General features: G+C 43.6%; 46 protein-coding genes and 1 tRNA gene. 15 read left to right on the plus strand and 32 right to left on the minus strand.

The genetic code is table 11. The annotated features are described in order from the left end of the window. The 9 genes from FKV70_RS25245 to FKV70_RS25285 all read right to left on the minus strand — a co-directional run. A partial coding sequence (locus FKV70_RS25245; protein WP_142614914.1) for a non-ribosomal peptide synthetase occupies positions 1-7,574 on the minus strand: 7,574 nt, incomplete at its 3' end. Positions 7,575-7,805: 231 nt separating this feature from the next. Beyond that, positions 7,806-8,555 carry a polyketide synthase gene (locus tag FKV70_RS25250; protein WP_063210231.1) on the minus strand — a complete coding sequence of 250 codons (750 nt, stop codon included), beginning with the start codon at positions 8,553-8,555 and terminating at the stop codon, positions 7,806-7,808. A gap of 46 nt (positions 8,556-8,601) precedes the next feature. Next, the gene (locus tag FKV70_RS25255; protein ID WP_142614915.1) at positions 8,602-9,363 is read right to left on the minus strand and encodes an enoyl-CoA hydratase/isomerase; all 762 of its coding nucleotides are present in this window, start codon (positions 9,361-9,363) and stop codon (positions 8,602-8,604) included. Continuing rightward, complete coding sequence (locus FKV70_RS25260) at positions 9,360-10,622, minus strand: hydroxymethylglutaryl-CoA synthase family protein (RefSeq protein WP_064796094.1); 1,263 nt, start codon at positions 10,620-10,622, stop codon at positions 9,360-9,362. The genes FKV70_RS25255 and FKV70_RS25260 overlap by 4 nt, the downstream gene beginning before the upstream one ends. Before the next feature lie 15 nt (positions 10,623-10,637). Then, positions 10,638-11,885, minus strand: a complete 1,248-nt coding sequence (locus tag FKV70_RS25265) for a beta-ketoacyl synthase N-terminal-like domain-containing protein (protein WP_063210225.1) — start codon at positions 11,883-11,885, stop codon at positions 10,638-10,640. Beyond that, the gene (locus tag FKV70_RS25270; RefSeq protein ID WP_063210223.1) at positions 11,863-12,102 is read right to left on the minus strand and encodes an acyl carrier protein; all 240 of its coding nucleotides are present in this window, start codon (positions 12,100-12,102) and stop codon (positions 11,863-11,865) included. Before FKV70_RS25270 ends, FKV70_RS25265 begins: the two co-directional genes overlap by 23 nt. A 25-nt stretch (positions 12,103-12,127) precedes the next feature. After that, positions 12,128-12,889, minus strand: a complete 762-nt coding sequence (locus FKV70_RS25275; protein ID WP_142614916.1) for a 4'-phosphopantetheinyl transferase family protein — start codon at positions 12,887-12,889, stop codon at positions 12,128-12,130. 135 nt (positions 12,890-13,024) lie between these two features. Next, a complete protein-coding gene (gene loaP / locus FKV70_RS25280; RefSeq protein ID WP_063210219.1) occupies positions 13,025-13,546 on the minus strand; it encodes an antiterminator LoaP in 522 nt (173 codons plus the stop codon). Positions 13,547-13,866: 320 nt separating this feature from the next. Beyond that, positions 13,867-14,502, minus strand: a complete 636-nt coding sequence (locus FKV70_RS25285; protein ID WP_064796102.1) for an MBL fold metallo-hydrolase — start codon at positions 14,500-14,502, stop codon at positions 13,867-13,869. 471 nt (positions 14,503-14,973) lie between these two features. Here FKV70_RS25285 and cysK point away from each other — a divergent pair, with 471 nt between their 5' ends. Together cysK and FKV70_RS25295 are read left to right on the plus strand one after the other, a co-directional pair. Continuing rightward, positions 14,974-15,915 (plus strand): cysteine synthase A, encoded by a 942-nt coding sequence (gene cysK / locus FKV70_RS25290; RefSeq protein ID WP_142614917.1) that lies wholly within the window; start codon positions 14,974-14,976, stop codon positions 15,913-15,915. A gap of 851 nt (positions 15,916-16,766) precedes the next feature. Then, positions 16,767-17,087, plus strand: coding sequence for a hypothetical protein (locus FKV70_RS25295; protein ID WP_063210214.1), 321 nt, complete (start codon positions 16,767-16,769; stop codon positions 17,085-17,087). Between the two features lie 213 nt (positions 17,088-17,300). On the opposite strand, the gene FKV70_RS26820 is transcribed toward FKV70_RS25295, so the two are convergent. After that, the gene (locus FKV70_RS26820; RefSeq protein WP_231116782.1) at positions 17,301-17,375 is read right to left on the minus strand and encodes a YjcZ family sporulation protein; all 75 of its coding nucleotides are present in this window, start codon (positions 17,373-17,375) and stop codon (positions 17,301-17,303) included. 529 nt (positions 17,376-17,904) lie between these two features. Continuing rightward, positions 17,905-18,303: a YmaF family protein gene (locus tag FKV70_RS25305; RefSeq protein ID WP_064796091.1), complete on the minus strand. Its 399-nt coding sequence runs from the start codon at positions 18,301-18,303 to the stop codon at positions 17,905-17,907. A 52-nt stretch (positions 18,304-18,355) separates the two neighbouring features. Here FKV70_RS25305 and FKV70_RS26305 point away from each other — a divergent pair, with 52 nt between their 5' ends. Further along, complete coding sequence (locus FKV70_RS26305; protein ID WP_208738445.1) at positions 18,356-18,508, plus strand: hypothetical protein; 153 nt, start codon at positions 18,356-18,358, stop codon at positions 18,506-18,508. A gap of 796 nt (positions 18,509-19,304) precedes the next feature. Here the strand turns inward: FKV70_RS26305 and FKV70_RS25320 are convergent. Continuing rightward, a tRNA-Leu gene (locus FKV70_RS25320) sits at positions 19,305-19,390 on the minus strand. A gap of 244 nt (positions 19,391-19,634) precedes the next feature. On the opposite strand from FKV70_RS25320, the gene FKV70_RS25325 reads away from it, so the two are divergent. After that, entirely contained in the window at positions 19,635-19,793 is a 159-nt protein-coding gene (locus FKV70_RS25325; RefSeq protein WP_013371953.1) for a hypothetical protein, read from the plus strand. Between the two features lie 125 nt (positions 19,794-19,918). Further along, on the plus strand, positions 19,919-20,110 hold the full coding sequence (locus FKV70_RS25330; protein WP_142614918.1) for a hypothetical protein: 192 nt from the start codon (positions 19,919-19,921) through the stop codon (positions 20,108-20,110). A 32-nt stretch (positions 20,111-20,142) separates the two neighbouring features. On the opposite strand, the gene FKV70_RS26230 is transcribed toward FKV70_RS25330, so the two are convergent. The 3 genes from FKV70_RS26230 to FKV70_RS25340 form a co-directional block, all read right to left on the minus strand. After that, positions 20,143-20,295 carry a hypothetical protein gene (locus FKV70_RS26230; protein WP_167669754.1) on the minus strand — a complete coding sequence of 51 codons (153 nt, stop codon included), beginning with the start codon at positions 20,293-20,295 and terminating at the stop codon, positions 20,143-20,145. Between the two features lie 100 nt (positions 20,296-20,395). After that, entirely contained in the window at positions 20,396-20,722 is a 327-nt protein-coding gene (locus FKV70_RS25335) for a YnfA family protein (protein ID WP_142614919.1), read from the minus strand. 39 nt (positions 20,723-20,761) lie between these two features. Beyond that, the gene (locus tag FKV70_RS25340) at positions 20,762-20,944 is read right to left on the minus strand and encodes a hypothetical protein (protein ID WP_142614920.1); all 183 of its coding nucleotides are present in this window, start codon (positions 20,942-20,944) and stop codon (positions 20,762-20,764) included. A 358-nt stretch (positions 20,945-21,302) separates the two neighbouring features. Between FKV70_RS25340 and FKV70_RS25345 the strand changes: the two genes are divergently transcribed. Next, positions 21,303-21,581 (plus strand): hypothetical protein, encoded by a 279-nt coding sequence (locus tag FKV70_RS25345; protein ID WP_064796087.1) that lies wholly within the window; start codon positions 21,303-21,305, stop codon positions 21,579-21,581. 30 nt (positions 21,582-21,611) lie between these two features. Beyond that, entirely contained in the window at positions 21,612-22,643 is a 1,032-nt protein-coding gene (locus FKV70_RS25350; RefSeq protein ID WP_142614921.1) for a glycosyl hydrolase, read from the plus strand. Between the two features lie 67 nt (positions 22,644-22,710). On the opposite strand, the gene FKV70_RS25355 is transcribed toward FKV70_RS25350, so the two are convergent. From FKV70_RS25355 to FKV70_RS25380, 6 genes are all read right to left on the minus strand, one after another. Continuing rightward, a complete protein-coding gene (locus FKV70_RS25355; protein WP_063210201.1) occupies positions 22,711-22,926 on the minus strand; it encodes a hypothetical protein in 216 nt (71 codons plus the stop codon). 183 nt (positions 22,927-23,109) lie between these two features. Continuing rightward, entirely contained in the window at positions 23,110-24,213 is a 1,104-nt protein-coding gene (locus FKV70_RS25360; protein ID WP_142614922.1) for a glycerol dehydrogenase, read from the minus strand. 133 nt (positions 24,214-24,346) lie between these two features. Then, the gene (locus FKV70_RS25365; RefSeq protein WP_142614923.1) at positions 24,347-24,895 is read right to left on the minus strand and encodes a GNAT family N-acetyltransferase; all 549 of its coding nucleotides are present in this window, start codon (positions 24,893-24,895) and stop codon (positions 24,347-24,349) included. Positions 24,896-25,094: 199 nt separating this feature from the next. Next, positions 25,095-26,081 (minus strand): ketoacyl-ACP synthase III, encoded by a 987-nt coding sequence (locus tag FKV70_RS25370; protein ID WP_142614924.1) that lies wholly within the window; start codon positions 26,079-26,081, stop codon positions 25,095-25,097. A 31-nt stretch (positions 26,082-26,112) separates the two neighbouring features. Then, positions 26,113-26,463 carry a hypothetical protein gene (locus FKV70_RS25375; protein WP_142614925.1) on the minus strand — a complete coding sequence of 117 codons (351 nt, stop codon included), beginning with the start codon at positions 26,461-26,463 and terminating at the stop codon, positions 26,113-26,115. A 189-nt stretch (positions 26,464-26,652) separates the two neighbouring features. Further along, positions 26,653-27,306 carry a cell wall hydrolase gene (locus tag FKV70_RS25380; RefSeq protein WP_142614926.1) on the minus strand — a complete coding sequence of 218 codons (654 nt, stop codon included), beginning with the start codon at positions 27,304-27,306 and terminating at the stop codon, positions 26,653-26,655. A 455-nt stretch (positions 27,307-27,761) separates the two neighbouring features. Between FKV70_RS25380 and FKV70_RS25385 the strand changes: the two genes are divergently transcribed. Next, the gene (locus tag FKV70_RS25385; RefSeq protein WP_142614927.1) at positions 27,762-28,433 is read left to right on the plus strand and encodes a cupin domain-containing protein; all 672 of its coding nucleotides are present in this window, start codon (positions 27,762-27,764) and stop codon (positions 28,431-28,433) included. Positions 28,434-28,542: 109 nt separating this feature from the next. Beyond that, the gene (locus FKV70_RS25390) at positions 28,543-28,770 is read left to right on the plus strand and encodes an LSm family protein (protein WP_063210187.1); all 228 of its coding nucleotides are present in this window, start codon (positions 28,543-28,545) and stop codon (positions 28,768-28,770) included. 189 nt (positions 28,771-28,959) lie between these two features. On the opposite strand, the gene FKV70_RS26985 is transcribed toward FKV70_RS25390, so the two are convergent. Then, positions 28,960-29,088, minus strand: a complete 129-nt coding sequence (locus FKV70_RS26985; RefSeq protein ID WP_269203172.1) for a hypothetical protein — start codon at positions 29,086-29,088, stop codon at positions 28,960-28,962. A gap of 167 nt (positions 29,089-29,255) precedes the next feature. On the opposite strand from FKV70_RS26985, the gene FKV70_RS25395 reads away from it, so the two are divergent. Continuing rightward, a complete protein-coding gene (locus FKV70_RS25395; protein ID WP_063210186.1) occupies positions 29,256-29,522 on the plus strand; it encodes a YuzF family protein in 267 nt (88 codons plus the stop codon). Between the two features lie 84 nt (positions 29,523-29,606). Here the strand turns inward: FKV70_RS25395 and FKV70_RS25400 are convergent, their stop codons facing one another. Both FKV70_RS25400 and FKV70_RS25405 read right to left on the minus strand, forming a co-directional pair. Beyond that, positions 29,607-31,121 (minus strand): GH25 family lysozyme, encoded by a 1,515-nt coding sequence (locus FKV70_RS25400; protein ID WP_142614928.1) that lies wholly within the window; start codon positions 31,119-31,121, stop codon positions 29,607-29,609. Positions 31,122-31,311: 190 nt separating this feature from the next. Next, positions 31,312-32,337, minus strand: a complete 1,026-nt coding sequence (locus FKV70_RS25405) for a YeiH family protein (RefSeq protein WP_142614929.1) — start codon at positions 32,335-32,337, stop codon at positions 31,312-31,314. A gap of 118 nt (positions 32,338-32,455) precedes the next feature. On the opposite strand from FKV70_RS25405, the gene FKV70_RS25410 reads away from it, so the two are divergent. Beyond that, on the plus strand, positions 32,456-33,343 hold the full coding sequence (locus FKV70_RS25410) for a LysR family transcriptional regulator (RefSeq protein WP_063210180.1): 888 nt from the start codon (positions 32,456-32,458) through the stop codon (positions 33,341-33,343). Between the two features lie 56 nt (positions 33,344-33,399). Here FKV70_RS25410 and FKV70_RS25415 read toward each other — a convergent pair whose 3' ends face one another. The 7 genes from FKV70_RS25415 to FKV70_RS25445 are packed head-to-tail and all read right to left on the minus strand — an operon-like array spanning position 33,400 to position 41,426. Then, positions 33,400-34,977, minus strand: a complete 1,578-nt coding sequence (locus FKV70_RS25415) for a glycoside hydrolase family 43 protein (RefSeq protein ID WP_142614930.1) — start codon at positions 34,975-34,977, stop codon at positions 33,400-33,402. A 6-nt stretch (positions 34,978-34,983) separates the two neighbouring features. Beyond that, the gene (locus FKV70_RS25420; RefSeq protein ID WP_142614931.1) at positions 34,984-35,952 is read right to left on the minus strand and encodes a pectinesterase family protein; all 969 of its coding nucleotides are present in this window, start codon (positions 35,950-35,952) and stop codon (positions 34,984-34,986) included. Positions 35,953-35,977: 25 nt separating this feature from the next. After that, entirely contained in the window at positions 35,978-36,862 is an 885-nt protein-coding gene (locus tag FKV70_RS25425; protein WP_142614939.1) for a dienelactone hydrolase family protein, read from the minus strand. A gap of 26 nt (positions 36,863-36,888) precedes the next feature. Beyond that, positions 36,889-38,250 (minus strand): glycoside hydrolase family 28 protein, encoded by a 1,362-nt coding sequence (locus FKV70_RS25430; RefSeq protein ID WP_142614932.1) that lies wholly within the window; start codon positions 38,248-38,250, stop codon positions 36,889-36,891. 17 nt (positions 38,251-38,267) lie between these two features. After that, positions 38,268-39,788, minus strand: coding sequence for an extracellular solute-binding protein (locus FKV70_RS25435; protein WP_142614933.1), 1,521 nt, complete (start codon positions 39,786-39,788; stop codon positions 38,268-38,270). Between the two features lie 27 nt (positions 39,789-39,815). Next, on the minus strand, positions 39,816-40,439 hold the full coding sequence (locus FKV70_RS25440) for a YesL family protein (protein ID WP_142614934.1): 624 nt from the start codon (positions 40,437-40,439) through the stop codon (positions 39,816-39,818). Positions 40,440-40,460: 21 nt separating this feature from the next. Continuing rightward, a complete protein-coding gene (locus tag FKV70_RS25445) occupies positions 40,461-41,426 on the minus strand; it encodes an ABC transporter permease (protein ID WP_142614935.1) in 966 nt (321 codons plus the stop codon). A 272-nt stretch (positions 41,427-41,698) separates the two neighbouring features. Here FKV70_RS25445 and FKV70_RS25450 point away from each other — a divergent pair, with 272 nt between their 5' ends. Beyond that, positions 41,699-42,598 carry a carbohydrate ABC transporter permease gene (locus FKV70_RS25450; RefSeq protein ID WP_142614936.1) on the plus strand — a complete coding sequence of 300 codons (900 nt, stop codon included), beginning with the start codon at positions 41,699-41,701 and terminating at the stop codon, positions 42,596-42,598. Here the strand turns inward: FKV70_RS25450 and FKV70_RS25455 are convergent. Then, positions 42,595-44,856, minus strand: coding sequence for a helix-turn-helix transcriptional regulator (locus tag FKV70_RS25455; RefSeq protein ID WP_142614937.1), 2,262 nt, complete (start codon positions 44,854-44,856; stop codon positions 42,595-42,597). The genes FKV70_RS25450 and FKV70_RS25455 overlap by 4 nt on opposite strands. Positions 44,857-45,021: 165 nt before the next feature. On the opposite strand from FKV70_RS25455, the gene FKV70_RS25460 reads away from it, so the two are divergent. The 3 genes from FKV70_RS25460 (at position 45,022) to FKV70_RS25470 (ending at position 47,567) form a co-directional block, all read left to right on the plus strand. Continuing rightward, positions 45,022-46,518, plus strand: coding sequence for a GDSL-type esterase/lipase family protein (locus FKV70_RS25460; protein ID WP_142614938.1), 1,497 nt, complete (start codon positions 45,022-45,024; stop codon positions 46,516-46,518). A gap of 290 nt (positions 46,519-46,808) precedes the next feature. Beyond that, positions 46,809-47,141, plus strand: coding sequence for a hypothetical protein (locus FKV70_RS25465; protein WP_019688017.1), 333 nt, complete (start codon positions 46,809-46,811; stop codon positions 47,139-47,141). Positions 47,142-47,249: 108 nt separating this feature from the next. Further along, entirely contained in the window at positions 47,250-47,567 is a 318-nt protein-coding gene (locus tag FKV70_RS25470; protein ID WP_244310846.1) for a helix-turn-helix domain-containing protein, read from the plus strand. The last annotated feature ends 2 nt before the right edge of the window (positions 47,568-47,569 follow it).

The following is a 47,569-nucleotide window of genomic DNA, read 5'->3' on the forward strand; positions in this document are numbered from 1 at the left end:
ACTTCGATCAATTGGCCGATGAGTTTTGGATTTTCCAGCCTAGCGGTCTTCAGCAGACCCGAAAGTCCTGAGAAAAGCTGCCCTTCTCCAGCCGCCGCCACGACAAGCTGGACCAGCACCCTTCCGGCAGGCTTGTCTTTGAGTAGGCCTTGGATGCTCTCAAAGGCGTGCACTGCATAGGCCTGAAACCGCTCATCCACCCGGCTTTTCCCGGATGTGAAGGCCAAGACCTGTGCTGCTCCGTTCACTCGTGCTTCGAGCCGTTCAGATAAAGCTTCGTCCGGCTCACACAGCAAAATGATACGGCGGTCATAGACAGGTGCTTCGACCTTCAGCGGCACGTCCTGCTCCTTCCAAACTGGCTCCAGCAGCAGGGTATGGCTAGCTGCAGCCACAGGGGCTTCCGCTGCTGCTCTGACCTTGGCTGCTCCAGCCTCCACCTCAGGAGCCCAGCAGCGTTGCTGAGCAAAAGGATACGTAGGCAAACTGATTCTTTTCGGCCGCACATCGTAATATAGTAATTTCCAATCGATATAGAAGCCTTTGGCCCATAGCTCTGCCAACTTGTTCATCTCACGATTTAAGATCCATTTGCTCACTAATTCCTTGAACACTTCTTCCTGCTCAAACCATTGCACTGGATCTTGCTGATTATGTTCTGCCCGCCAGCAATTCTCGATATGTTCTTGTCCATTCGCGAACGATTCCAGTTTTTGCACCAGTTCGCTCGTATTCTTGACGATAAACGCTACCCGACATTTCATTGCCATTCGTCCTGTTTGAAGCGTAAAAGATACATCCGACAAATCTACTTCTTGAGAAGCTGTCAAGAAAGCCGAGAGGTCCCCAGCATATGCCTTAAGGCGCTGATCATTTTTGGCAGACAAAGGAATAAGATAGTCAGCAGCATCGTTCATCAAACTGGATTTAGAGCCTTCCGGTTTCTCATGGGCTATAAATTGTTCGAAAATGGCATGAGCATTCGTTCCCCCTATGCCAAAGGAGCTTAACGCCGCCCGATGGGGAGCCGAAGCATGTTCCCATTTCCGCAGTTTATCAACGACATAAAAAGGCGATTCAGACAAATGGATATCGGTATTGGGTTTATCGTAATTAAGCGTAGGAGGAATCTCATTATGGTATAAGCTTAAAGCGACTTTAATGCACCCCGCCAAACCTGCTGCAGTGTCCAAATGTCCGATATTGGTTTTGACCGATCCAATACCACAAAATTGTTTTTTGTCCGTGTACTGCCTGAATGTATCATTCAGGGCAGCAAATTCAACCGGATCGCCCAATTTGGTTCCGGTTCCGTGTGTCTCAATATAACTGATCGTTTCAGGATGAATTCCAGTTGATTCGATCGTCTTCTGAATAACTTCAGACTGACCCTTAACACTTGGAGCATAAAACCCCAGTTTGTCAGTCCCATCGTTATTCACGCTAACCCCTCGTAAAATCGTATAAATATGGTCACCGTCTCTAACGGCATCCAGCGTTTTTTTCAGCAGAACAACTCCAACCCCTTCTCCGCCAATCATTCCGTCTGCCGAATCATCAAAAGCTCTAATATGACCATCACTAGAAAAGTTCAAGCCAGGCTGATATACATAGCCTAAGCTGTTGAAAGGAAAGATTGTTGACGCTCCAACTAACGCGTATTTTGATTCACCAGATAGCAGGCTCTGCGAAGCTAGACGCAGTCCGACTAACGAGGAAGAACAGTTCGAGTGCACAAATAGACTGGGACCCTTAAATCCCAATTTATGAGAGATCATAGTAGGAATGGTCCCGCCCTGTGCCAAAATCCAGGTTACATATTCATCGGCATTTCTCAGGACATTAGGCGACTGCGATGCCAAATTAGGAATAAATGCTTGATAAAAGCTACTGCTCGCCGACATATACACACTGGTTTCAGGAATTTCTTTAGAAACATAACCAGCATCTTCAACAGCCTTCCATGCATGCTGTAGCAGCAATTTCATCTGAGGGTCCATAAATTCAGCATTTTTTTGGGACAAGTTAAAAAACTCAGGGTCGAAATACTCTTTCCCCTCAATCGTACATTGTCCAGACACATAGTTGGGATGCTCGATAATCTCTCTCTCCAACCCTAATTGAGCTAGTTCCTCTTCGGAAAAGTAGCGGACACTTTCCACCCCTGCCCTCAGATTGCTCCAAAACTCAACGTGGTTTTTTGCACCCGGGAAATGGGATGAAATTCCTATGATTGCAATGCTATCCTCATAATAATCAGGGTAGGCTGGTTTATGTTCATCTTCCTTCGAGTCTATTCTCTGTGAAATGGTGTTTTCAGCGGTATCTGTTTGTTCTGCTGCAAAAGCTGGGGCTTCGCCATTTACTTTCGTAATATAGGCACTAAGCTCCTTAATCGTTGGATACTTGAACAGGGCTGTCACCGAAATATCGCATTCCAGCTTGTCCTTGATCTTGCTAACCATCTCTGCGGCTGTAAAAGAATTTCCACCCACGTCGAAAAAGGCATCATCTGTACTTAGATGATCGACATCCAAAAGCTTTTTCCATATTGTTAAAACTTGATGTTCAACATCTGATTGCGGCAAATGGATTTTTCTTGTTGCTGTAGCGAGTTCGACCCTGCGGCTCCTTAATTCCTTCCGGTCTATTTTTCCATTCGGGGTCAATGGAAGCTTGTCCAGTTCGATAAAGAATGCTGGAATCATATAATAAGGCAAGAGTGTTTTTAAATATTTTCGCACTTCATTTGGGTCAAGTGAGGAATTCCCGAACTCGGAGTCGTTCCGCAAATAGTAGGCAACAAGTTGCTTATCCCCTCCTTGTTCCTTGACAACCACGACACATTCATCAATTCCTGGATATGTTCTGACCTGACCTTCAACTTCACTCAGCTCAATCCGAAACCCGCGAATTTTCACTTGATAATCCATCCGACCCAAATACTCAATAGAGCCGTCAGAAAGCCACTTGCATAAATCTCCAGTTCTATAGAGCTTAGTTCCGGGCTTGAATGGATTGTCAATAAACTTTTCATCCGTAAGCACCGGCAGATTTAAATAACCTCTGGCCAAGCCACTACCCGAAATGAAAAGCTCACCCGGAAACCCAGCAGGCACAAGTCTAAGATGCTGATCCAAAATATAAATCTGGGTGTTAGCAATAGGCTTACCGATCGAAGTCGGCTTGTCGGCAGTAATCGGCTGAATTGTAGACCAAATCGTCGTCTCAGTCGGACCGAACATATTCCATGCCTCACCGTTGTTATGCACAAAATAAGATTTCAATGTTTCCGAAAGTGCTTCTCCGCCACAGAGGATTTTCATATTTTCTTCATTCTTCCAGCCAGCTTGAAACAGCATCGTCCAAGTCACAGGAGTAGCCTGCATCATTGTCGGTTTTATTGTTTGAATCTCCTGCTTGAGTCTTTCAACATCCTTGGCTTTTTCAGAACTGCAAACATAACATTGAGCGCCTTTAATCAAGGGCAGATATAATTCAAGTCCCGCGATATCAAAGCAATACGTTGTCACAGCAAGCAGTTTATCCTGCTCTGTTATGCCTGGCTTTTCTCCCATGGAAAGAAGAAAGTTGGTCAACGCTTTGTGCGGGATCATGACACCTTTAGGTTTCCCTGTACTTCCAGAGGTATATATCACATATGCCAAATGGCTAAGCTGTACTTGCCGTTTGAGTGTCTTTCTTCCCTTTACACTACTTTCCAGTTGATCCCAATCGTTATCAAGAACAATGCAGTTCACATGACTCCCTGCCAGCCGAGACACTGTTTCCAATAATTCCGATTGCGTAATGACAAGGGATGCATTGGAATCCTGAAGCATATACTCCAATCGATCCTCCGGATAGTCCGGATCAAGCGGCACATAGGCTCCTCCTGCCAGAAGGATTCCCAACAGCCCAATGACCATCTCTAAAGACCGTTCCATGAAAATTCCTACCAGCGTATCAGGAATCACGCCCTGATTTTGTAAATGTAGGGCGAGCAAAGTGCTCTTTTCTTTTAATTCCCGATAGGTAAGAGATTGCTCTTCATACACGACTGCAATAGCGTCAGGCGTTTTCCTTGCCTGTTTTATGAATAATTCAGGGAAGCATTTATCTGGATAACTTATTTCAGTCGCATTCCAGTCATAAAGGATGCTGTTCTTTTCCTCTTGCAATAGTAATGAGCAATCCTGCAGGGCCCCTGCAGGATTACTCATTAGTGCTTCCGCTAATCCGATGTAACGCTCAGCCATCTGTACGATGGTTGCTTCATCGAACAAACCGGAACGATATTTGATATTTAATGTCATCTCTTCTTCCTGCTCCAATAGCTCCAATACCAGTTCATATTCACCTTCCTGGTGAATTTCCTCTACCAACTCAACGGTAAAGCTATCGCGATACGGCACACAAAGCTGCTGCAAGCTTGAAGTTTGCAGAAAGTTTTGGTAGGAAAAAACTGTTTGGAAAACTGGCGAACTCGCCAGCAGACGCGGCACATTTAATGCTCGAACCATAGCCGGAAAAGGATAAGAAGCATGATCCATCCCATTGACTACGGTGATTTGCAATTTTTTCATAAAATCCTGGAATGTCTCTGTTTCCGACACTTGGCTGCGTATTGGAAGCATGTTAACAAAATATCCGATTAATTGGTCAAAACGCTCCTCTGGTCGTACCATAACTGGCAGGCCAACAATAATATCTTTCTGTCTCGAATACTGGTTAAGCAATATCACATACATACCTAACAAAACGGTAGACAAGCTCATATATTGTGTGCGGGCAAAAGATTTTACCCGATTGACCCAATCGACCGGAAGCCGCTTGGTGTATGTTTGTCCTTCCATGCTCGGACTCAGCAAACCTGAGCGGTTATATGGAAGCTCTAGGGTCGGTAAAGTATCCGACAGCTGTTGCTTCCAATAGGAAAAATACTTCTCCCCTTCTACACTCGCCAGCATCGTTTGTTCCCATTCCACAAAGTCGTTATAGCTCGCGGCAGGTGGTAAAATGACGGGTCTCTTTCCTTGTACCGAGTCTTTATATGCATCTAAAAAGCTTTGAATAAAAAAGACGAAAGAACTACCATCAAAAATAATATGATGGATGACCACAAGTATAAAATGTTCTTGTTCGGACCTGGACATCAGATAAACACGCATCAAAGGGTCCTGTTCCAACGCGAATGGCTGCTTTGCCTTGCTCCGAATAAAGGGAATGATTTCATCCGTTTTCAAGCTTGAAATATCCTCAACCTGTAAATTGAACGGCTGAGCAGACTCCAGCTTTTGATAAGGAGTCCCGTTTACCTCTTCAATCACACTTTTTAGAATAGGATATTGTTCTAAGACGGTGTGGAAAGCATGTTTAATGTTCTCGATCTCGACTTTCGTATTAAACCGGAGACATACTGGTATATTGTAAGCATTCATTTCAGGAGACATTTTATGTAATAACCACAGCCCTTTTTGAACTTCAGAAAGTGGATTCCATTGCAAACCGTGCCGGATTGTCTCGGTCTCGGCCTGTACAACCGGTTTATCTTTTTCAATCTTTTTGGCTAAATAAGCCGATAGTAGTTGGATTGTCGGGTATTCTAGAATTTCTCTTGCATTAACCTCAATTGAGTAAGATTTTTCAATGCCTCGTATGAGCTTCATGACAAGTATGGAATCGATGCCGTAGCCGTGAATATTTTTATTCAAATCCATTGCCTCGGGCTCCAAATTCAGTTCTCGATGCAAAAATTGCACCATATATTCCTGAATCTTCAGCTGTATCAACGAAACAGCGTCTACAGTAGCATCCGTTGCTCCAATACCCGAATGCGCTGTTGAGAGGGTACTCCGATATTGATAAAGCGCCCTAAGCTCTTGTTTGATGTAAGCATTACAGCAAACCTTTCTTTGGATTTTCCCGCTCCCCGTTTTGGGAATACTCCCTTTTGGCAGCAAATATATATCATAGATCTCAAGTTGATGCGTCCCAGATACAGCGTTCAGCATGTTTTCGACCAGTCGTTTATATTCCTGCTCATGAAGAGGTGCTTCAATCTCCTGTACGACGATTACTTTTTCCTGACCATTGATTTCGGTGGAAAATACAGCGATAGATAAGGTCAGCTCCGGTATATTCTTTTGGATGGTCCATTCAATATCGACAGCATGATGATTTTTGCCGCGAATGATAATGACTTCTTTCTCTCTGCCGATGACATAGATATGATTGTCCGCAATAAAACCAAGGTCTCCTGTACGGAAAAAACCACCTTCATGTGTAGTAGAAAGTACCGCCTCAAAAGTACTGTCCGTTTCTTCCTTCCTGTTTAAATAGCCCTCTGCCGTCCGATCAGATTTAATCCAAATTTCTCCAATTTCCTCTGGTAGACATTGCATATGACTTTCAGGATGAACAATCCGTATTTCTGTCGGAGCTTCGATCTCCCCGCAGCTAACAACGGACTTCGAAGGGTTCTTCTCATCAGTGTATTGGACTCTTCTTTGCTCCAAGCTAGCTATATCCAAATTAAGAAATCTTATCGACTGACCCGGTTTTACACTGGTAACAGGACACAACTCGGATAAGCCGAGAAGAGGACAAAATATATTTTCTTTAAGCCCTAATACCCGGAAGTTATGGACGAATTTTTCGTAACTCTCCTTCCGAATGGGTTCACCTGCACATATAATAGCTTCGAGATGGTGTAGGGAATATTCCTGTAGTGAAGCTACGTCCAAGGTGGAGCAGCAGTAATCGAATGCAAAGTTTGGCGCAGCCGTATGGGTAGCCTGATACTTGTCAATCATCTGAATCCAGTGCTCCGGATTTTTAGCAAAGCTTTCTGGCGGGAGAATAATGCTTGAGGCGCCATTCAATAGCGGTACCAAGATATTATTTTGCAATCCAAAAGCATGGAATTGCGGCATCCAGGAAACGATACGGCTATTTTGGTCAATTCTCCATTGCTCAGCCTTAACCTGATTCATCAAACATCTATGGCTGAGAATTACACCTTTAGGCAGAGATGTAGAGCCTGATGTGTACAGCAAAAGGGCCATATCTTCAGGTGCTGGCAATCTCATCTTTATATCTATGTGGGCAGCGCTCTTTTGAAGAATCTCATCAATATTTAGGATACGAAACGTTCTATACTCCGGTTGTGTTTGAAGATAAGCTTTGAAGGCAGTATCTGTTATGATACATACAGCCCCGGAATCCGTTTGAATAGGCTTTATTTTCTCAAGCATTTTTTCATCTGGCTCTGCTGCTGTAATGGGTGTAGGGATGGCTACGATGTTTGCATAAAAACATGCCAGCATGCTGCTGATATATCCCAGACCCTGAGAAAATACAAGGAGCGCTCTTTCCTGCGCAGCCAGTTCTTTCATTAGAATGTTGCTCAAAGTTTGCACTTGCAGCAAAAGCGTGGTCCCCGTAAGAACGTGAGGACGCTCTCCTTCATTCTCAAAAGTAAACAACTCTGTTTCAGGAAATTGCCGGCAAGTTTCCATAAAAGAAACGATCGGGATATTAAAGTCTGATCTTTGATCATGTTTACGTGTCATTCATCCACCAACTCCTCAAACCACAAAATTTAAATACAGCATGAGCTAAGTGCTTATCACGATGTCTATTTTGAGCTGCTGTTTCACGCTTGAAACGTTGCCTAACGAAAGTAGCAAAGAAAAACGAGTGATGAGAAAGGCTATGCGCCCCTTTCACACTCGTTTCCAGATCCCCATGAAAAACCGTAAAAGCGCCAACAAATATAAATAAATAAGGATGTGAAAAAATTATTATTTTCCAAACAGGTTGATGATTCGTTCTTTAACCTCGGCTTGATGAAAGGTCTTCTCATGCATAATCAGCTCTTGTTCTACGATTTTGGGGAGCTTGTCCCGGAGTGGAGCAACTAGATGATCCTTTAATGTGATTAATGAAAATCTGGGTTTCTCGGCCAGCTGTCTAGCAAGATCCAATCCATAGCTCCTCACTTCTTTGCGAGGCAGAACTGGAAACGGCACTCCCCGCTTCTCCAGTTCTGCGCCTCGGTAATTCCCCCCATTTAACAATAATTCTTCTCCCAGGCTGAACCCTAGTTTTTGAGGAATAATGAACGTCGCGCCCATTCCTGGTGTGAATCCATATCTCATAAAATTAGTCGTGTACATACTTTCCTTACTCAGGATTACGAAATCAGAAAATAGCCCCATGACAAAGCCCCCACCAACCGCATGGCCCTGCATGGCAGCTATCACTGGAACTTTGCAGTTCAATGCCAGAGAGTAAATATTTTCATCAGTAAACTTCGATGTTCCTTCATGTATAGCCAATAGTCCTTCTTGCGTCCCACCAGTGGCAAAGTAGTTGTCATACCCTGTTAGAATTACGACTTTGCAGGTCGAGTCATTCTGGATCGTATGGAACGCTTCTCTAAGTCCATGCGTCATTTCAAGTGTAAAGGTATTTTTATGAACTCTATCTTGCATTGTTACTTGAATAATCCCTCGCTCGATCTCAAGTAACTCAACCACAGATTGTGACATGATGATCTACTTCCCCCTAAGCATCCCGTCTTGTGGCAAACGCCCATCAGTCCATCCACGGAAATTGACCTGTTTCGACATATCGGAAAATGCCCTTCAGATTTTGAGCGTCTGAAAACACCTCCTGATTGGACGCCAGCGCCAGTGATTTATACTGACGCAAATCGCTAAGTTTGTCCATAAAGCGTTTGTAGCGTAAAATACCCGTTTTGGACAATCGTCTGAGGCGTAATAAATGCTTGCGCAGCACCGTATCACTCTGGGCATCATATGCATCGACTAACCCCCATGTAAGAGCCTGCTCAACCCTAATCGGCTGTGTCATTAATGTCAAATAATTCGCTTTTTGGAATCCAACTCTGCGTACTAAAAAGGGAAGAACACAAGCAGGTAAAAGCCCAAATAACAATTCCGACAGACTGAACTGTGCTGTCTGATCTGCTATCACAATATCGCTGGCAGCAATAAATCCAATGCCGCCAGCGTTTGCCTTTCCTCGCACATGAGAAATCGTGATATAGGGACCTGTCGCCAGTTTTAACCACAGATCATATAGAGGTTCTGGATTCTGTACATGCTCATGTTCATTTGCCATTTTTTCGTACATTCCTTGAAAATCCGCTCCAAGACAGAACACCTCCGGTAGACCTTCCAAAACAACGATCGTAACCGACTCCTCACACAGTGCAAGCACATACATGCATTCCTCAATAAGGGTATTATTTATTGTGTTATTTGCCTCTGGTCGGTAAAACCGTAAGTAACAAATCGATTCTTGAAACCGAACCTGAATCGTTTGATAATTCATGATTCCCACCGATATTTGCGGTGAAATTCATAGATTTCCTCCAGATATAATCGTTGTCTCCCTTTCCCGGAATCGATCACTCCAGGAACCAATTGAAAATCAAGTTTGGTATTGCGGGTTCCAAAACGTACAGCGCCACTGCCTTTCAGCAAGGATTCATATTCATCCATGGATAATTGGTAGCGGTCATCCAAATTACGTTCGATCTCAAAACGACGTAGATATTCCTGGCTTTGCGGCATGACCACCCCGCTATAAAATTCCGAGCAGCAGCCTGATCCATAGGAAAAGCAGCCAATCCGCTTCGGAGAATCAAATGTCCCCTTATCAATCGTACCTGCCAAGGACAGATACAAGGTCGCTCCCATAATATTGCCGACTCGTTGACAATACTCCAATCCGGGCTTTACACGTTGTATATAATCTGCCTCAATCTCATTTGGTTTGGCCTGAGTCATCCGTCGCATCATTGTTCGATGTGCTCCTTTTACCATTCCACCAAATGGGGTATGGAAGGAAAGATACTGGAAGGTATCTTTATAGTCCACTCCTTGTACCCGTTTCTGATATTCCAAAAACGCTTGCTCGCAGCAGTCCAGATAGGACATTAAAGACAAGTCTGCATCTCCGGCCTCGCTATCTGGTATCGGCCGACAAGTATCCATTACCTCATAGCCATAATATCCATTAGCACCCGCATCGACTTGGAATATATGAGGGTTTTCACTAATGAGCATGGCCACAGCTCCTGCCCCTCCGCTTGGTTCGGCGTAAGACCAATCCTCACTCAAAACATCCCCGCCTTCAGCAGCAATAAATCGTGAGATATCACTGGCAATAACAAGTGCTTTGGCGCCTGGCGAGACCTGGGATAAAATAAAATTCACCGCCATTTGGAATCCGGCGGTACCTGAATAGCAGGCTTGCTTGAGTTCAAATAGCCTACAATTTCGGTTGAGTCCCAAATAGTGGTGAATGTATGTACTGATTGATTTTCCAAAATCAATCCCTGATTCTGTACAGGTTATAAGCATTTCGATACGGTTTTTTTCCGCTTCAGAGAGAGCGTCTACCAACGGTTTTGCCGCATTGACTCCGAAGGTAACCGGATCTTCATAGGGCAGGGCAACTGCCTTTTCTTTCATTAATAAATTTTCAAATCTCGCAGGGTCCAACTGCCTGTGCTGTGCTAATTGCATGACATCCAGATAGGCTGAGCCCCCAAACACGTTCATCGCCTCAATTCCTACCAATACCATAATGCTCCCCCTTTCTTAAATACCCGACTCATATTTTTGCATACAAATGGCCGTATTGATTCCGCCAAACCCCATGCTCAGATTTATCGTATTGTGAATAACTGCTGGAATAGGCTCATTTTTCACCCAGTTGCAATTCACTCCGATAGGCCCCTCCAAATTACGCGTAGGATGAAGTCTCGACTCCTTCATCTGTAAAAGAGTAGCAATAATTTCAACCGTCCCGGCTGCACTCAGGCCATGGCCGATAATGGATTTGGTTGCGTTGATATAAGCGTGTGATAGATTACAATCCTGTATTGCTTTTATTTCGATCTCATCGCCAACTACTGAGCCTGTCCCATGAGGATTAATATAATCAATTTTTTCCGGCGACAGCTTTGCCTTCTCCAAGGCCCTTTTAATCACTCGAACCTCGCCTTCATAAGAGGGATTGGGGTTGCGGTTCCGATCCATCCCCATGTCCCAGCCTGTAAGCTTTGCATAGGACTTCCCCTGACGCTTCATTGCAAAATCCGAGCGCTCTATGACGATAACTCCGCAGGATTCCCCATATATGAACCCGTCGCGCATCTGGTCAAAGGGGCGACATGCCATAGCTGGTTCATCAGCATATCGGTCGCTTCCCATCGCTCCCAAGGACCGCAGTGCCTGGCATTCCAAATACGAAATATCCATCAACGCCCCCATCGCAATACACACATCGACCCGATTCGCTTGAATCGCCTCCATCGCTTGAATGATGGCGACTTGTCCACTCGCGGAAGCCCCTCCGATAGTATATGCTAACCCTTGGATGCCGAATTGCTCGGTACATAGTCCACACAAATCAGTATCCATAAAGGAAAGCCCATAGGTCGGAGGTACAAAGTACATTTTTTCACGATAAGTTTCATAGGTTTGGTATAATTCCCGTTGCTGAAAATTGGAGCCTCCAATCACCAGTCCAATCCGGCTTGGGTCGACGTGATCCAACTGAGCATCATCCCAGGCCTCTTGAAGGGTAACCATTGCCACCTGCCCCGATAATGATGCGGTTCGCAACAATCGTTTGGAAATGGCCTCCGGATAAGACAGAGAAGGCAGCTCCGCACCTATAAATGATGCTTCCCCTTTTCTGCCTGGACGTTGCATCACTCCAAATGCATGTTGCCCTTTGAACAGCGCCGAAGCAAAGGCAGTCTTCCCTTGGCCAATCGACGAAGTAACACCAACTCCCGTAATAACCAACTCAGGCTCTTTATAATTTGGCATAGAGCGCATCCGTCAATTCTCCTACATTTTTCACGCCAGATAACTCAACGCGAGGAATATTAAGAGATAGTGCTTCCATTGTTTTCATTACAATATCGGCTCGATCTACCGAATCTGCACCCAAATCCACCAAACGATCCTCATAATGGAACGGGTGATCCTTTAACTCCGGAAGCACCTCGCAAATACAACGTTTAACGATTTCAAATACTTCTTCTTTATGCATGTTTACCCTCCCAAAATTGAATTATTTACAGACATCTTTGATGAAAAAGCGGATTAAATGGCTCACATATTCGAGACATGTTCATACTCCATTCCGTCTTTCTCGGCGCTACAATAGTAAAGATGTAGTTACCCAACCGATACGACTGGGCAGCATATTGTGGGAAATGCGAAAATGTACTCCGGAAGCATCCACCTTGAAGTCTGATCTCGTTAATTTCAAGCACTTGCGATGATGCTGTAAAGCCAGTGCGCAATATTTTCGAAATCGCCTCCTTTACCGTCCAAGAAACCGTCACTAAAACGGAGTACTCCTCTATTCCTCGGACAGCTGCGATCCTTTCCCTTTCCTCCATCGTCAGTAGGCTTTCCATAGTCTTAATTCGACCGGGATTGATCTTCTCAATATCAATGCCCATAGGATGTGCTTCTGGAAAAACAACAGCGGTCCCAATATCATCACAGTGGGCAATGCTCACTTGGTAGCCGGGGGCAGCGGTAGCTCGAAGCAAGGGCTGGCCAAAAACACCTGTCTCCACGCTTATGTTGCGCAGGTTCGGCTCGCTTAACAGCACCGATGCTGCTTGTTTTGCACTTAGCCTGCCGAGCATAAAGTTGGCTTTTCGACGCTGGAATAGCAGGCTCTCGAAGTAGCTACACTCTTCTGGATGAAACATCTCCGAATCGAGAGAAGCGCCGGCATGGCAAACTGCATGCACAATACTGACAGCTGCCTTCATCACAGTCTCTTCCCGCTTCAACATGAGCTGTTCCGTATACAAGACCACGTGCATGTCCTCCTATAAGTAGACAGCTTCTTACCAAAATGGAATCAAACGCTCAAACCAAAAAAAACCTTCAATTCCCTTTAAGGGCTCTGAAAGCTTCCACTTGGAGAAGAATATCCCCAAAGATTGTTCTATTTAAACTTTACTGATAATTTCTAAAGCTACGTTCACTAGTCTGATATCACCCATAAATTCTAACTGAATAACTGCCTGTCTTTTATGTCTGTCTATCTTTTTTACTATGCTGCTTCTTCCTTTAAGCGGTCCATCTATGATACATATCTTGTCTCCTTCAATAATTCCAATTGAGGATTCTATACAATATCTATCATTGCATAAACTCTCTAAAACTTGTCTCTCGCAATTTCGCATGGAAGCTTCTAACTTCGAATATCTCAATAAACGAATGATATCACTGGAAGTGTAAATCATTGAATTTGTACTTGTTACGAACTGCAAGTCAGGTAAGTTCGACTCAATAAATACATAACTGGGGAACAAAGGTGCTAATTCTTTCTTGACTGTTCCTGCTACTTTAAATAGCCTCTCTTGGAGCGGTATAAATGGTTTGTAATCTTCAGAATCAAACCACTTATTAAATAGTTGTTTAACTCTTTCTTCCCTGCCCGTTCGTACAAAAAGTACGTACCAATTCACTTCGCTCATCTCCTAACAAAACATACTGCAACTCCTATTATGTCTGCTGCCAGTATATAACATAGCTTCGCCCTTTCACTTATCCTGCTTGATAAGCTACATTCTCTCACGCTATATCCCTCATTAGTGGTTAACGTGACCCGCCAGCGATTAACCGTAACAAGTTCCTTTATTTTTCATATAATCATATAACTGGAATAATATAATTCCATTATAATCCTCTGCTCAAACCGTGTCAATTGCCATTTTGGCAACAACGAAGTCTATCTTTTGGGGATGAAGAGCCTTTTCACCCTTTAAAACTCACCACTTTTACCCGCTCATTTGAAATTGAATAGACCTATTTGGTTGGGACGCATTCTGAAATTAACAAACGTCTCCATACTCGTAAATTGAAAATAAATATTTTCATCCATAAGGTGACTGAGTGGGAAACCAGGTGCTTTCCCATATGAATGAGCAGGATAAATTTGAACGGAGCTATCAACCTTTCGCTTTATTTTTTGAATGCTATTATATAAGTCTTTCGGATCGCCTCCATTCGGATCACAAAAGCCACATCCTTCAATAAAAACAGTATCTCCTGTAAATAAGTGATTTGATAAATGATAGCATACACTTCCCACCGTATGTCCTGGGGTCATAAGACTTATAATTTCCGTATCTCCAAGCTTGATAAGGTCCCTGTCTTTAATAGGATGTAAATTTTTACATCTAAAGTGGTAAAAATCGATTTCTTGTATGGACATGAATACGTGGGGGTTGTACTTTTCCAGAAGCGGATTTACCAGATTAACATGATCTAAATGTGAATGGGTTAATAGTATGGCTTTGAGATTACCATTCAACCGATGAAGATATGACTCTATTTTCAATAAATCCCATGACGGATCGACAATAGCAATGTCGCCTGTATTCTTATCCATTACAATATATACATAGTTAATGAAATTCATAGAACGGACTCTTAACTGTTCCATATGGTACGTCAGACTCATATCAGCTTCACTGAACCCACCTTCCCATGACCCACTCCAAATTTGTACGTAAAATTTACTGTTCAAATGCGGCTGAATTGATCTGCATCACTTATGCTGCAGTCTTTGCTAAGAGTTCCTGAATAACAAGCATTTTTGCCCTTTTCGGAATACTTCTTGCCTCTAAAGTCTTTTGTCGAAAGTTGCTGTATCAATGATTATAGCAACTTATGCAATAGAAAGGCCTCGGCCCTCTGTTACAAGATTTTGCTTTTATAGAGTTGTCTGAGCGCTATTTTCTGAATTTAAAAACAAATAAACACCATTAGACTGTCTCCATCTGTTCCTGCTCCGCATTATGAATTAACAGGACATGGTTATGCAGACAAATTCGTGATAATATCTATGTCACAGTAAGTAGATATGAATTAATTGTTTGGAGGGATAAGTTTGACTAAAATTCATCAGAAGTTGACAGAATTAATTGGAAATACCCCTTTGTTAGCACTGTTAAACTACAGCCAAATCCAAAATATTGAGGCACACGTAGTAGCAAAGTTGGAATATTTAAATCCGGCCGGGAGCGTTAAGGACCGAATTGGATATGCTATGATTAAAGACGCTGAGGAGAAAGGCTTAATCAATAAAGACTCCATTATTATCGAGCCGACAAGTGGCAATACTGGGATCGGACTTGCATTTGCAGCTGCGCCTCTTGGATATAAACTTATAATTACACTTCCTGAAACATTTAGTATCGAACGTCGCAAGCTTTTGTCTGCGTTTGGTGCTGAGCTTGTGTTAACTCCGGGATCCGAGGGGATGAGAGGCGCTATCAAGCGTGCTGAGCTCTTGGCTGCGGAAACACCGAACTCTTTCATACCACAGCAATTCAGCAATCCTGCCAATCCAGAAATTCATCGCAAAACTACAGCAGAGGAAATCTGGCAGGATACAGACGGCAGTGTAGATATTTTTATCGCGGGCGTAGGTACAGGTGGAACGATTTCGGGTGTTGGACAAGTATTGAAGGAACGAAAACCTTCTGTAAAAGTGATAGCCGTCGAACCGTTCGATTCACCCGTGCTGTCTGGCGGTACTCCAGGGCCACATCAACTACAAGGACTCGGTGCTGGTTTTATTCCAAATAACTTTAATGATGAATATGTGGATGAGGTTTTCAAAGTTAAAAACGAAGATGCGTATGAAACTGCACGCCTGCTTGCCAAAACAGAAGGATTGCTTGTTGGTATTTCTTCGGGGGCTGCGGTTTATGCAGCAACACAAATTGCGAAGCTTCCGGAAAACAGAGGCAAGACGATCGTCGTTATATTGCCTGATACAGGTGAGCGTTATTTGTCCACTCCGCTTTTCTCAGACGTAGAATTATAAAACGCCGAGGGCAGGAACCCCCCTGCCTCTTTTGTTATGTTTCCAGGCGCGACAAGCAAGAGCCATAGAACGAATTGATTCCTTTTTTCGCTAGCGAAGTAAACGTTATCTTGGCACAGCGCGATATCGTTGGAGCTCATCAGGCTTTTTCTGTAAAAGTGGCCTCCTCCATAGTAGTCTTGTACCAATCTGTAAGCCTCGTTCATTAACTTGATGCGGGTGTTATACATCGTTACCGTTACCCTTAAGTTCCCCTCCTCTATATGTAGCCTCTAAACTCCAGATCATTCGAGGTTTAATATCGTAAAATGCCTATTTTCAGATGAGGAAATGTAATGATCTTTTGGTCACCATCCCAGCCTTCTATGATTACAATATAGAGCGTACCCGTCTTCGCTCAGCAGAATCATTGTAGAGTATTCATATTAGCGTTCAATAACAGGCACCAAAGCATTCAACTTCTTAGTTACCTGGCGTTTCCGTTTTGCAGAAGTTTACGACAGCGCACGTGAAGCCAGGGGAAGATTATGGGGGCGATATTCCTGAGCCAGTAGGATAAGAGAAGAACAGCAGTACATTTAATGTGTATATTCCTAAATGCCTTCGTCATCCATTGCTAAAAGGGGCTACCTAAAATTATCCCTTGAACCAGCCTTGCCTTTACAAATTGAGCAAATGAGGGATTTACAATAAAATCGGCCCCCCGATTAACTCAGCCTAAACAGACGCATCGCAGTTTCAGCCAACCCCAATAGCGTTCATTCACCACATTGGTGCCAAGATACCAAAGGCTGCAGCACATTAGATACATTTAAACTTTCAGGAAATTATCCAAGTAGGAGGAAATAACCATGGCATTTGAAGGTTATGGAGAAGACAAACGAGAACAATGGTTTCACTGGCCGTTCCCCTTGTCGGTATCAATACTGTATGTGGATGCGGATGTAGATGAAGCAGAAACGAAATGGTACCTCATTGACGAACAAGAAAAACACCTGATCAGAATTAGGGATGAAAAGCAAATTGAACTGCTTCATCATTGCATGTATGGAGTCTTGTTAAATGACGAAAAGATCAACTGGATTATTGATAAAAATGGCGGTCGATTTACCTATCACGATAGTGTGCAAGATTTTATCAACTTCCAGAAAGAATACCTTGATACACTATAAGAGGCGTGAACAGTAAAAGCTCTACTGACCAATTAAGGTTAGCAGAGCTTTTCCATATAATATTTGCCCAAGCCCTTTCTCTGAAATCGCTCATCGATTAGAAACCGATCGAACCAGATACGTTTATTATAAAGGCACTCCTCAAAACAGAAAAACACCCTACCAGTTCGGCTAGTAGGGTGTTACACGTTTTTAGGAGCTGATATCAAAAAATTAAACCCACATTGCTCTAGTGATTATAACCAACAAAATAAAGAGCACTAAAATCGCTCCTGTAGAAGTCCACATACCACCAACCGGAGTTGGAGTTGTGTTGTCACATCCACACATAGCTTAAACCTTCTTTACTTGTTGTGCACCTTAATATATGTATCCATTCGTATTGTGGCAGGGCATTCAAGAAAGCAAAACGAAGGCTCACACCAGATAAACCAGCAGAGCCCCAAAGTTTTATTTAAGGATTAATGTTAAGATAATTACCAACAAAACAAACAGTGCCAGAATAACAGTTATCAACGTCCAAACTTTCCTGGCAGCCTTCCCGGAACCTCTTCCAATTTCCCTCACACGTTACGCCTCCTTATTTACTCATAGGTTATGCGAGGAATTGTTTAGGGAATGGATTTATGGGTAAACAAAAACACACCGGCAGCAAGTTAAGCTACATTGAAACTCCCGTCCAATTTCCTTTCCAAGTGTCAGCACCTTAAAACAAGAAAAGACGAGCCAGTTGAAGCTCGCCATTATTACTATTGATTTTAAATTGTTTGACCAAATACACTGTACTCATAAGAGTCGAATCTTCAGTAGTCTGTGGTTAATATCGACACTCTTTCTCATCTCCAGTATTTCCACTGTACCTATGGGCATGAGGAATGCTACCGTTTACTGTTGTATACCCTTCAAAATGATGGTAATGCCCACCGCATGCCAAGTGAATGGCTGGTCCTGTAGTTCCTCTAATTAAATGCGTATGTTGATCGTTAAATGATGTTTCTGCATAATAATTATGAACATGCGGAACACCACTTGGAGCTGGTTCTGTTACTCCAGCGTAATGGTGACAGTGTCCCACATCAAATGATGTGTTCCCTTTAAAAGGATGTACGTGAACATTAACTGGTCTACCGTCCCACGAACTAATAAAAAGCTTATGGGAATGGTTAGAATCAGAATCACCGGAATGAACAACAAAACCTGTTATTGGTATTTCCATCAATAGCCACCTCCTTTATCAACTGCCATATACTATGAAAGGGGTAGTGTAAGTGTTCAAAAGGTTATTTGAGTTGAATTGGTTTCCATATTCGGGTGGGTGGCAACAGACTGTCAGAGCGTATGTGTTCTCTCTGCTGTTCCCGGATGCAGCGTTTGAGAAATTTACAGGTTCAAAAACCGCAGATACTTCTCATACCAAATAGGTAATATTTTCCATTCAGGCTGAAAGCAGAGAAGAAGTAGATGCCTTTATTCACAAAGTAGAACTTGCCGGAGGAAACATGTTTGGCAAGGCGAGTGAAATTGACGGCTGGATGTACGGTGCAGGATTTGCTGACCTGGACGGTCACCGCTGGAACCTCCTGTACATGGATGAGAGCAAAATGCCGAAACGCTAATATGAAAACGCCGGTCACCTGCTTAAGTCACTGGCGTCCCCCTATAGTCTCATATCTGTAATCCAAGCCAAAATTGTTATTTTTTGTGTGGTTGATGCCATTTCATGCCCTAGCATGCCTTGGAACCTCTAAAGGCACTCCGTTATCAAGCAATTGGCATGCATATGTTCGGCGAAGACGATGGGGATAGACCTTTGCCTCGATAAGGCATTAATCTTCTATTGAGGGGCTGTACGTCAATTCAACTACTCCCCGATGTGGTAATCTTCCCCTCATTAACATTTCATTTTAATCATGACCGAACATACAGTCTATATTAAAAAAGATATCCACGTCGAAAATTAAAACAATATTTCATTGAATGCCACATATTTGTGGATTAGAGAGCTACTTTGCTTAAATAACTGCGTGGGTATGCCCATATGTATATGGAGAAACTAGCCGCGCATGTCAAAGCTATGTGAAAATCCACAAGTTTGTCCCCCATTCGTCCCCCAAAAGCGGAAAAGTCCTTGCTTCCTGTGATATGGGTGTGATGATCTCAATATCTAAAAAAGCAAAGAACCCTTGAATATAAAGGGTTCTTTGCTTTAAACTAGTATGCCGAGGACCGGGATCGAACCGGTACGGTAGTCACCTACCGCAGGATTTTAAGTCCTGTGCGTCTGCCAATTCCGCCACCCCGGCAAGCATTTAGGAACGCTATTTTACACTTACTTGTTCTTGTGTTACAAGTATCTGAGAAGCATGCTTATCGAAATGTTCTCGCTATGTAAATGTCGTTCAACCGGGCACCAACTTATAATACGACAATTTCATCTAATTGTAAAGTGTTTTTTCAAAAAAAAATAAATTTTCTTTTTGTATAACTTGTGCACATTTGATCTACACTAATAAACGTCTTTCCAAACCACCAGAAGGGGTGTTACGAATGCGTGAAGGTATGATTCCAACTGTTCTTGGGACGGTAGTATCGGCTTCAGGCGCTGTGTTGCTGAGCAGTAAGTACAAACTTGCAGCTACAGGCATTCTCGGTTTCGGATTGGCTCATGTTGTTCTGGGAGCGATTGATTTGATTGAGCATCGCTAGTTGTTTGGAAAGTACCGGGCGGGATTTATCCTTCCCGGTTTATTTTATAAGCGTTTAAGACGAAGCATAAGCGTTTATGTAAAGTGTAGAATCTGATCATGCCTAAGAAGGAGCGTGAATGTGCTATGAAAAAACATAACTCTGATAATAAGAGTCATACTGACGATCGAATCGAACATAAACAATCTCTGGATCAGCGTGAACCAGGATTTGATCGGCTTCCTGACACTAATGTCAATCCACCTGCAGCTACCGATATGATTGATGAAGCCGTAGACCGGGGAATAGACAAGTTGCGCAAAGATTTTACAAAATAAAGCATGAATTATAGGTCACAGGTTGTTAAGTATCACTTGAAGATAAGCATGATCCAACCAATAATTGAGATCCACAGCACAATGCTGATGAAGAGTCCGCACAAGAGACCAAAAGAAAAATTACCTTCGCTCTTCGGCATAGCACTGCCAATTTTCAATCTAAGCTTCATTTGATTCCAGTTCATAGAACCCCCTCCTTAAGTTCTATTTCGGAATATGAAGCTTATTTTTGTAGACCTATAGTCATGTTTTTATAAATAAAAAAGGGGTTTTTGTCCTATCATCTCATCCTGAGCGTGGCAATAGAATTACAATTACCCCTACTAGACAAATCAACCCACCAATAAAATCGTACAAGTCGGGTGTCTTTTTATCAATCCACCAGCCCCATGCAATGGAAAGAATAATAAAGACACCTCCATATGCTGCATATACACGTCCAAAGGAGGAGAAAACCTGAAAGGTAGCAATGACTCCATAGATCGCTAAAATCACGCCGCCGCAAAGTCCGACATACCATGTCTTGCCTTCACGAAGCCACTGCCAGATCAAATATCCACCTCCGATTTCAGCAATGCCTGCCAAAATAAAAAGTAAAGCTGCCTTTAACACCATTTCACATCCTAATTTTTTTGACTTTCAGTCATCTCATTAAAGCAATCGACCTATAATAATAATTAAGGCAATTAGGCCAACCAGAATAAGCAGATTACTGACCTGACGCCATAGGCTAGAAGCTCCCTCGGAGTGAAGCTTCCGCTGATTGGCATCAAAGTTTGCTTTGGTTCCCTCAGCATCTGCTGGGCTAGAAAATGGTCTGTGTTCTTCATTCATATGAAGGCCTCCTTTTTCAATCCAATGTAATCATACCAAACTTTTCCGTCAATTTCGCGTTGCATTTATGCTTATTCTTTACGGGAATTTCCAAACACAGGTTCATAGGTGTGAAATGTGCAAATCATATGTCGATATTTCACTGAATATAAAGTATGATGGCGAATCATGGTAGAGTGGGTATTTAGACGCCTTTCATTGCAGGACGGTAGTTATGGTATAATTTAGTCAACTTGTTCAAGATCATAACCATGAACACAACAGGTTACTCACCCTGTCATAAAAATGCATCTAAGAAAATCCACATCCGCGGTTACAACCTGCATATTCTGTTTGTAGACCCAGGAGGAGGATACGGATGTCCCCTATTTTTGTAGCTAGTTTAATGATAATGGGTATCTTTTTATTTCAGGCAGCCATCATTTTAGGCATCATACAGTGGGTTTCTAAACGTACCCGCCGTCCAGCACAAACCAAAATGTACCTTACAATGGGTTTGCTTGTTTCACTAGTTGGCTTTCTTGTATGGAACAACTGGATGTACTCGCAAGAACTTAATGGGTGGACCATGATTAGCCTGGTAGTGATCACGATTAGCGCCTACATACAACTTAGAAAACAAAAAGAAAAATCTTAACCCTATTACCAGCATCAAAGGAGGAGCGCCATGAAATCTCACTCAACACGTTTTTGGTTACAGAGGGTGCTACTGCTAATGCTTGTTTTACTCTTCAGTGTCTCTCAACAATCGTTCATTGTTGCCGACGCTGCACCGCCGATTAATGCTCATGCCTCTGCCAAAGCCAGGCAATTACTTGCTTACCTAACCAATGTACCAGATGGTATGCTAATCTCCGGACAGCATGATTACTTAGAGGCTCCGGATGAACAAAATAACAAACTGCAGCAAATCAGCGGACAATATGCAGGACTTCACGGCTATGAGTTTGGAGGGCTGGCTAATCAGTCCCGTACTGCCCTACGAGAGCAACGTCAGCGTGTTGTGAATAGTGCTATCCAATGGAGCCAGGACGGCGGAATCGTAGCTATCACCTTTCATCAGGCGTTGCCGGGCAAACCAAAAACATGGAAATACGTACAAGCCAAAATTACTCAGGATGAATTTAATCGTTACATTACGCCGGGAACTCCGCAATATAAACAGCTCATCGCCGATTTGGACGAGGTGGCGCTGTCCCTTAAAACTTTACGGGACGCAGATGTGCCCGTTTTATGGAGACCCTATCATGAGATGAACGGCAACTGGTTTTGGTGGGGGAACAAACAAAATTACGCTAAGCTGTGGAATCTGATGTATGATCGATTCGTACATGTCCATCATTTAGATAACCTGTTGTGGGTCTGGAGCCCCAATGCTCCAAACGCATATAGCACTCCCTATAATCTGTCCTTTCCAGGCATTAACCGGGTAGATGTGCTTGCAGCCGATATCTATAATAATGATTACAAATCCTACTACTACACTGATTTATTAAAGCTTGCACAGGGCAAGCCTATGGGAATTGGAGAAAGTGATATTCTGCCAAGTGCGAAGGTGCTACAGAAGCAGCCAGCCTGGGCCTATGCCATGACATGGGGAAAGGAACTGTCGACAACCAATTCACAGGCAACCATCAGACATTTTATGAATCAAAATAATATAATTACACGAGATCATCTCCATGAGTCTCTGCGTTAAAAAAAGCTTGCACTTTGCTACTAGAGCGGAGTGCAAGCTTTTTTTCATACCTAGCCAAATAAGCTTTCTAACTATTTCTGATTACCTCTTCAAGATCTAGATCGGCATACGCCTCTTCACCAAGATGTACGGATACAATGGTGTAGATCCGCTTGGTTAATCTGGACATCAGCCGATCACCTAGTGCTACGGAATATTCTTCCCGAAAATCCCCAATCTTGTGAAAACCGCTGGACATATGGATGTACAAGTTGCCTCTACGTGTTTTACCATGTACCAACATCAAATCTCCTCCTACGTGACCAACCTAATTTCCCTGTTACTTCTATATCGGTCAGAACAAGATAGGATATAAGTCCCTGGTATCCTTCTTTCGTTTCAGTGGGGAGTGCACGTAAACGAAACGGACCTGTCAATGTTATGACAGGCCCGTCTTTGTAAACCTATTTTTCTGATTAGAGAGAAACTAGTCTTGATAGGATTCAGCAATCGCATTTGCTGCGATAATTGCATTATACACATCATCAGGGCTAACTGGGAACGGCATGTTGATCATCGTATCATTCGATGCACAAGCAGCTTCAGCTACCTGACGCCATTCGGCCTCAACAAATTCCTCTACACCCAGATCACGAAGTGTTAATGGAAGACCTACATCCTTAACCAGCTTAATCACGGTTTCCAGCTCTTCTTTTGGTGAGTTTTCCAATACCAGCTGAGTTAACAAACCAAAAGTAACCTTCTCACCATGTTGTGCTTTGTGAAGTGAAGGAACAGCCGTCATACCATTATGAATAGCATGTGCGGCTGCCAATCCACCTGATTCTGCTCCGACACCGCTCAGATAAATGGTCGCTTCGATCGTATCCTCAACCGCACGAGTATATACTTTACGATCCACTGCACGCTTTGCCTTCACGGCATTTTCCAGCAATGTATCATAACAAAGGCGAGCAAGTCCCAGACCTGTAGTGGAAGGCTTGTTCAGCACCAGATTGTCCCCATTGGCTTGATAGCAGGCACGAGCTTCAAAATAGGTTGCCAGTGCATCACCGATACCAGCTGCGAAGAAGCGTGCAGGTGCCGCTGCCAAAATACCTGTATCCGCAAGTACTACATCCGGATTCGTAGGCAGGAACAAATATTCATCAAAGGAGCCATCCTTCTTGTAAATAACCGCAAGCGCGGTACAAGGGGCATCTGTAGAAGCAATCGTTGGAAAAATAACAACAGGCAGCTTTTCATAGTATGCTGTTGCCTTGGCAGTATCCAGCGTTTTTCCCCCGCCAATCCCTATAATAATGTTCGAACCATGTTTGCGTACTAAATCACGGTTACGATTAATCTCTTCTTTTGTACATTCATATTGAAATTTCTCAAATACTACCTGGTTGCCAGCTGCTTCAATCGAAGCCCCAGCCTCCTTTTGGGCTCTTTCAAGTATGAACTCATCGCAAATAACATAGGCCTTATCGCCATAATCCTTAATGTAGTCATTTAACGACGAGAGCAGATTTTGTCCAGAAATAAATTTCTTGGGTGAAGTAACGGACCTTACAACGTTTGCCATGTAAATTCCTCCTCAGCTTTGACTCATACTCAAATTAAAAAATCTTTGGGCATGTGACCCCTTAACTATAAACCTCTTTTCACATTATTAAAAGGCTTATTATGGAATATTTTATGAACAAATTGTGTATCTATTAAACTTGAAGACTCGAACTCCATTCAGAGTACAAGATGCCCATCATGATGCGATCATAATTGTGACCATCACGGAGAACAGCGGAACGAACTCTACCCTCAAGCTGAAACCCTGCCTTCTCATAGGTACGGATCGCTTGGGTATTGTACTCAATCACATCCAAGCCGACCCGATTTAAATTTAGCTCATAAAACGCATAACGAAGAATGAGGCGCACAGCTTCAGCTCCAAACCCCTTGCCACGGTAGTCTGAAGTACCTATACCTACTGCCAGCTGCCCGCAGCGATTATTCCACTCAATCCCATGTATAGCAACAAATCCGATTAAGACATCATCTGCCAACGTCCTTAATCGAAAATAAACCTCGTTAGAGTTAGGAGATCCTTCTGACTCCATCTGTTTCAATGTGTAAGGAATCGCCAAATCCGTATCTACATTGCGCAAATACTTCGCATCCTCACCCCATTTGAACATCACTTCAGCATCTTCTTCCCTGACTGCGGCCAGTTTTATTCGTTCCCCGTAAAATAAATTTTCGATTTTAATGATCCTTCAGCTCCTAGTATGAATTGTGTACCGTGTTTTCTCTTATTCTTTTCAGCTATCCAATGTCTGCGATACAAGCTCATCCTTATGAATTCAATGTTTAAATTTTACAAAATAATCATCCCCAACACAACCAAATCATTACAATTGTCATGGTGCGATACACAAAAAGACCTTGCGGCTGCAAGGTCTCCTATCTCTAATATTTAAACAACATAGCAACCAATTGATATCCAGCTCCAATCGTCCAGAACAGCACATAATCGCCGCGCCGAATACGCCCTGACTCGATCCCTTCAGATAAAGCAATGAACGGGCTGCTGGTACCTGTATAACCGTAACGATCACCCACATAAATCATTTGGTCATCCTCCAGCCCCAAGTGATCCTGGATCTTCAACACATTAGCCAATGAAAATTGAGACAGACAATATGCTCGTACATCCTGAGGCGTCAGCCCATTCTTTTGTAAAATGCGTTCAAGCAGCTCAAATGTGGGAGGCAAGGCCATATTGGCGTCGAACGGAAGCCACTGAATATATTTTCCAGGTGCATTCCTTTGGAGTGTCGCAGCTAACCCCTGGGCCGGGTAAAGTATTTTATCTATATTGACAGGGTCTGTAAAATAAAGGGAATCTATAAATCCAGTGTCCTCTTCCGTACGCTCCAAAATAGCTGCACATGCAGCATCCCCATAGTTGGCATAAGTAATTTCATCCGCAGGATCGGAAATGAGTGAATTATAATCCGAACCGATAATAAGCGCAGTCCGCACATCGGGATTAGATAACATCGACCGACTGGCTTGATCGACAGCTACTGTCATCCCTGCACAATTCGCATTGGAATCCATCACTGCCACATCATGTCTGGCCCCAATCGCCTGGTGAACAAACAAGGCATTCATCGGAAACAGCAACTCAGGAACTTGAGTGGAGAACACGATCATATCCACATCACGGCCTGCCATACCAGCTTGTTCCAAAGCCTTTTGTGCAGCTGCTATCCCCATGGTTAGGCCGTTTTCGTGCGGGTCATCAATGATATAACGCTGTTTTCTACCCATATGCTCCATGAAGCGTCGAATATCTTTCCCCCGTTCGTCAAAATGGCGAATATAATATTCGTTATCCAACGAATGGGAAGGATGATATACTCCGATTGCTTTTATTTTGATATGGCTCATCAGGTTTCCCCCTTACACATACGTCAGCACATTACTGTACTACAATATCTACGTTGTTTAATCCTGCTTCACGTGCTACGCGACCAAGCTGCATTTTAATAATCGTTTGCTGGAGGCTGATGACAAAGACGATTTTGGCAAATCCAGTTTCTTTATAACGTACAAAAGACCCCTTCAGTTTCTCTACTTCACCCGGTCCCAAAAGTGCCATTTGGGTGCAGTCTACCTTGAGTGTAAAACTCGATGTCTGAATGGATGAAGTTTTGGCTATATAATCCTTGACAAAGCTGTCATATTCCTCTTGGCTAAAAACTCCGTTTACTGCCATATGTACCGTTTTAATGACTTGATCCACTTCGATGGTATAAGGATGTTGACTCATTTTAGAAAAACTCCTTTGATTTCATTTTTTGTCTATTAAGAGTATCGGAATAATAGGTAGCATTTTTAATATGAAACAAGATACTTGCTCCCTAATATATTACAAATTAGTGAATAGCCAAAAAAAAGCCGTCACTGCTTCTCAAAGAAGCTAACTGACGGCTGAAAAATCGTATATGCTTGTGTGTAATTAATTCGTAAATGTATGACGCCCCAGTGAGATGACTGCCGGACGGCTTTTACTCCATTTGGCTGTGGCAATGGCCGGGTTGTAATAAAACAAGGACCCATGGGTCGGGTCAGCCCCATTAAGTGCCTGTCTGGCTGCTCGATACGCAGTTTTGTTAGGTTTGAGGCGGTATTGACCATCCTGTACAGCGGTGAATTGACCCGGCTGCAAAATAACGTCCGGGATTGAGCTTGGAAATTCGCTGGATTGCACACGGTTTAATACGACAGCGCCTACAGCTACTTGTCCTTCAAACGATTCTCCCCGCGCCTCGGAATAAATGATTCGTGCCAGCTGATCCAGCGCGGTTACGCGAACCTTCCCGAACGAGTTCAGCTTGGCCTGTGTTGCCGCTCCGGCTATACCATCAGGCATCAAACCGTAATCCCGTTGAAAACGAGCCACCGCTTTGCTGGTCAAAGAGCCATAGTATCCCGTAAAACCAGCTTTGAAATAACCGAGTGAATGAAGCCGCTGTTGAAGCTCTAGCACCCGTTCGCTTTGAATCCCTTTCTTTAAAGCTGACGATTGTGCCTGTGCTTGTGCTGGTCCGACTGACAATACGGTACCTAACATACATGCGCAGGACAGGATTAAAATAGATAATTTTTTCATATTCCAGACAACCTCCTCTTTCATGTTCTGTCCGGTGCAACCATTCCGGCCTGTACAACTCGGGGACGTTTATCCGATGATGTTTCTTGTGCCATATCTTATGACTAGCTGCGGAAATGACGTGTGGCTACATATGGAATCGGATATTGATGCTCTCACACGTCCGTTGCAGTATACCACAAGCCGCATTTACGTATCATCCGGCTCTGGTCCTAAGAATGCCCCGGCTAATAAAACGTTATCCATAAAGGGATGACGTGTATGAGAAGCAATAGACCATATTTTGACTACACTTGAATACGTGACTTTTTTCGCTATTTTTCGATTCAATCTACCCAGGACCTAGACCTAACATCTGCTTTTTTCAATCACATTTCCGTGCACATATGTATAGGCGAATGCATAGGGTAGCGTACGATCTCCATTTCGAACAATAGAAAGGCAGGAAAGGATACATGAAGTCAGATATGGATTACACCTCTTCCACTGTACAGTTCACTTATGATTTAAAAGACAATGTTTTGTTTCGGAAAGATGCTCAGAACTTGATCAACGAGCTGTCGATCCAGCAGCTCAATACATTAGCGAATGTATCGCTGCTGGATATCCGTCTCAGCACTGCTAATGTTGTGGAACCTCACTACCATCAAAATGCTACAGAACTAATCTTTTGTATCTCTGGATCAGTGACCGTATCGCTGATTAATCCCTTTACCCACGAGTTACGACATTTCCCGATCACACCTGGCCAGGTGACTAACGTTCCACAGGGATGGTGGCATTATCTAGTCGCCACCATGGACAACACTCACTTGTTGGCGATTTTTAACGCTCCAATCCCAGAATTCATTTTGGGCTCCGATATTTTGCGGCTAACGCCAAGCAACATTATGGCTCATACTTACTGTCTGGATGAGAAGAAGGTTCAGGAAGCGCTTGCCCCTATAAAAAAACCTGTCATCATCGGTCCTCCCAATGACTGCAAGCAGCAGCCCCCGCGCAAACCAGAGATTCATGTAAGACTTGCCGATACTTCTCCACAACATCAGGTCGCCCCCCAAGGAGATTATAACTATACCCATGAATATCCTGGCTTTTCCTTCAACCCCTATCAAGTGCAAGATTAACCCAGATCAGACCTCAAATACAACGGAATCCACCCTCTCTGTATGTTCGCCGTTACCGTAAGACCTTCCCACTCATAAAATGCCAATGTGTATAAGAGGGGGTGATGGAATGGACGCTTACTACAACTGTTTGAGATGTATGAATAAAAGAGTGCGTATTCTCACCGTTGATGGAAAACAGTACGAAGGAACCATTACGGATGTGGATCGTAATAATGTGTACTTAAAAACCGAACAGAACGGACGTGTGCAAACGTCTGCCTTTTATCCTTACGGGTATGGTAATCAAATTTTAACTTTGAGCCTGTTCACCCTGTTGGCGATTGCTTTAATTTAATCCCCAATCCATTGCCCGTTTCGGCCTATAGATGCCCAAGCACCTCATTTGACAGTTCTCCGGCCCCACACAATTTTGTGTACGGCTTGTGCGCTGTTATTTGGGGTGCTTTATCATACGATCCATCCTCTAAAAACACTTAACCCCCCACCGGTAATAACCAATGGGGGGTTAAACTACTCAATTAATTTAGATCCAAAAAGACTTTGTAATGATAACGAGCAGGATGAACAATACCAGAATAGCTCCAGTCGATGTCCAAACGCCTGGGTAGCCCCCTACTGAACCGCCACCGCAACCTCTGTCACAATCACTCATGATCATTGCCTCCTTTATTTAAGGTACAACATAGCTTATGTATGGAGTCTTCCTACGGACCGGGCTTTTTGGCAATGTTATGAATGTTTTCGCCGTTGGGCATTAGCCTACACCTTTCCTAGGCAAGAGCATAGGATATCACAACTAATCCTGAAGGAGTGAAGCAATTGAATTCAAATCAAATGTTTAGCTACAACGTTAATCAACCTTTCCCTCACCATCCGGCCTCCCACCATGTGGTGGTAAACCCCGTAGATCCATACGTCGTAGAAACATTAAAATCAGTAATCGGCAAGTACGTTGTACTGGAAACAACACGCGGCAGAATTGATGGATGTGTAGTGGATTGTAAGCCTGACCATGTCATCTTGGATGTATACGGCAAAAAATTCTTTGTTCGAATCTGCGAAATCGTATGGATCATGCCTAGCTAAACAAAGCAGACATCAAAAATCCTCGCAGATCCTGATCCGGATTCGCGAGGATTTCCCTATAAAAAACCTGCTAATCAAGCCCTCCTACAGTCCCAGTGAAGCACGAAGCTCGTCTATCGTTCCATTGTATTCATCTAGGTCGACTTGACCACGGATGCCTGGAACGCTGCCTGTGCTGCTGTACTGCCAAGCCCACCAGCTATTCCAAGTTGGAACCGCAGTCGGCTTTTGCGTAGTGCTGTATCGCGCTACCCACAGTTTGTACATAGAAAACGTAGGATCAAACTTAGAAGCAAAGACATTTCCCGTATATACGATCGGCTCACGTCCGGTAAGCTTCTCCATCTCATCCAAAAAAGCATGAGCCACTTCACTGATTTGTGCGGGTGTAAGACCTTTAGGATTATTTTCATAATCCATTACAGGGGGCAAATCCAGCCTGCCTCCTGCTGAGTCTAAAGCCCTGGCAAAATTAGCCGCTTCCTGACGAGCTCCATCCATGGTAGTTGCGTTCAAAAAGTGGTAGGCCCCAACCAGAATGTTAGCATCTCTGGCCCCCTGGACATTAGCTAAAAATTGATTATCTTGATATTTGGTGCCCTCTGTAGCTTTAATGAAAGCAAACGCCTTGCCTGCCGCCGCCACCTGCTGCCAATCAATATTGCCATTATAGTGAGAAACGTCAATCCCCTGTGCGTGATCGTTGGAAGAAATTGTAGGCTCAACAGGTACAGTAGTCACAGTCTCGGTAGATGCTGGCTCTTCGGATGCCTGATCCAACGCAATGACAACTTTATCATCATCAGTATTGATTAGATGAAAGGGTGTGCTGTGATCAAGATCGACCACAATACGTACCGAGGCTGGGCTTGTACTAAACATGGAGTATCTCACTTTGGAAGCATCTGCGTCGTCAGTAACTGAAAAACTTCCTTGTCCTCCATTATTAAAAGATTGCGATGATGGAAATTCCTCACCAAACTTCGCATCAGGTATGTCTACAACAATACGATCGGGTTGGGTCAACGTGGTTACTTTGGGGCTTACCTTTCCATCCACCGTTACCGTTAATTGATGATTATTGAAGCTAATTTGATTTATAGCCGTACGTTCACTAGGTGTTGTATCACTTGCAGCTGAGGTGGTTACGCTGTTACCGCTTGAAGCAGGCGGAGTCGTCAAGAACACAGTTTTAAGCTCGTTGTTCCAAGACACTTCGATTCCCGTCTGTTCAGATACAAAGCGAAGCGGAACATAAGTCGTCCCCCCGTTCAGCAAAGGAGCTACAGCCAGCCCTATCGGTTGGCCATTAACTGAGGCAATGGGATTGTTGACCTGAAGACTCAGGTTAATATTTTGCTTATGTATAGTTACGGTCCCTGTCTTGGACTCCCAATTCACGCTATACCCCAATTCCTCTACAATAAGACGGAGTGGAACCAGCACATTGCCCTGTACTTGCTGAATTTGCGCTCCTTTACCGGCACTTATATCTTTACCATCCAGTTGAATATGCGAATTTGAAGACGCCGCGTGACTTTCTCCTGGAAATGCTAATAGAAACAGAAACAAAAAAGCAAATAAACCAATTTTCTTCATATGTACCCTACCATTCTCTAATTTTTCGCTATAAAAATCTTACTTTCTACGGCCCTCAGAACCCTCCATTTTGATAGACGCGACTCCTATGTAAAAAGTTACGATAATTTCATTATATATTTCAGCCTAATCATATGAAAGTACTAAAAAGCTCTACCAGCTATATGCAAGCAGAGCTCATTCCAGTTATTCATACAGTTACAAATGTTAGTCCTACAAGAATGATCGAAGTAATAGAAAGTACAAGTAAGGGCAGCATGGCCTTTTCTCGCAAAGTCTTAAAGCTCACATTCAGCCCCATGCCTACCATAGCCATTGTTAACATAAAGGTAGTGAGCTGGGAAAGTTCGTTCATTAGCTTAGGTGAAACGACAATATATTTTCCAAAAACGTAACTCCCCAGAATACTTGCCGCTATAAAACCGATGAGGAACCAGGGGGATTCCACTTTAGTACCCGTACGCATCTTTCCAGTACGTTTCATCCAATACATTAAAATAAAGCTAAGCGGTATGAGTAAGAAAACACGTCCCAGTTTGGCGAGCAAGGCCATGGCAAGAGCATCCTGTCCAGCAGGTGCTGCCGCTAAAGCCACATGTGCAATTTCATGTAAACTGATGCCTGACCAGATTCCATACTGTATATCTGTCAGAGGAAGCCAAGGCCGAAGCACTGTAAACAAAATAGCAAATACCGTGCCAACCAAGGCAATGAGTCCAACACCTATAGCTGTATCCTCATCGTCGGACTTCAATATAGGAGAAACAGCTGCAATGGCTGCTGCACCACAAACTCCGGTTCCAATACCGAGAAGAAGCGAAAGCGAAGCATCTGCCTTAAATCGTTTGGCGAGCCAAACCGTAAACAAAATGGCAAATACCACAGTGCCTACATCGCGCAAAAGCAAACCCAGCCCATGATGAATAACATCATCCATATTTAGCTTCAGTCCATATAAAACAATAGCTCCGCGCAATATTTTCTTGGCTGAGAACTCAATTCCTGAGCGTACAGCTTCAGGGTATCCCCACAACTGTCGGTATAGTATAGCGAGAAACATCGCACATGCCAATGGGCCTACATAATGAAAGCCGGGCACTTCGTTTAGACCGTACCCTGCCAGTGCAAAGATCATCGTTAGCACAATGCCGAATAAAAATCGAAACAATCGACCTTTGTTCAATAAAAATTTGACGTGTTGAATATGACTTTTCATGCTGATTCCCTCCAGTTCTACATGCATACAGCTTAATATGTATTTTGTTATAAGAAAAATAACTCATTATAATAATGATCATAAGTAAATAGGCATAATGGAATTGGAGGAATAACTTTTGGACCAGTCTTTAATTGTATTTGTTAAAGTCGCGGAAAAACAAAACTTCACACGCGCTGCTGAGGCGCTACATATGACCCAGCCTGCGGTAAGCCAATATATTCAAACACTGGAACGCAGTGTAGGAACCCGACTTCTAGAGCGAAGTAATAAATATGTGCGCTTAACTAAAGCAGGAGAAATTGTGTACCATCATGCCCAGGAAATTATTCGACTCCATACACGTATGCAGTACTTGGTGGACGAGCTGATGCATACGGCAAAGGGTAACCTGTCTATTGGGGCAAGCTATACGTATGGTGAATATGTACTGCCGCATGTAATTGCGCAAATGAGAATCCAGTACCCACTCATTCAGCCTTCCATTATCATCGGCAATACGCTGGAAATCGAAAAGCTCGTGATCCATAATCAACTGGATGTAGGCATTATCGAAGGAGAATTTCAGCATGAGCATTTACATATTGAATCCTTCGCCGATGATGAAATGGTTATCGTCGTTCCGCAAAATCATCGTTTGGCCGGTACATCTCAAGTGGATATAAGTGAGCTGCAAGAAGACATCTGGATTCTGCGGGAAGAGGGCTCTGGAACCCGTGAGGCGGCTGAAAGGATGTTTGCACAGCTCGGATTTTATCCTTCTCATATGATGAATTTTGGTAGTACACAGATCATCAAAGAGTCTGTAGAAGCAGGCTTGGGAATTTCTTTGCTGTCCCAGTGGGTGATTCAAAAGGAACTGGCTTTAGGAACCTTAGAAGTGTTGGATATTGTCAATCTTCCGTTCATTCGGAAATTTTCTTTTCTCACTCCATCTGTGGTATTTGAGACAAAGGCAACCACCGCTTTTTTGGAGATTTTGCGAGACTATAGTGTGAAAAGGTAATGTGCAGAAAAAAAGCACCCATTAAGGTGCTTGCAATATAGTCAGTACTATATTTTTTATGAGGAGAGATGATCCTTACCATGATATAAGAAATGGGAAAAGTCAGCGTAGCTCCCTTGGAATTGTTGCATATCATGAGCAGCAATACCTACAAAGTTCCCTGTAAATCCTCCGGTTAAAAAGCTGATATCCTGTATTTCAAAAAGTCGCTTCCAGGCAGGCTCATCCCCAACTCCATAATAAAATTGCGCATGGGATGCATGGACCTCTACAGCCAAATGAACAGGAAGATCACTCTGAAGGACTATCACCTGTGGAACTAATGTAAATGAATTAGCTTCACATCGCATCATGCGCAGCACTTTTCCCACTCCCTCTTCATAGCTAACATACGCATACAAATAGTCCTCTTCATTGAGGTACAGCAACAGCCCCGCCATTTGCAAATAGCTGGTTGCCTGATACTCCAGTGCTGTTTCTACCCGAAAGTGATGATCCGTTTGCCGAATGGCAAGCACGTGATGCTGGAACAAACTTTGTATGGATTCCCCGGCATGGATTCGAAGATAGCCCGGGCGCTGGCTTAATGAACACCAGCTATCGTCCGCCAGGATACGCAATGTGTTCCACGTTTTGTCAAGTGTGGGGCCCTCGAAAAAGTCTTCGAAAATATACTCCTGCTGCTCTTGCTTAACCGAAATTGTCCCTTGAGGCGCAGGCACCTCCAGTTGAGGTGTATGGCCCCCGGCGGTTAATCGCAGCCAGCCTTCATCATTCCAATAGACCTGCTGCAAAGCTGTCTCGCGCCCTAAAATGGCATATTTCCCCTCCACCGGACGTGTACATAAATGAGCCATGTACCATTCACCGTCTGGTGTTTGTACCAGACTGCCATGTCCTGCACATTGTAGCGGGAAATTCAACTGATCACGAGATGTAAGCATCGGGTTATGCGGGTCTACTTCATACGGACCGGATATCTGCTTGGAGCGTGCTACGGTCACTGCATGCCCCGTACCCGTCCCACCTTCCGCTGTAACAAGATAATAATAACCGTTCTGTCTATAGATGTGGGGCGCTTCTGTCTTCTTCAGTGGAGTGCAGTCAAAAATTTTAACAGGCTCGCCAATAAGTCGCTGTTGCTGGCTGTCATACTCCTGCATGACGATACCCGAAGACTTATTGCTCTCCAACATGCGGTAATCCCACAATGCATTCAATAGCCATTTGCGTCCATCCTCATCATGAAATAAAGACGGGTCAAATCCACTACTGTTCAGATAAACAGGCTCAGACCACGGTCCGTGGATCGAAGGCGCCGTTATCACAAAATTATGAACGTCCTTGAATGGACGCTTGGTGCTTTTCACATCGGTATAGAGCAGATAAAACAGGTTATCCGCATAGCTTAGCTGCGGTGCCCAAATGCTGCAATTTTTTGGATTGCCTCTCAAATCAACCTGGTCAGTCAAAATATCCGTACAGTGCTCCCAATGAGCCAAATCTTTGGATTCATACACCCGTACTCCAGGCAGCCACTCAAACGATGACACTACAATATAGTAAGTATTTTCTACTCGCGTAATACACGGATCGGGATTAAAGCCTTTTAAGATAGGGTTTTGGATCATCATGAGACATCACTTCTCCTTGCTCTTCCAAAATGTGACTCCCTTAAAAACCTGTTCCTTGCTCCATTCTTCTGCCCTCGCTTCAAAACAATCTGCCCACGGAACACGTTGCTGACGTAAAGAAGCTATTTCATCAGACCCACCATATTCCTGATAGCAGACGGTTTTCTCATTCGCGATATTTCCCCAATTATCCCATCCGCGTGGGTCAATATGACCACCCATTTTACAATCCACAAATACGGTTTTGGCATACTCCCGCCACGGACGGCCCAAAAAAACAGGGGTAATCTCAGGCTCTGCGGTTAAATAGCAATGATCGAAGACATAGCCGTACGTTTGTCCTTGAGGCGTAGAGGCGGCTGTAACGTAGCTTGTATGGTTCTTATGGTGACGCAAACTACGAATCTCGCAATCTTCAAAGTAAGCGGTAGCCCCGCCAAAAATGAAATCTATCGTACCCTCGATGTAACAATGCTGATAGAGCTGGCCATAGTGTGCATGATGTTCTTTCAAAGGAATTCCACCAAACTGCAATCGCTCTTTCGGTGCAGGAGGCAGAGGGCCTGTAAATAACGTGTCCTGGCACCCTTTAAAGGTACAGTTTCTAAAGACAGTTTGATCACAATGAGCGTATACCGCAACGGCCTGCCCAATGTGTTCTCCCTGTCCAGCCGTGTTGGAGATGTTGAGATTTTCTAGGATCAAATGGCTGCCGCCTAAGAATAAAGTCGGCGTCGCGAAGGTTCCTATTTCCTCACCTGCTTCATCCCGTTCCCTAGCATACCGACCCATTCGAATCTCTACCTGCCCGATGCCTATGATATGTAGGTTGGAACGGTAAATCCGCACCTCTTCCTCATAGGTACCCGATAAAATAGTTAGCGTTTCCATTTCGTTGGAAGGCGATTGCTCCAATAAATTAATCGCCTCCTGAATGGTGCGGAAATCACAAAAGGATTCTTTTCCGACTAGCATGGTTACCCCGATCCTTTCATTTGATTTACAAGTGTTCAGCTAAAAATGACTGCCAAGCCATTCGCATTTCCATGGTCTCCATATGTCCACCGCCCGCAATCACAGGCTGCCAATGCTCCGGGTGACCTGCTTTCTGGTAAGCTTCCAACAACCCCTCTGCCAAATGCTCGACTCCTTCAATAGGACACATCCGATCATTTTGACCTGTTATACTCATCCGTGGACGAGGTACGATCCGCTTCTGAATATCCAGCGTGGTGAAATGCTTTAACAAGCCGGGAACATAGGAATAGAAGCCGTGATGATCCAATCCTCTTTTGGCGATCAGTGTATGGGCATCTACCTGTCCGCAGATATCAACCGTGACCTGTATCCGTTCATCTAAAGCAGCCAGCCACCATGCCATGAGTCCACCCATCGACATGCCGATCGTCGCGATACGGGAAGCATCAATGTCCTCACGCTGGCACATGTAATCTACCAAACGACGGTTATCGTACAGCATCATGCCCCACAGCACCTGGCCCTGCCAGAGCATTTCTTTTACCAGCTCGCTCTCGGTTTTACCTCCACGTTCATTGAAGCCCCACATGTCGATACAGCACGCGCAATATCCCATGTCTGTCAGAACTGTAGCAAACGAGGGCTGCTGTAAGTAAGGACTGCTATGCAGCAGCTCCCTACGTCCATTGGTATAGTTGCCCCCATGTGAATGGTTAAAAACGACCAATGGGAACGGACCATCCCCTTGTATTGGTGTAGCTACATAAGCGGGTACAGACTCGATCCCGTTCAAGTCCAGCAGGAGACACTCCAGTTGATATCCCTCCCGCTCTTCTTGATTCAGCAGAGTTGCCGTGATAGGGCGATCTGCCGGAAGGTCCCCCAGCAATGCTTGCAACTTATCCACGTTTTTATGCACCCTTTCACTCCCTCCTATTTCAGCACATTTTGTTCAGAAGGTTGTATCTTTACTTGTTCTATAAGCTTTTCAGGCTGAGCTGTATTCTTCGAGTGGCAGCGATTGATTTCAACGTCTTCCCCATTTTCAATATAAAAGGCAGGACCTTCGTGATTCTCAATTGTGACCTGTTGAAACCGAATATCCCTCACGTTACCTAGATAAAAACCACGGTTATTCATATCCTCAATTCCTGACATCATAGCCGGACGTCCGGGAATCGCATTTTTAGCCATAGAAATATCAATATTGGAAAATGTAATTTCAGCAATATATTGCTCTGCAAGTCCGTATAAGAAGCCAGCCGCCGCATGAACCTGACGTGCCGTGATATCGGAAAAATGGATTCGTCTAAAGCACGGAGTTTCATCCGTAACCGGATAGGGATTTTTATCCCACACATATTTGTCCTTGCCCCGGGGTCCGCAGAAATAATATAGGTTCAGAATAAATGGACAAATGACCTCCTCCATCACAATGTTGCTGACGCGAATATCCTCGATGATTCCGCCACGTCCCCGTCTGGATTTCAGACGTATGCCCCGATCTGTTTGCTTGAACACGCAATTGCTGATCGTAACATTACGAATATCTCCGCTCATTTCGCTTCCCAGTACGACAGCACCATGGCCATGAACCATTGTACAGTTGGTAATCGTAATATTTTCACAAGGAACCCGCTCTTGGGTATCTTCGGTTCCTGCTTTAATCGCAATACAGTCATCGCCTACATCTATGTTGCAGTTGCTGATACGAACATTGGAACAGGATTCGGGATTAATACCATCGGTATTGGGTGAGTCTGCCGGGTTAAGAATGGACAAATTATCAATCGTAACGTTATAGCAAGCAATGGGGTTTACAGTCCAACTTGGGGAATTTTTCAACATGAGATCTTTAATGGTGATCCGCTGACAGCGGTCAAAGCTGATTAATTTGGGTCTTGGATACTGTAACTCCTCAGAGTGATTCCGATGCTTTTCCCACCACGGCTGACCATTTCCGTCCAGCGTTCCACTGCCTGTAAGCGAAATATTCTCAAGGTTCTCTCCATAAATGCACGAGGCATGTACTTCCCGCTGAACGCCTTCCCATCTGGATTCTACTACAGGGTAATCAGCCAGTTCCGTACTGAAGGAAAGAATTGCGCCTGGGCTTAAATGCAGCTCGATGTTACTTTTCAGAAAAATAGCGCCCGTCAAATACGTTCCAGACGGAACCAAAACAGTTCCTCCCCCAGCATTACTGGCCGCCTCTATGGCAGCCGCAATGGCCTCTGTTGCCATCGTTGTACCACCCTGAACTGCCCCATAATCTACAATGTTATATAATTGCATTTCTTTCTCTCCTGTCTTTATTTTTTCGTTTTCTTATACGCTTCCTCATACTCAGCGGTAATTCGTGCTCCGCCTGATTGTTTCCAGTTTTCTACAGCTGCTTTAAATCCGGCTTCATCAAGTTCACCCATAATAAATTTGAAGGAGGCGTCAGTAATAATTTTCTCCAGCTCTGTTCCTTGCTCATTAGCAGTGACTGAATCCAGCGGCACTGTCGGGTCCAGAACAGCAAACTTATTATTTTCTCGCACTAATTCATTAGCCATTTCCTTTTCCGGATTAGCATCCTTTAAGTTATAAGTGACTTCACTTGGTCTGGAGCTTGAAAACGGCTGTACGTCTGCTTGCCACAAATCTGTATCTATAATTTTGAAGGAACCATCCTTTTCGATTTTATAATGAGTACCTTCAATACCACCGGTCATGTACATATATACATCTTTGTCAATTAAATCATCTACAAATTGCAGCAGTCTCTTCAACTCAGCTTCCGTCTTTACTTCAGATTTCGGAAAGGCCAGCAAGCCTCCTACACCACTTCCTTCAGACCATACGTGATATTGTCCATCTCCATTCGAAATCTTGTTAACAGGCACCAGCTTCAGCCCTTTTTGTAAGCCTTGAGACAAGGTTCTAAGGTTAGAGATATCAATCATGCCTGTATAAATTCCTGCTTTACCTTGTGCAAATTGTTGTTGCTGGTCCGTTTTAGCGGTTACAGCAAAGTCTTTGGAGAGATACCCGTTTTTGTATAATTTATTGGAATACTTTAAGGTCTCCATATATTGAGGAGTATCAAACTCCGGCGTAAATTTCCCGTTTTCATCTACTTTCCAGCCATTAGGTGTTCCAAAGTAGGAACTTAACGTTTTGAAACTGCTGTAACGCAGATCCGATCTGTCAACAAACCCAGTCGTATCATTTTTTCCATTGCCATCCGGATCATCTTCTGTAAACGCTCTCGCAACTTCATACAGTTCATCCAGTGTGGTTGGCACCTTCAGACCTAAGCGATCCAGCCAATCCTGACGAATGACCAGACCCGCGCGGGCGAGATTCTTTTGGAATGGAACCCCATAAAGCCCCCCTTCAATGGAAGCGGCTTCGCGTACTTCAGGCGGGATCTTTTTTAAATTTTCATAATCATCTAAATATTTGCCCACATCCCAGAATAGTCCTGATTTCAATGAACTACGCACTGAGGAATTTGTCATCATCGTCAAAGTCACCATATCTGCCAATTCACCAGAAGCCAGTGCGGTGGTAATTCTCTCTTCCTTGGAAGCATCCGGCACCCAGTTGAACGTAATTTTGGAATTGGTGTATTCTTCGATTTTACTTTTAATCGTTTCAGTAGGCGGAGAGGCTGTGTGGAGTACGTTCAGCCAGGTAAATTCCAGTTTGGATTTGGGATCATAGGTTTGGCTGCTTTTTTCCTCTGCCCCTTTGTCACCACAAGCCGCTAGAAAAACACTCATGACCATCAGTGCGGCAAGAAGACCCGATACTCCCTTTTTCATCTTGGTACCTTTTTTCATCGTGTTTGCTCCTTTTCTGTTGTATATTCATGCCATATCTTCCTCTTTCACCAGAACCTCTCGCTCTATTTTGCTGAATACCTGATGCGTCATCCACATCACGAGATAACCGATAAGGCTCGCTCCGGCAAAAGTCAGAATTCCTGGGTACAGGCCTAGAATCAATACATAAAGCACGACAATGGCTACAAAAAGAACAAGTGTATATTGTAAATACGAAAATCCAATGACAATCGACATCTTGATCTTCAGTCTGATGCCTTTCCAATCATAGTGAGCCAGCAAAGGAAAAATGTATGATAAAGAGATAAGATACAAAAAGGCACCCATCAGTGTCACCACACGAACATACCAGGAGGAGACGTTGACGATATCCACGTAGAGCACATAACCCACAACGCTGTAAAGTCCGCCAATGATAACTGCTTCTTTAAAGCTTTCTTTAAAGTAACGTACAAACGTCGAGAAAATGGCGATTTCTTCATTGCCCCGAATCCATTGCCTTAAAATGCTCAGCATAGCAACGGTTGCAGGTCCCACACCTATAAAACCCAGGCCCATGATCGTCGCAATCGTCCACAGCAAGTTCAGGTAGACCAGGCGTAACAGGCGCCTGCACCATTTGTTCATGTTTTCTACAAACCGTACCATTTTGCATCCTTCCCATCGTCATTAGTAAACGCCGTCCTCACCAAATTTCTTAGCGAGTCGATTGGAGAACATAATCAGAATCAAACCTACTACACCTTTAAATAGTCCTACTGTCGTACTGAAACTTAACTGTCCATTTTTTAAGCCCGCAGTATAAATATAGGTGTCAAAGATTTCGGCAACCTCGCGGTTTAATGAGTTCAATAACAGATACATATGCTCAAAACCCAAATCCAACGTGCTCCCGATTTTCAAAATTAACAACGTAATAATAACCGGGCGGATCGCTGGCAACGTAACGTGCCATGTCTTGCGCAAACGTCCAGCGCCGTCCATCTCTGCGGCCTCATACAATTGTGTATCCACCACTGTAATTGCAGATAAATAAATGATGGTAGACCAGCCGAGTTCCTTCCAAATCACTTGCCCGATATAAACTGTTCGCAGCCATTGCGGAGATGTCAAGAAGCTGATCTTTTCACCGCCCAGCGCGGCAATCATTTCATTCAGCACACCGCCGTCCACCGTCAGGAATACATAAGAAATCGAAACGATAATAACCCATGACATAAAATGCGGAATGTAGATAATGGTTTGAATAATGTTTTTGAAAAACATCTTCCTAACCTCGTTCAGCATAAGCGCCAATATGATCGGCAATGGAAAAAAGATTACAATATTCAGTGCAAATAAAACCAGCGTATTGCGAAGCAACATAAAAAAAGTAGGCTCAGTAAACAAACGAATAAAATGCTTCATTCCTACCCATGGACTGCCTGTGATTCCCTGAAAAGCTTGATAATCCTGAAATGCAATTACCAGTCCCCCCATAGGGAAATACTTGAAAATAATGAAGTAAACCAGCCCGGGTAAAACCATCAGATAGAGTAGCTTGTGTTTCTGCATTCGTAAAAGGCTTTCCGTCGTTCTTTTGTTCTTTTTCATTCTCATCTTCATATTTGGTGCGGGGGCACTTGAGACTTTCATTAGTAGTTCGACCTCCTTCAAACGTTCCTGTATACGCTTTCAAGAGTACGTTATTTTCGGCATTCCGCATATAATCATAAAATGATAGCGTTTACAAAAATAGGCGAACAGCCTACTTTACACCCTTTTCACCTCAGATAATGATTACTACACAACTTAATGATTATCCTCTTGTTTTCACCCTTAGAGAACACCTCAAGTTATGATTATATACGGAATTCTTTCCTCTTGATAAGGTTTAAATGTAAACGATTACAAGGAGGTCACCCACATTGGAACAGCCATTATTCAAACCAAAATCACGAAAAAAAGAATCGCTGGGCAGTCGTATCTTCAACATTGTAAATAGTACACTCTTGATTCTCATTGCCCTCACTTGTCTCTTGCCTTTTTTGAATATCATCGCCAGCTCATTTGCTTCAACTGAGGAAGTAGTGGCCAAGAAGTTCATTTTATTCCCTGTTACTTTTTCTTTGGATGCTTATCGCTATATCCTATCCACTCCAACGATTTTTAGAGGACTTGGGGTTTCGATCGGAGTAACGATCGTGGGTACAGTTGTAAGTATGATTTTTACCGCTTTTATGGCTTATGGATTATCCCGAAAATATCTCCTTGGCCGCAATACAATTAACTTTATTGTTGTGTTCTCTATGTTGTTTAGCGGGGGGATGATTCCGACATTCCTCGTTGTCAAAAGCATGGGGCTGATCAATTCGTATTGGTCCTTGATTCTGCCCGTAGCCATCAATGCGTTTAACCTGATTATCATGCGTAACTTTTTTCAGGCATTGCCAGATGATTTGGAGGAATCGGCTAAGATGGACGGATGCAACGATTTTGGAATCTTCTTTAAAATTATGTTGCCCTTAGCCCTGCCTTCTATTGCAACTATTTCTTTGTTCTACGCTGTTGCCTACTGGAATACGTACATGCATGCCATTCTCTATATCAATGATTCTGCCAAATGGCCGATTCAAGTCCTGCTTCGCCAAATTGTTATCGTCTCCAGTGGTATGCAGGCAGAAGGAACCGCGGTAGATGTCATCCCGCCTGCGCAGACGATTAAGATGGCGGTCATTGTCATAGCGACCGTTCCGATGTTAATCGTGTATCCATTTGTGCAAAAGCATTTTGTCAAAGGAGCTTTGTTGGGGGCAATTAAAGGTTAATTGGCTTGCTTCATCTTTCGATAAGCCCCTGGTGTAACCTGTTCTTTTTTCCGAAAAGAGCGGATGAAGTTTTGCGAATTATGATATTGCAGTCGCTCGGCGATTTCTTTAATCGTCATATCTGTCTCAACGAGCCACTTTTTGCTCATTTGCAGGCGATAGCCCATCAAATATTCACTGAACGTCGTTCCGTATTCTTTTTTGAAAATGCTGCTTAAATAATTCGGATTGTAATGTAGTCGATCTCCAATGAGTTCCAATGATAATTCCTGGTCATATTCAGCACGGATAATCGCGGCTATTTTCTCAGAGAGACAACGGAATTGCTGATTTGTCTTCTCCTTCATGTTTTTTACCATGGGGAGAATAACCTGCTCTAATAGCATACGTTCTATCTCCTCCGGGTTACGAATGTCCAGCAAACGGTGATACAGGGCATGATTGTCTTGCGTTAGCAGCACTTCAATCCCTAATAGCTGCTCTAGTTGGATAAGATTATTTACAAACCGTACCAACAATACTTCAAAGTTCATGGAATGATTGTTCTTTGTCATCATTTCCGCCAATAAAGAGTGTACGGTATGATGTACCTGCTCTTCATCCCCTATGCGGATGGCATCAAACAGATTTGACTCCAATTCTGCAGGATAGTGAAGCAGCACCGGCCCTGAAATGACCATGGAAATATCTTCATAAAAAATAATCGACTCTTTACCCAGATTCAAACGGTGATGCAATGCTTGCTTGCTCATCTCACAAGCTTCTTTACTGTCTAACAAGTTATCATACGCTGTGCTTATACCGATGCTGATAGATACATTTAGATACTCTTTTACATTCTGAATCAAAAGGGACGCATGATCCAGCACTTGCTTTCTCATTTCCTGTGCACTCTTATTTGCCAGTATTAATATGGTAGCCTGGGTGTTGTCGTTCAAAATAATGGGAAGCATACGCTGTTGCTCTGGAATCGTTTCTTCTACGATCTTGTTAATGGCCAGCAGTAAAACATCTTTATCCGAAGGTTCCCGATCCCCCAGATTATCCAGTTGAACCAACAAGGTAATATACATTTGATTCTCGATCTGCGGGTAGCCCAGACGTGGCATTTTTCGTGCCAATTCCTCTGCGGAAATACGTTTGCGAAACAGGTTGAGAATCAATTGTGTTTCCAACTGTGGCATTTCGGACTGTATGAGACTTTCCAAGCTTTCCTTCTCGGTTACAATGTTGTCGATGGAATTAATAATCCACTCAATTTCATTTTTGGAAGGTTCATTTTTGAAAGTCAAATTAGGATTTTTGGGCAAGCTGCGTTTTATTTGCTGAAATGGCTTGGTAAAGTAGATGGCAATGATGTAGGCTACGACCACCATTAAAAGCGTTAAAACAACGCCCATCATGATAATCCCAAATTTGGTCGTTTGAAACGCGTTTGCAATCTCTTTTTTGTCTAATACCGTTAAGTAAGTCCAATTGTTGTAAGCAGATTTGGCATAAATGATTTGTCGTGCAGGCTGATGCTCCGTTTTCTCCAATGTGAGCATGCCTGTGTTGTCTGATTTAGCCGTCACTTCCGAAATGTGCTGAAGCTGCTGAGCCGACAATAAGGAAGTAGCAGGCTCCGTTTCGTACATCAAGTTGCCTTGGTTATTCAAAATAAACACAGGCATATGGTCCTCTGTTTGAATGGTACGACTTAACGTCTGCGACGAAATATCAGACAGCGCAATCGCCTGCTTCTTTTTGGAAAACACAGGTAAGGTATTCACAAAGCGGATTCCTTTATCTGTTTTGATCCAGAAGAGTCCCTTCTCTTGGTGATCGATATAGGTACTGATCAGCTTTTCTCGTTCCGTTGTCGTCAAATAAGACAGGCTTCCATTGGAGATTCTCCAATTCTGATTTAGACTGATCAGTGAATACTCAGTTCCTTCCAATCCCATCGTAGCAATATAATTGAGCTGGGTATTTACATTCCGATACGCTACAAAATCTTTTTCTGTAATGGGATTTTTGACAACTTCACTAAAGGAACTGGTCGTGCTATACGTATTAAAAGCGTATTCAATCGTTTGGATTTTCTGTTCCAGGCTATTTCTGATCTGTGCCATGTAGCTTTGCTTGGTATTGGAAACTCTCTCCACAACGGAGCTAATTGTTGTAAAATAAATGTAGCTGCCGAAGCTGGCCACCAATCCTATTCCCAAAACCAGAATCGTAATAAAAATAGTGTAGAACATTCTTCCTTTTTTCATTGCGCTCCCCCTTTGGTTCTTGGTATTACACCAAATTATAGCGCTTTCATTTCGAGGTTTAAATCTTTTTTTCACGTGTGCATTGTTTTTTACATCCGTATCATTCCAATTTATGTTGATTTTATTTGGTTTAACGGCAGTTAAAAAGAAATTGGGAGGTCTCTTATGTTACATGTCGTTAGTACTCAGGAACAGATCGTAAAAGAAGAATTTCCGCTAGATACTTCCTTCCTCACCCTCTATCCCGTAGCGGTACATGAAGCCCGTCCTTTTGTTTTGGTGTTACCTGGCGGTGGCTACGAGCATTTGGCCTCACATGAAGGAGAGCCGATCGCCCAGTGGTTAAATGATTTAGGTATTCACGCGGGTGTGCTGGAGTATCAGGTCGGCAATTTCGAGGTTACCTCCTTGCTGGAGGATGTTGAACATGCCCTACAGTGGATTCGCCAAACACCGCATGACTGGCTAGTGATCCCTGATCAAGTGGGTCTCATCGGTTTTTCAGCAGGCGGTCACTTAGCCTCCATTGTGTCCACGATTGGAGCAGAAAAACCAAATCTTCTGATGTTGGGGTACCCTGTAATATCATTTCATGAGCCTTATACGCATATTGGAAGCCGTACGCATTTTTTAGGCGAACAGCCGACCTCGGAGCAGCTTCAAGCCTTTTCATCCGATCGGCAAGTGACTGCACAGACACCCCCAACTTTTATGTGGACTACGGCCAATGATGGCGCTGTACCGGTAGAAAATAGCCTGTTGTTCGCTTTCTCATTGTCTAGGGAGCATATTCCGTTTGAACTGCATGTATTTGAAGAAGGGCGGCACGGATTGGGACTGTCTGAAGACAACCATGAATGCCGACAATGGCTCGACCTGGCGGAAAAATGGCTTCAAAAACATGGATATGCGCAGGCAAGACAGCAGATGACAACCCGACTGTTTATCGCAGGAGACTCTACTGCAGCCCAAAAAGGGGCAGCCGAAAAACCGATGACAGGCTGGGGCGAACATTTGCAAGCTTATTTTGGCCCAACTGTGCATGTGGACAATCGTGCCGTCAACGGACGAAGCACCAAATCCTTTATAGCAGAAGGGCGATTAGCCGATATTGAAAAAGATATTCAAGCTGGTGATTATCTGTTTATTCAATTTGGACACAACGATGAGAAAAAAGAAGACCCCGCGCGCTACACCGATCCTGATGGAGAGTACCGTCTAAACTTAATTCAATTCATTCAGTCCGCTCGGGAACGTGGCGGAATCCCAGTACTGTTGACCTCGGTCAGCCGCCGCCGCTTTACCGCAGACGGTGAACCTGATCCGCTGGCCGTGGGAGCCTATCCCGCTGCCATGAGACAAGTTGCCAAGGAAACTCAGACGCCGTTGCTCGATATTTTCAAAGCATCACAGCAGCTTTATCGTTCCATGGGTGAAAAAGAGTCTCAGCTTCTATTTATGCATTTGCCTGAAAAAACGCATCCTAATTACCCGGCTGGTATAGCAGATAATACTCATTTTTCGGACGAAGGAGCAAGGAAAATCGCCCAGTTGGTAGCTGAAGCGATTCGTCAAAGTACGGAGCTGTCTGCATTAAAACCACGTATGATCGAAAGAAATCTAGATCGCAGTGAGACGCTTGCGCACCAACTTGTCAACTAATATCAAGTGCCAGGTATGTTAATACGAAAACGGACCTCGAGCGTATCACGCTGATGTCCGTTTTTATTCTTTTATAGACAAATTTGGTTCAGATATAGAGAATAGCCCAAGAAAATTAAGTATATTAAAATGAATTTCTTCAATTGTCATATTTTAATTCTTTTATATCTTATAGTACTTTAGAATCATTTTAATGTATTATTTTGACAACATTTGTCGAATGAAGTGAAATCAATAATTTTACATGGTATATTTTAGGAGCTCATATCATACATAAGGAGGATTTTTTAATGAATACTAAGAAAATATTATTATCAACAGCTATGTCTTTGGGACTCCTTGGAAGTATTATCGTTCCTAGTGCGTCCGCATCAGTAGGCCCTTCTCCAGTAATTACACCTATTGTAGAAGTTAATGGAGTATACTACAGAACGGCTACGTTGCCACGTAATTATTCCTATGCGCTGTCAAATTACCCAGGGGATACTTATAAAGTGGCGAGCGGAAATGTCACCGTTTCCGCTTCCGGCGTGGTAACTACCACCACTGCAACGAATGCAAGAGTTGAGATTTACGCTGGTAATGGTAAATTGAGAATGGTGTATACCGTTAAGGTAAACTAGGAAAAAGCGGTAAAGAGAGCACTTGCCCGTCTATGAAGTGCACCCCTTAGAATAGACATTGGAAAAACCCCCGGGTTTAGCCGATGAAATTCTAGGGGGTGTATTTTTATGGGACAAAAGTTTAAGACCTATTCAATTGCGCTGAAAAAAGAGGCGATTCGCCTTCACGTCGAAGAGAAATGGACATATCGCCGAATCACGGAGCACTTGGAGATTCAGGATGCAGATCGTGTGAAAAAGTGGATGAGGAAATATAGAGAGCAGGGAGAGTATGGACTACTAGATGGACGGGGACGTCGGAAGCAATATGTGAGTCAGGATCGGTATGTGCAAAACCTGAAACGGGAGAATGAGTTGCTAAAAAAGTGCTTAGTAGCCTGGAAGGAGGAAGCAAACAAGAGAGATATCAGATCATGGAAAAGGTAGCC

The sequence above is a fragment of the Paenibacillus ottowii genome, from assembly GCF_006874425.1.
In the GTDB taxonomy this organism is placed as follows: domain Bacteria; phylum Bacillota; class Bacilli; order Paenibacillales; family Paenibacillaceae; genus Paenibacillus; species Paenibacillus ottowii.

What these genes read in the sequence shown, in the direction of transcription:
- FKV70_RS25250 (WP_063210231.1), bottom strand. Translation starts at nt 8,555, where the DNA reads ATGTCACAATCTGTGGTTGAGTTACTTGAGATCGAGCGAGGGATTATT.
- FKV70_RS25255 (WP_142614915.1), bottom strand. Translation starts at nt 9,363, where the DNA reads ATGAATTATCAAACGATTCAGGTTCGGTTTCAAGAATCGATTTGTTAC.
- FKV70_RS25260 (WP_064796094.1), bottom strand. Translation starts at nt 10,622, where the DNA reads ATGGTATTGGTAGGAATTGAGGCGATGAACGTGTTTGGGGGCTCAGCC.
- FKV70_RS25265 (WP_063210225.1), bottom strand. Translation starts at nt 11,885, where the DNA reads ATGCGCTCTATGCCAAATTATAAAGAGCCTGAGTTGGTTATTACGGGA.
- FKV70_RS25270 (WP_063210223.1), bottom strand. Translation starts at nt 12,102, where the DNA reads ATGCATAAAGAAGAAGTATTTGAAATCGTTAAACGTTGTATTTGCGAG.
- FKV70_RS25285 (WP_064796102.1), bottom strand. Translation starts at nt 14,502, where the DNA reads ATGAATTTCATTAACTATGTATATATTGTAATGGATAAGAATACAGGC.
- FKV70_RS25295 (WP_063210214.1), top strand. Translation starts at nt 16,767, where the DNA reads ATGGCATTTGAAGGTTATGGAGAAGACAAACGAGAACAATGGTTTCAC.
- FKV70_RS25305 (WP_064796091.1), bottom strand. Translation starts at nt 18,303, where the DNA reads ATGGAAATACCAATAACAGGTTTTGTTGTTCATTCCGGTGATTCTGAT.
- FKV70_RS25325 (WP_013371953.1), top strand. Translation starts at nt 19,635, where the DNA reads ATGCGTGAAGGTATGATTCCAACTGTTCTTGGGACGGTAGTATCGGCT.
- FKV70_RS25330 (WP_142614918.1), top strand. Translation starts at nt 19,919, where the DNA reads ATGAAAAAACATAACTCTGATAATAAGAGTCATACTGACGATCGAATC.
- FKV70_RS26230 (WP_167669754.1), bottom strand. Translation starts at nt 20,295, where the DNA reads ATGAACTGGAATCAAATGAAGCTTAGATTGAAAATTGGCAGTGCTATG.
- FKV70_RS25340 (WP_142614920.1), bottom strand. Translation starts at nt 20,944, where the DNA reads ATGAATGAAGAACACAGACCATTTTCTAGCCCAGCAGATGCTGAGGGA.
- FKV70_RS25345 (WP_064796087.1), top strand. Translation starts at nt 21,303, where the DNA reads ATGTCCCCTATTTTTGTAGCTAGTTTAATGATAATGGGTATCTTTTTA.
- FKV70_RS25350 (WP_142614921.1), top strand. Translation starts at nt 21,612, where the DNA reads ATGAAATCTCACTCAACACGTTTTTGGTTACAGAGGGTGCTACTGCTA.
- FKV70_RS25355 (WP_063210201.1), bottom strand. Translation starts at nt 22,926, where the DNA reads ATGTTGGTACATGGTAAAACACGTAGAGGCAACTTGTACATCCATATG.
- FKV70_RS25360 (WP_142614922.1), bottom strand. Translation starts at nt 24,213, where the DNA reads ATGGCAAACGTTGTAAGGTCCGTTACTTCACCCAAGAAATTTATTTCT.
- FKV70_RS25370 (WP_142614924.1), bottom strand. Translation starts at nt 26,081, where the DNA reads ATGAGCCATATCAAAATAAAAGCAATCGGAGTATATCATCCTTCCCAT.
- FKV70_RS25375 (WP_142614925.1), bottom strand. Translation starts at nt 26,463, where the DNA reads ATGAGTCAACATCCTTATACCATCGAAGTGGATCAAGTCATTAAAACG.
- FKV70_RS25380 (WP_142614926.1), bottom strand. Translation starts at nt 27,306, where the DNA reads ATGAAAAAATTATCTATTTTAATCCTGTCCTGCGCATGTATGTTAGGT.
- FKV70_RS25385 (WP_142614927.1), top strand. Translation starts at nt 27,762, where the DNA reads ATGAAGTCAGATATGGATTACACCTCTTCCACTGTACAGTTCACTTAT.
- FKV70_RS25390 (WP_063210187.1), top strand. Translation starts at nt 28,543, where the DNA reads ATGGACGCTTACTACAACTGTTTGAGATGTATGAATAAAAGAGTGCGT.
- FKV70_RS26985 (WP_269203172.1), bottom strand. Translation starts at nt 29,088, where the DNA reads ATGAGTGATTGTGACAGAGGTTGCGGTGGCGGTTCAGTAGGGGGCTAC.
- FKV70_RS25400 (WP_142614928.1), bottom strand. Translation starts at nt 31,121, where the DNA reads ATGAAGAAAATTGGTTTATTTGCTTTTTTGTTTCTGTTTCTATTAGCA.
- FKV70_RS25405 (WP_142614929.1), bottom strand. Translation starts at nt 32,337, where the DNA reads ATGAAAAGTCATATTCAACACGTCAAATTTTTATTGAACAAAGGTCGA.
- FKV70_RS25415 (WP_142614930.1), bottom strand. Translation starts at nt 34,977, where the DNA reads ATGATGATCCAAAACCCTATCTTAAAAGGCTTTAATCCCGATCCGTGT.
- FKV70_RS25420 (WP_142614931.1), bottom strand. Translation starts at nt 35,952, where the DNA reads ATGCTAGTCGGAAAAGAATCCTTTTGTGATTTCCGCACCATTCAGGAG.
- FKV70_RS25430 (WP_142614932.1), bottom strand. Translation starts at nt 38,250, where the DNA reads ATGCAATTATATAACATTGTAGATTATGGGGCAGTTCAGGGTGGTACA.
- FKV70_RS25435 (WP_142614933.1), bottom strand. Translation starts at nt 39,788, where the DNA reads ATGAAAAAAGGTACCAAGATGAAAAAGGGAGTATCGGGTCTTCTTGCC.
- FKV70_RS25440 (WP_142614934.1), bottom strand. Translation starts at nt 40,439, where the DNA reads ATGGTACGGTTTGTAGAAAACATGAACAAATGGTGCAGGCGCCTGTTA.
- FKV70_RS25445 (WP_142614935.1), bottom strand. Translation starts at nt 41,426, where the DNA reads ATGAAAGTCTCAAGTGCCCCCGCACCAAATATGAAGATGAGAATGAAA.
- FKV70_RS25455 (WP_142614937.1), bottom strand. Translation starts at nt 44,856, where the DNA reads ATGAAAAAAGGAAGAATGTTCTACACTATTTTTATTACGATTCTGGTT.
- FKV70_RS25460 (WP_142614938.1), top strand. Translation starts at nt 45,022, where the DNA reads ATGTTACATGTCGTTAGTACTCAGGAACAGATCGTAAAAGAAGAATTT.
- FKV70_RS25465 (WP_019688017.1), top strand. Translation starts at nt 46,809, where the DNA reads ATGAATACTAAGAAAATATTATTATCAACAGCTATGTCTTTGGGACTC.
- FKV70_RS25470 (WP_244310846.1), top strand. Translation starts at nt 47,250, where the DNA reads ATGGGACAAAAGTTTAAGACCTATTCAATTGCGCTGAAAAAAGAGGCG.